Origin of the sequence: Tissierella sp. MB52-C2 (genome assembly GCF_030931715.1) — a bacterium.
Lineage (GTDB): Bacteria > Bacillota > Clostridia > Tissierellales > Tissierellaceae > Tissierella.
Map to the genome: position 1 here is coordinate 1,153,431 of NZ_CP133261.1, position 57,671 is coordinate 1,211,101.

At 31.3% G+C, this 57,671-nt stretch carries 65 protein-coding genes and 4 pseudogenes (2 of these 69 cut by a window edge); 56 read left to right on the forward strand and 13 right to left on the reverse strand.

Annotated features, from left to right (window positions below; genetic code table 11):
* On the reverse strand, positions 1-397 hold the 5' portion of the coding sequence (locus RBU61_RS05640) for a nitroreductase family protein (protein WP_308878641.1). 74 nt of this gene lie to the left of the window's left edge; 397 of the gene's 471 nt are visible here — the first part of the coding sequence; its start codon is at positions 395-397; its stop codon lies off the left edge, out of view.
* Between the two features lie 211 nt (positions 398-608).
* On the opposite strand from RBU61_RS05640, the gene RBU61_RS05645 reads away from it, so the two are divergent.
* Positions 609-944, forward strand: a complete 336-nt coding sequence (locus RBU61_RS05645; protein WP_308878642.1) for a helix-turn-helix domain-containing protein — start codon at positions 609-611, stop codon at positions 942-944.
* Positions 945-1,122: 178 nt separating this feature from the next.
* Here RBU61_RS05645 and RBU61_RS05650 read toward each other — a convergent pair whose 3' ends face one another.
* Positions 1,123-1,341, reverse strand: a complete 219-nt coding sequence (locus tag RBU61_RS05650) for a DUF378 domain-containing protein (protein WP_308878643.1) — start codon at positions 1,339-1,341, stop codon at positions 1,123-1,125.
* 373 nt (positions 1,342-1,714) lie between these two features.
* Between RBU61_RS05650 and RBU61_RS05655 the strand changes: the two genes are divergently transcribed.
* Positions 1,715-2,062, forward strand: coding sequence for a four-helix bundle copper-binding protein (locus RBU61_RS05655; RefSeq protein ID WP_308878644.1), 348 nt, complete (start codon positions 1,715-1,717; stop codon positions 2,060-2,062).
* 92 nt (positions 2,063-2,154) lie between these two features.
* Here RBU61_RS05655 and RBU61_RS05660 read toward each other — a convergent pair.
* Positions 2,155-2,655, reverse strand: a pseudogene (locus RBU61_RS05660) (GGDEF domain-containing protein).
* Between the two features lie 187 nt (positions 2,656-2,842).
* Here RBU61_RS05660 and RBU61_RS05665 point away from each other — a divergent pair.
* Entirely contained in the window at positions 2,843-3,235 is a 393-nt protein-coding gene (locus tag RBU61_RS05665) for a hypothetical protein (RefSeq protein ID WP_308878645.1), read from the forward strand.
* A gap of 308 nt (positions 3,236-3,543) precedes the next feature.
* On the opposite strand, the gene RBU61_RS05670 is transcribed toward RBU61_RS05665, so the two are convergent.
* Complete coding sequence (locus tag RBU61_RS05670; RefSeq protein ID WP_308878646.1) at positions 3,544-3,762, reverse strand: hypothetical protein; 219 nt, start codon at positions 3,760-3,762, stop codon at positions 3,544-3,546.
* A 362-nt stretch (positions 3,763-4,124) separates the two neighbouring features.
* Between RBU61_RS05670 and RBU61_RS05675 the strand changes: the two genes are divergently transcribed.
* From RBU61_RS05675 to RBU61_RS05685, 3 genes are all read left to right on the forward strand, one after another.
* Positions 4,125-4,346: an SHOCT domain-containing protein gene (locus RBU61_RS05675; protein ID WP_308878647.1), complete on the forward strand. Its 222-nt coding sequence runs from the start codon at positions 4,125-4,127 to the stop codon at positions 4,344-4,346.
* Positions 4,347-4,601: 255 nt separating this feature from the next.
* Positions 4,602-4,802 (forward strand): hypothetical protein, encoded by a 201-nt coding sequence (locus RBU61_RS05680; RefSeq protein WP_308878648.1) that lies wholly within the window; start codon positions 4,602-4,604, stop codon positions 4,800-4,802.
* Between the two features lie 109 nt (positions 4,803-4,911).
* Positions 4,912-5,310 carry a hypothetical protein gene (locus tag RBU61_RS05685; protein WP_308878649.1) on the forward strand — a complete coding sequence of 133 codons (399 nt, stop codon included), beginning with the start codon at positions 4,912-4,914 and terminating at the stop codon, positions 5,308-5,310.
* 385 nt (positions 5,311-5,695) lie between these two features.
* Here RBU61_RS05685 and fetB read toward each other — a convergent pair whose 3' ends face one another.
* Genes fetB through RBU61_RS05700 form a run of 3 tightly spaced genes read right to left on the reverse strand, consistent with a single transcriptional unit; the run spans position 5,696 to position 7,451 of the window.
* Positions 5,696-6,481 (reverse strand): iron export ABC transporter permease subunit FetB, encoded by a 786-nt coding sequence (fetB, locus tag RBU61_RS05690; protein ID WP_308878650.1) that lies wholly within the window; start codon positions 6,479-6,481, stop codon positions 5,696-5,698.
* A 3-nt stretch (positions 6,482-6,484) separates the two neighbouring features.
* Positions 6,485-7,123: an ABC transporter ATP-binding protein gene (locus tag RBU61_RS05695; protein WP_308878651.1), complete on the reverse strand. Its 639-nt coding sequence runs from the start codon at positions 7,121-7,123 to the stop codon at positions 6,485-6,487.
* A 19-nt stretch (positions 7,124-7,142) separates the two neighbouring features.
* Positions 7,143-7,451, reverse strand: coding sequence for a PadR family transcriptional regulator (locus tag RBU61_RS05700; RefSeq protein WP_308878652.1), 309 nt, complete (start codon positions 7,449-7,451; stop codon positions 7,143-7,145).
* 324 nt (positions 7,452-7,775) lie between these two features.
* On the opposite strand from RBU61_RS05700, the gene chrA reads away from it, so the two are divergent.
* Positions 7,776-8,975: a chromate efflux transporter gene (gene chrA / locus RBU61_RS05705; protein WP_308878653.1), complete on the forward strand. Its 1,200-nt coding sequence runs from the start codon at positions 7,776-7,778 to the stop codon at positions 8,973-8,975.
* Positions 8,976-9,267: 292 nt separating this feature from the next.
* Here the strand turns inward: chrA and RBU61_RS05710 are convergent.
* A pseudogene (locus tag RBU61_RS05710) lies at positions 9,268-9,504 on the reverse strand (transposase); the annotation flags it as partial.
* A gap of 129 nt (positions 9,505-9,633) precedes the next feature.
* Entirely contained in the window at positions 9,634-9,795 is a 162-nt protein-coding gene (locus RBU61_RS19520; protein ID WP_374212486.1) for an IS3 family transposase, read from the reverse strand.
* A 532-nt stretch (positions 9,796-10,327) separates the two neighbouring features.
* On the opposite strand from RBU61_RS19520, the gene RBU61_RS05715 reads away from it, so the two are divergent.
* The 4 genes from RBU61_RS05715 (at position 10,328) to RBU61_RS05730 (ending at position 13,880) form a co-directional block, all read left to right on the forward strand.
* The gene (locus RBU61_RS05715; protein ID WP_308878654.1) at positions 10,328-10,888 is read left to right on the forward strand and encodes a sigma-70 family RNA polymerase sigma factor; all 561 of its coding nucleotides are present in this window, start codon (positions 10,328-10,330) and stop codon (positions 10,886-10,888) included.
* Entirely contained in the window at positions 10,875-11,930 is a 1,056-nt protein-coding gene (locus RBU61_RS05720) for a DUF5643 domain-containing protein (protein WP_308878655.1), read from the forward strand. Before RBU61_RS05715 ends, RBU61_RS05720 begins: the two co-directional genes overlap by 14 nt.
* Before the next feature lie 117 nt (positions 11,931-12,047).
* Complete coding sequence (locus RBU61_RS05725; RefSeq protein ID WP_308879766.1) at positions 12,048-12,896, forward strand: molybdopterin cofactor-binding domain-containing protein; 849 nt, start codon at positions 12,048-12,050, stop codon at positions 12,894-12,896.
* Between the two features lie 456 nt (positions 12,897-13,352).
* Positions 13,353-13,880: a DUF6512 family protein gene (locus tag RBU61_RS05730; RefSeq protein WP_308878656.1), complete on the forward strand. Its 528-nt coding sequence runs from the start codon at positions 13,353-13,355 to the stop codon at positions 13,878-13,880.
* A 169-nt stretch (positions 13,881-14,049) separates the two neighbouring features.
* Here RBU61_RS05730 and RBU61_RS05735 read toward each other — a convergent pair whose 3' ends face one another.
* Positions 14,050-14,259, reverse strand: a complete 210-nt coding sequence (locus RBU61_RS05735) for a DUF378 domain-containing protein (RefSeq protein WP_308878657.1) — start codon at positions 14,257-14,259, stop codon at positions 14,050-14,052.
* A gap of 513 nt (positions 14,260-14,772) precedes the next feature.
* Here RBU61_RS05735 and RBU61_RS05740 point away from each other — a divergent pair.
* The 29 genes and pseudogenes from RBU61_RS05740 to RBU61_RS05880 all read left to right on the forward strand — a co-directional run bounded on the left by RBU61_RS05740 (position 14,773) and on the right by RBU61_RS05880 (position 38,274).
* On the forward strand, positions 14,773-15,099 hold the full coding sequence (locus RBU61_RS05740; protein ID WP_216584903.1) for a hypothetical protein: 327 nt from the start codon (positions 14,773-14,775) through the stop codon (positions 15,097-15,099).
* 57 nt (positions 15,100-15,156) lie between these two features.
* Positions 15,157-15,597 (forward strand): DUF4275 family protein, encoded by a 441-nt coding sequence (locus RBU61_RS05745; protein WP_308878658.1) that lies wholly within the window; start codon positions 15,157-15,159, stop codon positions 15,595-15,597.
* A 215-nt stretch (positions 15,598-15,812) separates the two neighbouring features.
* Positions 15,813-16,370 (forward strand): DUF3795 domain-containing protein, encoded by a 558-nt coding sequence (locus RBU61_RS05750; protein WP_308878660.1) that lies wholly within the window; start codon positions 15,813-15,815, stop codon positions 16,368-16,370.
* Between the two features lie 219 nt (positions 16,371-16,589).
* Positions 16,590-16,883 carry a DHHW family protein gene (locus tag RBU61_RS05755; RefSeq protein ID WP_308878661.1) on the forward strand — a complete coding sequence of 98 codons (294 nt, stop codon included), beginning with the start codon at positions 16,590-16,592 and terminating at the stop codon, positions 16,881-16,883.
* 75 nt (positions 16,884-16,958) lie between these two features.
* A complete protein-coding gene (locus RBU61_RS05760; protein WP_308878663.1) occupies positions 16,959-17,618 on the forward strand; it encodes a TetR/AcrR family transcriptional regulator in 660 nt (219 codons plus the stop codon).
* Between the two features lie 53 nt (positions 17,619-17,671).
* Positions 17,672-18,553, forward strand: coding sequence for an ABC transporter ATP-binding protein (locus RBU61_RS05765; RefSeq protein ID WP_308878664.1), 882 nt, complete (start codon positions 17,672-17,674; stop codon positions 18,551-18,553).
* Positions 18,554-18,574: 21 nt separating this feature from the next.
* The gene (locus RBU61_RS05770) at positions 18,575-20,188 is read left to right on the forward strand and encodes a tetronasin resistance protein (RefSeq protein WP_308878665.1); all 1,614 of its coding nucleotides are present in this window, start codon (positions 18,575-18,577) and stop codon (positions 20,186-20,188) included.
* Positions 20,189-20,509: 321 nt separating this feature from the next.
* On the forward strand, positions 20,510-21,070 hold the full coding sequence (locus RBU61_RS05775) for a hypothetical protein (RefSeq protein ID WP_308878666.1): 561 nt from the start codon (positions 20,510-20,512) through the stop codon (positions 21,068-21,070).
* Between the two features lie 10 nt (positions 21,071-21,080).
* A complete protein-coding gene (locus RBU61_RS05780; RefSeq protein ID WP_308878667.1) occupies positions 21,081-21,473 on the forward strand; it encodes a hypothetical protein in 393 nt (130 codons plus the stop codon).
* A gap of 52 nt (positions 21,474-21,525) precedes the next feature.
* Positions 21,526-22,248: a Cache 3/Cache 2 fusion domain-containing protein gene (locus RBU61_RS05785; protein WP_308878668.1), complete on the forward strand. Its 723-nt coding sequence runs from the start codon at positions 21,526-21,528 to the stop codon at positions 22,246-22,248.
* Between the two features lie 384 nt (positions 22,249-22,632).
* The gene (locus RBU61_RS05790; protein WP_154439639.1) at positions 22,633-22,977 is read left to right on the forward strand and encodes a BMC domain-containing protein; all 345 of its coding nucleotides are present in this window, start codon (positions 22,633-22,635) and stop codon (positions 22,975-22,977) included.
* Positions 22,978-22,993: 16 nt separating this feature from the next.
* Positions 22,994-23,434, forward strand: coding sequence for a EutP/PduV family microcompartment system protein (locus RBU61_RS05795; RefSeq protein ID WP_308878669.1), 441 nt, complete (start codon positions 22,994-22,996; stop codon positions 23,432-23,434).
* 2 nt (positions 23,435-23,436) lie between these two features.
* Positions 23,437-24,015, forward strand: coding sequence for a cob(I)yrinic acid a,c-diamide adenosyltransferase (locus RBU61_RS05800; protein ID WP_308878670.1), 579 nt, complete (start codon positions 23,437-23,439; stop codon positions 24,013-24,015).
* 41 nt (positions 24,016-24,056) lie between these two features.
* Positions 24,057-25,196, forward strand: coding sequence for a 1-propanol dehydrogenase PduQ (locus RBU61_RS05805; protein ID WP_308878671.1), 1,140 nt, complete (start codon positions 24,057-24,059; stop codon positions 25,194-25,196).
* Between the two features lie 24 nt (positions 25,197-25,220).
* Positions 25,221-25,565 (forward strand): BMC domain-containing protein, encoded by a 345-nt coding sequence (locus tag RBU61_RS05810; protein WP_308878672.1) that lies wholly within the window; start codon positions 25,221-25,223, stop codon positions 25,563-25,565.
* A 152-nt stretch (positions 25,566-25,717) separates the two neighbouring features.
* Positions 25,718-27,148 (forward strand): ethanolamine ammonia-lyase reactivating factor EutA, encoded by a 1,431-nt coding sequence (gene eutA / locus RBU61_RS05815; protein ID WP_308878673.1) that lies wholly within the window; start codon positions 25,718-25,720, stop codon positions 27,146-27,148.
* 20 nt (positions 27,149-27,168) lie between these two features.
* Complete coding sequence (locus tag RBU61_RS05820) at positions 27,169-28,536, forward strand: ethanolamine ammonia-lyase subunit EutB (protein ID WP_308878674.1); 1,368 nt, start codon at positions 27,169-27,171, stop codon at positions 28,534-28,536.
* Between the two features lie 24 nt (positions 28,537-28,560).
* Positions 28,561-29,466: an ethanolamine ammonia-lyase subunit EutC gene (eutC, locus tag RBU61_RS05825; protein WP_308878675.1), complete on the forward strand. Its 906-nt coding sequence runs from the start codon at positions 28,561-28,563 to the stop codon at positions 29,464-29,466.
* A 32-nt stretch (positions 29,467-29,498) separates the two neighbouring features.
* Complete coding sequence (eutL, locus tag RBU61_RS05830; protein WP_154439647.1) at positions 29,499-30,152, forward strand: ethanolamine utilization microcompartment protein EutL; 654 nt, start codon at positions 29,499-29,501, stop codon at positions 30,150-30,152.
* Positions 30,153-30,164: 12 nt separating this feature from the next.
* Positions 30,165-30,434 (forward strand): annotated as a pseudogene (locus RBU61_RS19525) (BMC domain-containing protein); the annotation flags it as partial.
* Positions 30,435-30,769: 335 nt separating this feature from the next.
* Entirely contained in the window at positions 30,770-32,248 is a 1,479-nt protein-coding gene (locus RBU61_RS05840) for an acetaldehyde dehydrogenase (acetylating) (protein WP_308878677.1), read from the forward strand.
* 65 nt (positions 32,249-32,313) lie between these two features.
* The gene (locus RBU61_RS05845) at positions 32,314-32,604 is read left to right on the forward strand and encodes a BMC domain-containing protein (protein ID WP_094899924.1); all 291 of its coding nucleotides are present in this window, start codon (positions 32,314-32,316) and stop codon (positions 32,602-32,604) included.
* Between the two features lie 113 nt (positions 32,605-32,717).
* Complete coding sequence (locus tag RBU61_RS05850; RefSeq protein ID WP_308878679.1) at positions 32,718-33,449, forward strand: hypothetical protein; 732 nt, start codon at positions 32,718-32,720, stop codon at positions 33,447-33,449.
* Positions 33,450-33,459: 10 nt separating this feature from the next.
* Positions 33,460-34,095: an ethanolamine utilization phosphate acetyltransferase EutD gene (gene eutD, locus RBU61_RS05855; protein ID WP_308878680.1), complete on the forward strand. Its 636-nt coding sequence runs from the start codon at positions 33,460-33,462 to the stop codon at positions 34,093-34,095.
* Between the two features lie 5 nt (positions 34,096-34,100).
* A complete protein-coding gene (locus RBU61_RS05860) occupies positions 34,101-34,718 on the forward strand; it encodes a hypothetical protein (protein ID WP_308878681.1) in 618 nt (205 codons plus the stop codon).
* Between the two features lie 13 nt (positions 34,719-34,731).
* Positions 34,732-35,004 (forward strand): EutN/CcmL family microcompartment protein, encoded by a 273-nt coding sequence (locus RBU61_RS05865; RefSeq protein ID WP_308878682.1) that lies wholly within the window; start codon positions 34,732-34,734, stop codon positions 35,002-35,004.
* 38 nt (positions 35,005-35,042) lie between these two features.
* Complete coding sequence (locus RBU61_RS05870) at positions 35,043-36,128, forward strand: ethanolamine utilization protein EutH (protein ID WP_308878683.1); 1,086 nt, start codon at positions 35,043-35,045, stop codon at positions 36,126-36,128.
* 42 nt (positions 36,129-36,170) lie between these two features.
* On the forward strand, positions 36,171-36,626 hold the full coding sequence (locus tag RBU61_RS05875; protein WP_308878684.1) for a hypothetical protein: 456 nt from the start codon (positions 36,171-36,173) through the stop codon (positions 36,624-36,626).
* A gap of 92 nt (positions 36,627-36,718) precedes the next feature.
* Positions 36,719-38,274, forward strand: a pseudogene (locus RBU61_RS05880) (IS3 family transposase).
* A gap of 119 nt (positions 38,275-38,393) precedes the next feature.
* On the opposite strand, the gene RBU61_RS05885 reads toward RBU61_RS05880, so the two are convergent.
* The gene (locus RBU61_RS05885; RefSeq protein ID WP_308878685.1) at positions 38,394-39,068 is read right to left on the reverse strand and encodes a DUF6143 family protein; all 675 of its coding nucleotides are present in this window, start codon (positions 39,066-39,068) and stop codon (positions 38,394-38,396) included.
* Between the two features lie 797 nt (positions 39,069-39,865).
* On the opposite strand from RBU61_RS05885, the gene RBU61_RS05890 reads away from it, so the two are divergent.
* The 12 genes from RBU61_RS05890 (at position 39,866) to RBU61_RS05945 (ending at position 49,077) form a co-directional block, all read left to right on the forward strand.
* A complete protein-coding gene (locus RBU61_RS05890) occupies positions 39,866-40,609 on the forward strand; it encodes a class I SAM-dependent methyltransferase (protein ID WP_308878686.1) in 744 nt (247 codons plus the stop codon).
* A 56-nt stretch (positions 40,610-40,665) separates the two neighbouring features.
* A complete protein-coding gene (locus RBU61_RS05895; protein ID WP_308878687.1) occupies positions 40,666-41,199 on the forward strand; it encodes a hypothetical protein in 534 nt (177 codons plus the stop codon).
* A gap of 300 nt (positions 41,200-41,499) precedes the next feature.
* Complete coding sequence (locus RBU61_RS05900) at positions 41,500-42,075, forward strand: transglutaminase-like domain-containing protein (protein ID WP_308878688.1); 576 nt, start codon at positions 41,500-41,502, stop codon at positions 42,073-42,075.
* Between the two features lie 15 nt (positions 42,076-42,090).
* A complete protein-coding gene (locus RBU61_RS05905; protein WP_308878689.1) occupies positions 42,091-42,378 on the forward strand; it encodes a hypothetical protein in 288 nt (95 codons plus the stop codon).
* A 14-nt stretch (positions 42,379-42,392) separates the two neighbouring features.
* Entirely contained in the window at positions 42,393-43,253 is an 861-nt protein-coding gene (locus RBU61_RS05910; RefSeq protein WP_308878690.1) for a helix-turn-helix domain-containing protein, read from the forward strand.
* A gap of 99 nt (positions 43,254-43,352) precedes the next feature.
* Positions 43,353-43,718, forward strand: a complete 366-nt coding sequence (locus RBU61_RS05915) for a hypothetical protein (protein WP_308878691.1) — start codon at positions 43,353-43,355, stop codon at positions 43,716-43,718.
* Positions 43,719-44,418: 700 nt separating this feature from the next.
* Positions 44,419-45,030, forward strand: a complete 612-nt coding sequence (locus RBU61_RS05920; RefSeq protein ID WP_308878692.1) for a TetR/AcrR family transcriptional regulator — start codon at positions 44,419-44,421, stop codon at positions 45,028-45,030.
* Entirely contained in the window at positions 45,014-45,952 is a 939-nt protein-coding gene (locus tag RBU61_RS05925; RefSeq protein WP_308878693.1) for an ABC transporter ATP-binding protein, read from the forward strand. Before RBU61_RS05920 ends, RBU61_RS05925 begins: the two co-directional genes overlap by 17 nt.
* A 1-nt stretch (position 45,953) precedes the next feature.
* The gene (locus RBU61_RS05930; protein WP_308878694.1) at positions 45,954-46,736 is read left to right on the forward strand and encodes an ABC transporter permease; all 783 of its coding nucleotides are present in this window, start codon (positions 45,954-45,956) and stop codon (positions 46,734-46,736) included.
* A 466-nt stretch (positions 46,737-47,202) separates the two neighbouring features.
* Positions 47,203-47,649 (forward strand): hypothetical protein, encoded by a 447-nt coding sequence (locus RBU61_RS05935; protein ID WP_308878695.1) that lies wholly within the window; start codon positions 47,203-47,205, stop codon positions 47,647-47,649.
* 342 nt (positions 47,650-47,991) lie between these two features.
* On the forward strand, positions 47,992-48,486 hold the full coding sequence (locus RBU61_RS05940; protein ID WP_308878696.1) for a hypothetical protein: 495 nt from the start codon (positions 47,992-47,994) through the stop codon (positions 48,484-48,486).
* Positions 48,487-48,771: 285 nt separating this feature from the next.
* Positions 48,772-49,077, forward strand: a complete 306-nt coding sequence (locus RBU61_RS05945) for a hypothetical protein (protein ID WP_308878697.1) — start codon at positions 48,772-48,774, stop codon at positions 49,075-49,077.
* A 219-nt stretch (positions 49,078-49,296) separates the two neighbouring features.
* Here the strand turns inward: RBU61_RS05945 and RBU61_RS05950 are convergent, their stop codons facing one another.
* Both RBU61_RS05950 and RBU61_RS05955 read right to left on the reverse strand, forming a co-directional pair.
* A complete protein-coding gene (locus RBU61_RS05950; RefSeq protein ID WP_308878698.1) occupies positions 49,297-50,649 on the reverse strand; it encodes an ATP-binding protein in 1,353 nt (450 codons plus the stop codon).
* Positions 50,643-51,353 (reverse strand): LytTR family DNA-binding domain-containing protein, encoded by a 711-nt coding sequence (locus RBU61_RS05955; RefSeq protein WP_308878699.1) that lies wholly within the window; start codon positions 51,351-51,353, stop codon positions 50,643-50,645. The genes RBU61_RS05950 and RBU61_RS05955 overlap by 7 nt, the downstream gene beginning before the upstream one ends.
* 432 nt (positions 51,354-51,785) lie before the next feature.
* On the opposite strand from RBU61_RS05955, the gene RBU61_RS05960 reads away from it, so the two are divergent.
* From RBU61_RS05960 to RBU61_RS05975, 4 genes are all read left to right on the forward strand, one after another.
* Positions 51,786-54,353, forward strand: a complete 2,568-nt coding sequence (locus RBU61_RS05960; RefSeq protein WP_308878700.1) for an FtsX-like permease family protein — start codon at positions 51,786-51,788, stop codon at positions 54,351-54,353.
* A gap of 28 nt (positions 54,354-54,381) precedes the next feature.
* On the forward strand, positions 54,382-55,044 hold the full coding sequence (locus RBU61_RS05965; RefSeq protein ID WP_308878701.1) for an ABC transporter ATP-binding protein: 663 nt from the start codon (positions 54,382-54,384) through the stop codon (positions 55,042-55,044).
* 748 nt (positions 55,045-55,792) lie between these two features.
* Complete coding sequence (locus RBU61_RS05970) at positions 55,793-57,271, forward strand: Lsa family ABC-F type ribosomal protection protein (protein WP_308878702.1); 1,479 nt, start codon at positions 55,793-55,795, stop codon at positions 57,269-57,271.
* A gap of 162 nt (positions 57,272-57,433) precedes the next feature.
* Positions 57,434-57,671: the 5' end (the start) of a Cfr family 23S rRNA (adenine(2503)-C(8))-methyltransferase gene (locus tag RBU61_RS05975; protein WP_308878703.1), read on the forward strand. Its footprint extends 797 nt past the window's final position; 238 of the gene's 1,035 nt are visible here — the first part of the coding sequence; it begins with the start codon at positions 57,434-57,436; the stop codon falls past the right edge of the window.

Below are 57,671 nucleotides of genomic sequence, written 5' to 3' on the forward strand. Positions count from 1 at the left end.
GCTTGTTATGGTTAATGTGTGGTGAAGCATCATCATTTGGATAGCCTAGTAATAGTAATGCAACTGGTATGATATTTGCGGGAACATTGAATGTTTCTCGTATAGTTTGAGGATCAAAATGGCCTACCCAAGTAGACCCTATCCCCAAATTTATAGCCTCTAGCATCATGTGTGTTGCAACAATGCTTGCATCAATATCACCACTGTCTTTATTATCAAATTTTCTTTTCCAGCTTACACATTCATCATAGCATACTAGTAAGGCTAGGGTGTGCTGAAAACGAAAAGGTATGCAGAGCTCCAGTTTGGCTAAATCTTCTTCGCTGTTTAAGACAAGGATTCGTTGTGGTTGATAATTAACTGCAGTAGGAGCAACTCGACCCGCCTCTAATATCATCTTTAATTTTTCCAATTATAATTTGATAATTCAGGGAGGTTATACTATGGATTTTTTAGAATTAGCGAAAAAACGCTATTCTGTTAGGAAATTTAGCAACATCAAAGTGAAAGATGAAATGTAAGGGAGATTGAATATGATTATAGTCAAATATACAAGTATGAATATTTTTGTTATATACTATACTTTTTGTTAGTATGGAGGTATTAATATGGATTTTGAAAGTAAGTATGGAAAATGCCCGATGTATTATACGATTTCAAAAGTGGAAGGCAAATGGAAGTGGGCTATTCTGTATACGATTTCTCAATTTAAAGTTATACGCTACAACAGACTGCGGGAGAAACTTCAGCCCATAGCTCATAGAACACTGAGCAGACAGCTCAAGGAATTAAAAGCGGATAGATTGGTTCATCGGGAACAATATAATGAAGTTCCACCCAGAGTAGAGTATTCTCTCACAGAAGAAGGAAAAATACTTATCCCCATTCTTGAGCTTATGTCTGAATGGGGTAAACAGCGTTTAGATAGCCAAATGAAAGAGTAAAATAGTTCTTGTTTTGTAAGAAATTAAATAGAGAAATCTAAAGAGGCGAAGTCTTCAGTGATATGCTCCCCTTGTATTAGACAGTTAAAATAATAAAACTGTTTACTACAAGGAGGAGTATTTTTATGGGAACAAAAAGTAGTTATGGAGCATAAAACTCCAAACTACTTTTTAAATCTTACTTTTCAATTACTTTCCCATTCATTTCCTTAACTGCTAATAGGTAAATTGCATATATACCTGCTATACCAACTATAGCACAAACTACTCTATCAAGCGCAGACATTTCTACAGTTGGAGAACCAAATATAGAACCTACAAAATCAAATCCAAAAAAACCTATTATCCCCAATCTTATAGCAGCGGCAGTAACTAACCACCATGTTAATCTTCTCATTTCAGTTTCACTTCCTATAAAAATATATAATGCTAAATAGGATTATGTGATAGATTATTTGTTTTATACATAAATAATAAATTTTATATAAGTATTAATTACTCGAGTGTACCTCTTTAAAAAAGATGTATCTATATATCTATCTTAATTATATCTTTTCTACCTTGCATTCAGTTTGTAAACATTAGGATACGATTGCATATAAATCATATCACACTATAATTTTTAATAAATTGTATATTTTTTAAATATATCCATAGTTTAACCTAAGTTGTTCCCCAATTTTTTTACTTTACTTATCAAAAAATAGAATAAAAAAATAAGGTAGTAAATAATATACAGGAAGTAAAAAAATAAAAAAGGAGGCCTTTCTATGGGTATTTTAACAGGTAAAAATAATGTAATGCAAGCATGTATAGATGCTTGTAATAAATGTGTGCAAGCATGCCTTGAATGCTTTAATGCATGCTTAAATGAACCTGATGTTGGCGTAAGAAAGAACTGCATAAGCATTTTAGTTGAATGTGCAATGATGTGCCAAATGTCTGTAGCAATGATGTCAATGAGTGCACAATTTTCTAAAGAGCATTGTCAATTATGTGCACAAATATGTGATAAGTGTGCACAAGAATGTGCAATGTTTAAAGATGACCACTGTCAAAAATGTGCAGAAATCTGTCGTATGTGTGCCGAAGAATGTAGAAAGATGGCTAACATGTAATTTATCTAACATTCAATCAGTCAAAAGTAAAAGAAGTCAGTGGTTATACAGAAAAGTTCTATTATACCCACTGACTTCATATTTTAATTAAATTATTGCAATGAATGGAATATTTTAATATTATAAGTAACTGTATAGTTTTTACCTGATTTTTTTGCAGTTAATAGGGCATTGTCACTTGATTCCACAATATTTGAAATATTATCACCATCTTCTGGATAGTTTGCTACACCTAGAGAAACTGTGATTGAAGCTAACGGAGAATTATCAATTTTGCTAATATTAATTCTAATTTTTTCTGCAATTTCAAAGACTTTGTTTTTATTACAATTTTTTAATAAAACGACAATTTCTTCTCTACCATATCTACATGCATTATCGTCACATCAGATACTATTTTTAATTGTCTGACTTACTTTCTGTAAAACTATATCTCCTGCCTTACGGCCAAATTCGTTATTAAATCTTCTAAAGTTGTCAATATCTATGAAAATTAATGAATAAGTATTATCCTTTTGTATCTTCATTACATCATTGTCCAATGCTCTTCTATTAAGTAAGCTGGTTAGTTTATCAATAATTATATGATTGATGTCATAGTGATTTTTATTTTTTCCACTGTCTACTTGACAGGGGCATTTTCAATCGTAGTCCTGACTGGCTTTTTACATTTTATGTGTGGGCTAAAAAGATACCATCTTCATAATGTCTCCATAATTATATTGTATAATAAATATAGAACAAAGCAAAAAACATATAAACTATTTGGAGGTAGTGCAAATGAAAAAAAGAGTAATGACTTTAGGAGCTGCAGCTGTACTTATGGTAGGATTATTTAGTGGTTTTGCTTATGCTCATGGTAATCAACCTGTGGAGACAAATACGAGCAAAATCAACAAAGTAGAAGTTGTATCAGAAGAAAAGGAATATAAAGATATGACTGAGGTCATGAAAGAAAATAGTTTTGAAGATACAGCTAAGTTTATGGAGGGGCAGGATTACGAAACTATGGATAACTTTATGAACAACTTGACTGACGAAGATTACGACAAGATAATAGATGCAATGAAAAATAATGGTTATGAAGGTATGGGCAGAATGATGGAGTCCATCGGAAAAGAGCAAATGATAGAAATACATAATTCCATGGGCGGAGCAAGAGGATGCCATTAAGAAAGTATATTAATTATATATAAGCCAGCAGATTGTTTTGCTGGCTTTTTTAAATAGATTTTGCATTTTCCATAATGGATAAAAAACTAGACCCATATAAAGGAGGGCTGTGTAAATAGCCATATTGTTATCTTGCATTAGAGATATCAACCTCAGTCAATTCTTTTTATAATGATAATATAAAAAGAATGCTCTCTTCTCGGTTTTAATCCTATTTGGATTCTTGCCAGAAAAGAGCATTTATTTTTACTTAAGCACAAATTTAATGACAGTCCCCAAAGGTATTCTAACCTATAAAAGTTAATCACTTATCTTGGCTGATTTAGGTTAGAACAACCTTGTCTTTGATCCTGCATTTCGTGCATCATATGCATATACATTTCGTAGTTTTCATTTGCTATTTGCATTTGTATCTGATAAATATGACAATACTCATTTGCTAATTCACTATGAAGTTTATATAAATTTAAATGATACTCCATCATCATTTCCATATCCATATTATTATTGTTACTATTCATCTTCATTTAAATCACCTCTATCTATTTTAATAATTAGCTTGTCAATATAGTATATGTTTTTACTAATTATATGGTTCCTCTTTGAACTAACATGTAATGAGGTTTTCAATAATAATCTGTTAACACTCCTCTCTAAAAAATTATTCATTATTATTAATAATATGATTTCTTATATTGGGGAAAATAAAACTAATGATTTCAAAAAGTATATTATATAGAAGAGGCTTACATTTAATAGGAATATTATCTTCATAATATATTAATATTTAGATGTTAAACTGTATATAAAGGTAATCTATGGTGTAATGATTGACATGGAGAACTTCAAAAAGTTATTTCGGACAAAAGATTAGAAAGGATTGACAAATATGATGGGATATGGAATGATGGGAGGACTTGGAATGATTATTCCAACGATACTCATAGGATTAGTTATATATGCGGTGGTTAAATTATCACAAAATGGCGGTGAAAACAATAACAATCAAAAGGAAAGAAATGATGCCCTTGATATTTTAAAATTAAGATATGCCAATGGCGAAATTTCAGAGGAAGAATATATCCAAAAAAAGAAAATCTTAAGAGATTAATAAACATAAAGGTTCATCTTTACATAGGCAGCTTGGTAATTGTTTATGTAGTAAAGATGAGCCTTTTTATAGTTTATAAAGGGTTATAATCCTCAATGGGTATAATTAATTTAAGGTGGTGGGTAATATAATGAATGATACAGAAAAAATTAGAAAGCGATATGATAGATATGGTATTCACTAGTTGGGTATTCTGTTCCTGTAAAAGGGTTGAAGGAAATAAGGCGAGTATGTAAGCCCGATGGAAAAATAATTATGATTGAGCATGTGCGAAGTGAAAGAAAAGTATTAGGATTAATTATGGATGTTTTTAATCCACTAACTGTAAATCTTTGGGGTGCAAATATCAACAGGCGTACTGTGGAAAATGTAAAAAAAGCAGGATTTTTAGAGACTGAGGTTACAAATTTAGCTGGAGATATTGTAAAGGAAATAATTATCAATAATAAAAAGTGAAAGTTCGGGTGAATCACTTGATAGTAAATATGTGCAAATAATATATTATCAGTTAATCAATCCCTTTCATATTATGTAACATAAACATAAAGTAAAGGAGGTTGAGAATTTGATGAATAATTATTTAGTTTGTCCTGAGTTTCCTGCCGGAACTAGTGTAATATCAATTGTAAGTCATCCACCAGAAATTCACCCAGGTACTTCTGTTAGAATAGTTAATCCTTGGATTGGGAATCTATGTGCAGTTCAATTACCAGATGGTATGATTCATCGTTGGTTTGCATGCTTTGAGTTGAGACCTGAAAATGCCTGTTCAAGCAATCCTCTTATTCCAGGTAGTTATGCTACAGTTATAAATTCAACTGGGCATGGGAAGCCTCCGCATGTTGAAGTTGGAACTATAGTAAGAATTGTAAAATGTATTCCAACTATCTTCTATGATGTAATACTAAGCAATGGCGAATACCATAGATGGTTAGCTGAGTTTGAATTGGCAAAGCCAATATAGACATAAAAAGGACAGTAAAGGTTTCGGAGGAGAAATAATAGGGTTCGACCACAATATATAGTGGTTTTAGGAAGAAAATTGGGTCAAAAAACGGTGAAAAACACCGTTTTTTGACCCTTAAAAATATGCTAAAATATAGATGACATTGGATAATTTGAGTGATGAAAGGGGGTACTAGCTACCTATGATATCATGTCAGGCTTATCCAAGAACACAATCGAAGCGAGATGTGATTGGCAGCAAGCAACTGCGGAAGTCGTAATACTGCTGGAGAGAAAACAAGCATAGCAATCTATGGAAATGGCCTAAATAAGAGGATTGCATCTATATAGAATGCCACAAATCCTATTCCTGACCTTGTAATTATCTTTGAAAACATTATGTATTAATCACCAATGATTAATTGATTTTGATCATTAAAGAAAGTCTTATAGCCTAGCTGTACAAAAAAAATTACAGTTAATGCTACACTGCCAAGTATTCCAAGCATAATGGCAATTTGATATTCTATCGCTGTAATAGGTGAGATGCCGGATAGTATTTGACCTGTCATCATGCCAGGTAAGAAAACAATCCCCATACCAACCATGGAATTAATAGTTGGCAGTATTGCTGAATCAAAAGCATTGTTCACAATGTGTTTTGCAGCTGTTTTTGGAGTTGCTCCAAGCATTAAGGCTCCTTCAACTAAATTTTTCTGTGTGTGCATTCCATCAACTAAACGACTAACTCCCAAAGAGATACCAGTCATAGAATTGCCTATCAGCATACCAGCAATTGGAATAAAGTATTGAGGATCATACCAGGGCGATATGCGTATAACTACAAGTAGAAAATAGAATAGGCAGGAAACAGTACCGCCAATCATTGATAATGCAATTATTTGTTTAAGCTTTGGCGAAAGCTTTGATTTACTCCTCTTTATGATGTTATAGATAGAAAATACCTCCATTGCAATTAAAACAAGAAGTGTGTACAGAGGAGACGGGTTTTTAAAAAGGTAAACTAGAATATACCCTGTAAGAATAAGCTGAATTGTCATTCTTACGGAAGAAATAAGTATTTCTGTTTCTCTTGGAATTCCTTTTAACTTAACAATAATCATTAAAATAAAAACAAAGATATAAGCAGCAATCATTTGCAATAGATGCAGATCAATTACACTATTCATTTGCTATACCTCCTTGGAATTTACAACTTTGCCTTGATAAATTTCTATAATATTTTCTGAATAAGTCTGTGCAACTTTTTTTGAATGAGTGACCATAATTAAAGTTTTGTTTGTTTCTTTTGTGTATGCAACTAATTTTTCAATGATAATTTGTTCTGTTTCTTCATCCATTGCAGAGGAAGGTTCATCCAATAAAAAGACTTCAGGATCAAGCAGGATTACTCTTCCTAAAGCAAGTCTTTGTTTTTCACCGCCAGATAACTTATCGCTGTCATCATTGAGATCCTTATTCAAATGAACTATATTTAGAATATGGCCAAGTTTTACATCATCAACTGTTGGCTTTTCTGCAAATTTTAGTCCTATAAGAAGGTTATCTCTAACAGTTCCAGGAAAAATCGCTGGAAGCTGTGGCAGCATTACAACATTTCTTCTTAATTGTACAGAATTAATAGTATTTAAAGGTTTATCGTTATAAAAGATTTCTCCACTATCACAGCTTATTAGTTTATTTAGGAGACGTAAAAGTGTAGATTTTCCACTTCCACTTTGTCCAACAATACACGTAACTTTGTATTTTTTTATATCAAGATCATTAATGTCTAGAATATTTCTGTATTTTACTTTCTTGAGCGAAAACATACAATTCTATCCCCTTTCGTTAATCTTTAATTTCTTTAAATAATTCATAGGCTTTCTTTCGTGCTTCAACCAAGACTTCATTACCTAGCTCGGTTATATTGTAGTACTTTCTAATTTTACCCTCTACTGTTTTTTCTTCTTTTTCTAGGAGTCCACTGGATTCCATGCTGTGAAGAAGAGGATATAGCGTTCCTGGGCTCATATCATAGCCATGTTCACTAAGTTCTTCTATCATCCAAGCACCGTAAAAAGGTTCTTTCTTTGCATGATGAAGTATGTGAATTTGAATAAAAGCTAGAAAAAGTTTCCTCAAAATTTTGTCTTGCATTTTAGACCACCTCTAATGTATAATTTAATTACTAAAATCGATATCGAAATCCGATAATATTATATCACCTATGATTTTGCAATACAAGTTCAATTTGGTATATTTATAATTACCAATTTGAATAGAAGTATGAAGTATTTTAACACTAATGGAGTAGTGTTTTTATTTATGTTTAAACTTTTATATGACTATCATTGCTATTTTCAAAGTGTATAGAAACTTCCTTCAGGTTAAAAACTGACTGTAAAAGTAGGAGATATAAATCTAACTTAATTTTTAATAATATATAATATGTTAATTGAAGGGTGAAAGGATGACTTTATTTTGAAAACAGAGAAAAACTTAGAAAATCAAAAAAGAGTAAGATGGAGAACTTTTTTAAAAGATGTATTCATTTGCTCTTTGGGATCATATGGAGGGCCTGAAGCCCATTATGGTGTATTTACAGATCAAATGGTTATAAAGAAAAATTATTTAACAGAAGAAGAGTTGGTTGAACTTATTGCTTTAACTGGCATTTTACCTGGTCCAAGTAGCACACAAACAATTGTTGCCATTGGCTATAAGATGGGGGGACCCTTATTGGCGCTACTGACTATGTTAGTATGGGCCTTGCCAGTGCTAATATTGATGACCTTGCTTTCATTTTTAAGCGAATTTTTAGGTAACATGAATATATCTCAGGATGGGCTTCGTTATATTGGGCCAATGGCCGTAGGATTTATTGCTGTAGCTGCATATCATATAGGTCGTAAAGTAGTAACAGACAAGATTACTACTTTGCTGCTACTGCTGGGAATCATAATTACTTACTCTATTCGAGAACCCTGGATTTATCCGTTAGTTCTAATTTTGGGTGGAGTGGTGAGTATTATTGTTTCAAAAGAGAAGAATCTTTGGAATCATGTGAAAATAAACCCTCCTTGGAGATATTTGATAGTCTTTGGAATCTTTGCAATAGGAGGTATTCTTCTTAATTTTATATGGAATAACAGAATAGTTTATTTGTTTGAAAGTTTTTACCGATATGGTTATTTGGTTATTGGTGGTGGGCAGGTAGTGGTACCACTTATGTATAGTGAGTTAGTGGAAGTGAATAAGTTTATGACAAATCAGGAGTTTTTGACTGGATATGGACTTGTCCAAGGGATGCCTGGACCAATGTTTAGTTTTAGTGCATATGCAGGAGGAATGGCAGCTCGTGGTGGTGGGGTAGTGACACAAATATTAGGTGCTATGGCAGGAGGTATAGGAATCTTTTTACCAGGTCTACTCTTAATTTACTTCATATATCCAATATGGGAAAATTTAAAGAAAATTAAGGGAATAAAAGTTGCTTTGAAAGGTGTTACGGCCGTTGCTGGTGGATTAATTACAGTAGCTGCAATAGTTCTAATGCAAAAGAATGGATTTATGATTGATAATATTATAGTTGTTTTTATTACAATAATATTGTTACTGACAAAGAAAATCCCAGCACCATTGATTGTAATACTTGTTTTGATAGCAGGATTTATTTTGTAATGGAGAAGGAAATGTTTAAGTTCCAAGGTCTTTTTATAATGTGGGAGATCATTATTTGGAATTTTGAGCCTAAATAAAGATAATTATTTTATAATACTTAAAGCTAGTATTATACTTATTTAAGATGATTTTTTAGGAATATAAATGCATTGAGATATAAAGATCTTGGTGCCTTTATTTTATATAAATCTAAAATTAAATATAGAAAATTAAGAGGCGAAGTCTTCGATGATATGCTCCCCTCTTAGTATCAGACTGTACTGGACACGATTAGATAGACACGACAAATAGTTTATTTAGTCAGGTTCAGTTTTTCATATTCTAAGGGAGATAGATAACCAAGTGAGGAGTGTCTTCGCGTCCTATTATAAAATAGTTCTATATATTCAAATATAGCCTTCTTAGCCTCTTCACGTGTAGCAAAAACTTTATTATTATCCATTATTTCTGTTTTTAATGATTTATTAAAAGACCCCATAATTGCATTATCATAGGGGTTGCCAGCATTACTCATACTCGGCACGATCCCAAGTTTTATTTCTCGTATCTGCAGAGAAATTTTGCATAAGAATATTATTTTTTATTAGGTCTTGTTGAATCTTTTTATAATTGCCGTGCTTTTTCCTAGGGTGTTTTCCAGATAAACCGCACTCTTTCATTATCCTGTACACTCTTTTATACCCCTAGCATCTAGTTCTATTTTTACTCTTCTATATCCATAACACATCTTAAATTGGTTATGTATATCTGTAATATATTCTTTTAAAGCCTCATGTAGTATATGACAAAATATATAGAATAGATATTTTATTGAAGGCATGGAAGCAAGTTGAAATCAACAAGGGAACTGGGGATATAGATGAAATATACATGAAGATGTTGTTAAATACGGAGAGTTTAAACTTCTCAAAGAAATACAGCAGAAATTAATGGAGAACAGATATAATCGCTGGAGTATAATAAAAATACTAAAAAACTAAAATCTTAGATCTATGAATTTTGTTTGAGTTCAGTGGAGATGATTGTTATTTCTCCTGTACTCCGATCCTAATTGAGGTAAACAAGGTGCAGGAAACTTAGATTTTCACTTTATATGTTATATATTAGATATGTGAATTGATATATATAGTTAAGGTTAAAGTTTAACATAAATAGGACAAAGGTGAATAAATACAGTTTTGTAAGGTTAATGTAATAGATTAAGATTAACTAATATAGTTAGAGTTGATTTATTTTATCATTTATATAAAATTATTGATAGATTTTCATATATCGTTACGAAGTATTATATGAAGGGGTAATTACTTAATACAATCTACATGTAGAAAGTAGTATGGGGAAAGGTGGTAATATTGAGTATAACTGAAGAAAACTTTATTGAACAGATGAAAAAGAAAAATGAGAAGGCTTTAGAGTATGTTATAGATAATTATGCTTGGATTCTCAAAACTGTTATAAAAAAACATCTGCATTATCTACCCAATTTTTACGAAGAGTGTATGAATGATTGTCTATTAGCTATTTGGGAAAATATTGACTGTTATGATGCTAAGAAGAGTAGTTTTAAAAACTGGGTAGGAGGAATTGCAAGATATAAGTCTATAGATTATGCAAGGAAGTATTTAAAGGACTTAGAAAATAAAAATATAGAAGATGTAATTATCCCTGAAGAAGATAGTTCTTTAAAGAATATTTTAGAGAGAGAATTCAGCATTGAAGTTGAAAAAATACTTTGTAGTCTATCAAAAGAAGATAAAGATATCTTTAAAAAGCTGTATTTTGAAGATAGAGACATGGATGAAGTATCTAGAGATACAGGTCTCAGCAAGTCTATCCTATATAATAGAATTTCACGAGGAAAAAAGAAAATTCGAAAAGGGATTAAGGGAGTGTATAAAAATGAAGGACTCTAAAGATATATATAGACTTTTAAATCAAGTAGAATTTAATATCGAAGATTATGAAAAAAAGGAGTTAGAGGATATGGAAAAACAAAATTTGAAAAATAATCTAAAAAAGAGTATGAAGAAGAGATTTAACTTTAAGAGATTTGGTGCAACAGCTGCTGCTTTAATCTTGACGGTGGGTATTTTAAGTCAGACATCTTTTGGAAAGATTGTATATGCCAATGCAGAATCAAAGATTGCAGAGTTAAGCTATTCTATAGGAAGAGCCTTAGGCACTGAAAAAAATATTCAGCCTTATGCTAATGTAGTAAATGAGGTAGTGGAGAATAATGGAGTAGGAATAAAGTTGATGGATGTGATCATAGATAAAGATGAGCTTATATTATCTACAATTTTAAATACAAATGAACCTATAGAAGGGGTTGTTTTTAATAAAACTATATTTATAGATGGAAAGAAGAGAGAGACTAAAGGAGCAAGCGGCATCAGTGGAGCAATTGATGATTCTAATACCATATTTTCTGAAATCTATTTTATAGATATGGAGGATATTGAGCTTAAAGATGATATGGATATAAGAATTGTATTTGATGCCTTAAACTACTTTACAGGTGAATCTGAAAAAAAAGTAAAGGGAAAATGGGAATTTGAATTTAGGGCAAATGGTAGTGAATTAATGGATAATACCAATGCTTTGCCTTTAGATTATTCATTCAATATAGATAACAACAAATATACATTGGAGGAATTTAGATATAATCCTGTAAGTCAAAAGATATATGGAAAAATAGACCAAAAACATAAGGGAGACTATGATATTTCCTTAAGAGGTAATGACAACCTAGGAAATAAAGTTGAATTTGGTATAAGTCGTATGTCTGATAAGGATATGGTATTTAAGTATCAAAATATTTATGGAGATCTATCTGATAATCTAACATCTATTACTTTAACTCCATATGCTGTAAAATTCCCAGAAGAAAGTGGTAGAATGAATAATGATTATAAACAAGTTGGAGAGGAATTTACAATATATTTAAATAGATAACATTAAAAAGATGAAAATGCTATAAACTTTAACTTCAATGGAGTAAAGAATACATCTCCAGCAGAAACAGTAGAAAGTTGTGCACTGGACTATTGTGTAAACAGAGGTAAAGAATTAATAAATTGGGATAAAAAATATCCACGTAAGATCATAAGTAATAGTAAAGTACGTGGAGTTGGAATGGCTATTGCTCGACAGGGATCAGGTATAGCAAGAGTTGATATGGGATCTGCTACTATAAACATGTGTGATGATGGATCGTTTACATTATTAGTAGGTGCTACAGATCTTGGGACTGGTAGTGACACTATATTGTCACAAATCTGTGCAGAAACTATCGGGGTAGATTTTGATAAGATCAATATCATTGCCTCAGACACGGATATAACTCCATATGATGGAGGTGCTTATGCATCTAGTACTACCTATGTAACTGGAAATGCAGTACTAAAAGCTGCTTCAGAAATGAAACGATTAATTGAGTTAGAGGGAGCTAAAGTTCTGGGAGTAGAAGTAGATAATGTGGAATTTAATGGTAAAGAAGTCAAAGTGGAGGGTTATAATGAAAAAATTAGTTTAGAAGACTTAGCCACTAAACTGATATATACCAGAAAACAATTAACAGCTCCAGATTCCTATCTAGCTCATAAATCTCCACCTCCATATATGTCAGAATTTGCAGAGGTAGAAGTTGATTTAGAAATTGGGAAAATGATAACTAATAATCTTATGAAATATAAAATACCTACAAGAAAAGATATTGGACGAATTACAGTAGAATTTGCAGAAAGCTATGAGCCAACTGGACCATTTGGTGCCAAATCAATAGGTGAGGTTGTCATTAATAGTTCTTCTCCGGCAATTCAGGATGCAATATTTAATGCAACTGGTGTTAGAGTAAGATCTCTTCCCATAACTCCAGAAAAAGTTTTAAAAGGATTAAAACAATTAAGTAAGAAAAAATAGATGAGTAGGATTCATTGATATGCTGAAAAGGTATATTTAAGGTAATAAACTGCTATTAATATATAGCTTTAATAGTTCATCTATTCTCTACCCTACAATATATATAAAAACTTAATAATTAAAACTATAAATGCATTAGGATACCAATATCTTAATGCATTTATTTTATATCACTCCAAAACTAATTAAGGGATCTATACTTAAGACCAGATACTAGTCTAATTGAGTATAGCAAGAATATTTAATCGAAAGAGAATAGTAAAATAAAACTGAACTCTTTAAGTTATTCCCAAGCTACTTCTTAAAACTTTTTGAATCTCGAATTAGTGATATTTTCAATATTCATTGCTAATGTAAGGTTAGTACTGAAGATAAAAGTAGTTATATCAAAGATATTTCTAATGGATAAGTTATAGTATGTTTTACCTGGGCATAATATATATGGGGGTGTGGATAATGTTAAAACATTCATCTTTTAAAAAGTGGGAAGTTGTTGGTTTTTTCTGGATTGTCATATTGGGCTCACTGCTACATTTTACTTTTGAATTATCTGGAGGGTCTAAATTAGTTGCTTTATTTAGTCCAGTAAATGAGAGCGTGTGGGAACATTTAAAACTGGGATACTTTTCATTAACATTTTTCATGATAATAAAGTATTTTTTTATAAAGAATAAGGTGGATAATTTCTTTATAGCCAATTTTATGGGAATAATATCTATGTCTATTTTCATTATAGTTGTATTTTATAGTTATGAAGCTATAACTGGCAGCCACAATCTAATAGTAGATATTGGCTCTTTTGTATTAGGTGCATTACTTTGTCAAATAATAAGCTATAACATTATGACAAAGAATATAAGAGTATCAGATAGTTTTGGATTAATAATGTTTATACTTATGGGTTTAAGCTTTATGTTTTTTACATTTTATCCATTGCATATACCATTATTTATGGACTCAAGAGGCTTTTATGGAATAAAATAACTATATTTCTTGGGAGAACAGTTTTGATTTTGTATCATAATATTCCAACTAAATTTGATACTTTAATTATATCAAAAAGAGCTTGAAATTACAGCTAATCACTGTCTTTTCAAGCTCTCCATTAATTAATTAAATTAGAGGATTTTTTCAGTAGTCCTGATTAACATCCTTATTCTTTTATTACTGGTCTATCTTTATCTCTTTCCATTAAGAATTTTATACAATATAACCCTGCTAATCCTACCAGTCCATATACAATTCTACTAAGAACTGCATCTTGTCCTCCGAAAATTGTAGCAACTAAATCAAATTGGAATAATGCAATTAATCCCCAGTTTAATGCTCCTATTATTACTAAAACTAAGCTCAGTGTATCCATTATATTTCTCCTTTCAATTTTATTAATTTGTAAATATTTCTATAATTTTAATATTTCCTATTTATTTAAAAATAAACATATAATTTACAAAGCTGTAATGTCATTATACATATGATTATAGGACTCAAATCCACCAGATTCAAAACTGCATCTATAGTTATTACCTATCAGTTAATCCATTAATATGTCCAACACACCCAAAACAATGTGTGCTAATCCATAGCCTATTAGTCCAGTTGTTATCATTACTTCTCTATTTTTGCTTCACATTTGGACACCATAATTGCCAAAGTTTGCATATGTAACAAAATTAAGGAATCTATTTCCTAAATTCTGTGATAGAACAATATTTAATAGAACATGTAGAAATTTACATTGGATGATTTGAGTGATAACAGAAGAAAATTGAAAAAATAGAGTTTAAATTATAAGGTTACTGGTTGATGGATTGATAGATGAATTATATAATATGATGTACATAAGTAAAATAAGGCGAATTAAATGGAGTATATTATGGTAGGAAAGTATAAAGTAATAACTTTGTGTGGGAGTACGAGGTTTAAAGATGAGTTCTTGAAAGTACAAAAACAATTAACTCTAGAAGGGAATATAGTTATTTCAGTAGGATTGTTTGGACATGCTGATGGTGAGTTTGAAAATGTCATCACTCCTGAAATTAAAGTAATGCTTGACGATATACATAAAAGAAAAATCGATATGTCGGATGAAATTTATGTGATTAACAAAAACGGATATATAGGCGAAAGTACAAAAGGTGAAATAGAATACGCTATAAAGACTGGAAAAAGGGTTGATTATTTAGAGTGCCATAATGCTTAGTCTGTTTCACAATATTTATAAAATGTGTAATAGATGAATATAAACAGGGAGGATTAAATGAAAATAGCAAGTATGCTTGAAAATAAAAAGATTAAAGTAGCTGAAATTCCAAAATGGGGAACTTTTCTACGAAAACTGTGGGAAGATAACTTTGCTAATCATTTAACTCTTGAAGAGAAAAAGGATATATATCTTTGGAACAATAATGATTTTTGTGGTTATTTATGGCACCTGTTTAGCTATGAGAAAAAAGAATGTCTACAAGGACAAGAAGCTGAAAAGGCCTTTAATGATGAGCATAAGGGTTCTTGTTATGTATTTTGGCAACACACAGATTATGTTTTAATTCTTGAGAATGCAGATGTACTGAATTCAAATGATTTAGAGGGAGAATATGATATCTATGTTGTGGATAAAGAATTTAATTGGACTTATGTAAAGACACATGAAACTGGGTTGTGCGGATCTTACTACGGTCGAAAAGATACAAAAATATAAAAAATGCTTGATTTCACATACGTAGAAAAAAGCAAGGAATGGTATTTGGCCGAATGAATATCCTATCATTTCTTCAAACAATAGGATACTATAGGGAGTTATTTAGTATTGGGATTAGACCATAAGAAATTGTTGAATGGATATTAAGGTGGCAAACAAATGAATTTGTTTCTCTATATTAAAGAGAACTTACATTCCATGCAAGGAGGATAAGTATGAAAAACTTTCAAAGAGAAGACCTAATGTTTTCGTTATGTGGTTTGAATTGCGAACTTTGCACTATGAAATTGGATAATTACTGCCCTGGTTGTGGTGGAGGTGCAGGTAATCAGGGTTGTGCTATTGCCAGGTGTAGTTTACAGCATGGAGACATTGAATACTGTTATCTATGCAATGAATATCCTTGTGAAGAATATAGGGGCATAGATGAATTTGATTCTTTTATTACCCATCGCAATCAGCTTAAAGATATGAAAAAAGCGCAGAAAATAGATATAGAACAGTACAATTCTGAATTAATAGAAAAAGCCGAGATACTAAAACATTTGCTCGCAAACTATAACGATGGACGTAGAAAAAGCTTTTTTGGTATAGCTGTAAACCTTTTAGATTTGCATGATTTAAAAAACATTATAGAACAGATCAATTCCAAGACTGCATATGAAAACTTAACTCTAAAAGAAAAAGCAAGTGTTGCAGTGACAGTTTTTCAAACTGCTGCAGAACCGAAAAATATTGTTTTAAAGCTTAATAAAAAGCATGCAAAGAAGTAATACATTTTGGTAAAGAATAAGCCCCAAATTTGATTAGTAACTAAAAAGGCTAAGCCTTAGGTTTTTCAAGACCTATAGACTTGGCCTATTTTTTTATACCAAAACACAGGTGATTTAGTTATACTAGACATTGGTCTACCTAAGATTGATGGCTGGTCAGTATGTCGTAGAATACGGAAAAATTCTAATATTCCTATAATAATGAGGATTGATGAATTAATGAATAACAAAGAAGAATTTAATATTATAGAGAAGATCTTATGTATAATTCCAATTTTATTTATATTGGCTATGTTTATATTACATTTAATTTTGCCAAAGAAAACTTTTTCAATAGAAGAAAAGCGTTATTTAGCACAAAATCCCTCAATAAAGCTTGAAGAAGTATTAAATGGTAGTTATTGTACTAAAATTGAATTATACTTTTCAGATCAGTTTTCTTTTCGAGATTTTTGGGTTAATATTCAAGACGGTTCCAATCAAGTTTTATTTAAAAAGTGGGAAATATGTTAGGATATACATAAATAAGTTTAATTCTTAATCATTATATTGACTGAACTGGTCATTTGAGTTACAATATATACATATATGACTACTGTGGTCACTTTAACAAAGGAGCTGGTTATTATTTATTCTAAATTTAAGAATTTAAAATTAGAAAAACAGAAACAAATTATTGATGCCGCATTAAAGGAATTTGCTCAAAATGGATTTGAAAAGGCATCAACAAATGAAATTGTAAAAAATGCAAATATCTCTAAGGGAGCATTATTTAATTATTTTAATAGTAAAAAAGATCTATATATATATTTATTTAACTACAGTATTGAGATTATTGAGAACTTATATGAGGAAATCGATTTAAATGAAAGAGATATATTTAAGAGGATTGGAAATATTGGATTACAGAAATTGCAAATTCAGAAGGAGTTTTCCTATGCTTTTGACTTTCTAGCCTCTTTACAACTGGAAGAATCAATGGAAGTAAAGACTATTATCGGAGAAAAGGTGGCTATTATTTATGATAAAGGAATAAAAAAAATGTATAAACATATTGATTATTCTAAGTTTCGTGATGATATAGAAATAGAAAAGGCAATTGAAATTTTGAACTGGACAATGTTTGGATTTGGAGAGAAAGTTATTAAAAAAATAGATACCTTTAAAGATAGCACCGAATTCGGGGAAAAAACTCTTGAGGAATGGGAGCGTTATGCTGATATATTGAAAAATAACTTTTATAAATAAGGGTCTAGAAGCTTGAAAAGCTATGAAAATATAAGAAAAGGGGTGCGTATATTATGACAACGATTCTAAAAGTCCAGGGTTTACAAAAAAGATTTGGGAAGGTTCAAGCATTAAGTGATGTAACATTTAATGTGGAGGCTGGGGAGGTTATTGGATTTATTGGTCCTAATGGAGCTGGTAAATCTACTACTATCCGTATTTTACTAGGTATTATTAAAAGAGATGGAGGAAATGCAGAAATATTTGGAAAGGATGCTTGGAAAGATAGTTTTGAAATTCATAAGAAAATATCCTATGTTCCTGGAGATGTGTCTTTGTGGGGGAGTCTGACAGGAGGGGAAATCATTGATTTATTTATGAAATTACATGGTTCTGGAGATAAGGAAAAGCGGGATTATTTAATTGAACGTTTTGAATTAGATCCTAGAAAAAAGGCTAAAGGATATTCTAAAGGTAATCGCCAAAAAGTTGGTTTAATTGCGGCATTATCAGTTGATTCAGATTTATATATCTTTGATGAGCCGACTTCTGGTCTTGATCCTTTGATGGAACATGTTTTCCAAGAAGAAGTTGAAAAAATTAAAGCTGCAGGTAAATCAGTTTTACTATCTTCTCATATTTTAAGTGAAGTGGAGAGATTGGCAGATAAGGTTGTTATTATACGACAAGGGGAAATTGTAGAAGCTGGGACTCTTGATGAATTACGTCATTTGACTCGTTCTACAGTAACCTTAGAAACAGAAAAAGATGTGGCTAAAATGCTTAATGTAAAAGGAGTTCATGATTTTGTACAAAAAGATAATCAAGGAATATTTTCTGCAGATCATAAATATCTTAATGATATTTTAGTGGAAGCGACTAAATTAGGAGTTAAAAAGTTTGAAGCTGCCCCACCGACCCTTGAGGATTTATTTATGCGTCATTATGAAGGATAAATATTATAAAGGAGGGGAAATATGATGAAAGAAAAATTTGCGCGTTGGAATATACTATTTGTACAATATTTAAAACGTGATTGGAAGAAAGTCATTATTTGGATTTTAGGTCTTGGTTTGTTTGCATCTGCTTTTATTCCAGCCTTTGAAGAAATTGCAAAAGGAGAAGGATTGATAGGGATGTACGAAACTTTACAAAATCCCGCTATGATATCTATAGTAGGGCCTACACCAATTGAAACAGCAAGTGATTATACTTTAGGGGCAATGTATGCACATGAAATGCTTCTATTTTGTAGTCTATTTGCAATGACAATATCTATGTTACATGTAATAGGGCATACGCGTAAAGAAGAAGATCTTGGTCTGACAGAACTTGTGCGTTCATTTCAAATTGGTCGTCAAGCAAACTCTCTTGCTGTAATAGCAGAGACAGTTTTTATAAATATTCTATTAGTACTTTTTATCAGTGGTGTAATGATGAGTTTTGGTGCTGATACTATTTCAGGTAAAGGTTCCTTTCTATTTGGAACTTCCATTGGAGTGGCAGGTATTATAGGAGCTGTAATAGCCCTTGTTATGGCACAAATTATGCCAGTATCATCGGCGGCGACAGGGTCTTCCCTTGGGATTATGGGACTTCTTTATATTATTCGTGCAGGAACGGATATTTCTAACGTTAATCTATCTATGATAAACCCTTTAGGATGGACTTATTTAACTTATCCTTTTACAGAAAATAACTTAGACCCAATTATTTTTGCTTTAATTTTTAGTATAATTACGATAATAATTGCTTTTGTCCTCGAAGGAGGACGTGATATGGGAGCTGGATATCTTCCTGAAAGAGAAGGCAGAGCAAATGCAAAGGAATCTTTATTATCTGTTCATGGTTTATTTATTAAGCTTAATAAAGGTATTATTATTAGTTGGCTAATTGCATTTCTTATTCTAGGAGCTGCATATGGTGCTATTTATGGAGATATGCAAAGTTTTCTCGAAAGCAATGAAATGATGAAACAGATGTTTACTCATTCAGGTATTTCCATTGAAGAATCATTTACAGGTACAATTATGATGTTTATGATTGGTTTGGTTACAATATTACCGATTACCATTGTTAATAAACTTTTTTCCGAAGAAAAAAACTTATATTTAAGTCAGATTTATGGTACTAAAGTGAAGCGTAGTCAGCTTTACTGGACCAGTGTTTCTTTGGCAATTGTAGTAGCCATAATAGGAGTTTTATTAGTCGCTGGTAGTCTTGGCGGGACTGCTATTAGTGTTATGAAAGATGATTCTATGGAGATATATGATTTTTTTGCTATTGGCTATAATTCCCTACCATCTGTATTAATATTCATCGGTCTAGCAGCCTTATCCCTTGGTTGGATACCCGTACTAGGCAAAATGGTTTACGTTTATCTAGTATACTCTTTTTTATTAAATTATTTTGAAGGTATATTGGATTTACCTAAATGGTTTATAAAAACATCTCCTCAGGGCTGGTTACCTAAAATGCCAATGGAAGACTTTGATATTAAGATTTTTATTATAATAACTGTAATTAGCGTTCTTTTAATGATAATAGGTTATTATGGTTATAATAGAAGAGATATGATTGAAGGAGCTTAGTAAATATAATCATATTAAATAGATTATTTAGTAGTTTTATATCCAAAGTGTCCTACAAAATATTTCTTTTAGGGAATACTATGTTGGTATAGGCAGCTAATCTGTATTTTATTTTTCATATAATTAAAATAAAAGAGGTTAAGTCTTCAGGTCAGCTTAAATGACTAAATAGACTTGACCTCTTTTCGCATAAATTCAATTCAATATTGCTTTCCAAATAAATATCAATTAAACTAATAAAAAGGGGGGAAGTTACCAAGGAATAGAGATATTACAAAAGTATTCAAATTATAGATTTTGTAAATCTTTGGTAGCGGTAAAATGAATAGAAAGTTATCTAGTAAAATGAGCACAAGGTTATTAGGATTAATCGCTTTTATTGCAACTGGGGGAGGATTAATTATTTCAACAGCAGTTAATGAAGAAAACTTCTATAAGACAGAAATTTTAATAATTTTTGGATGTTTTTTTGCCATAAGTCTAGCAGATCACTTTAAAAAATTAACAGAAAGAGATGGTAAAATCAAAGTTAATAAGAGAAGTTTATATGTTCTAATATGTTCATTTATAGGGGTTACTTTAACATGGTTTATAAACCATGAAATGGGATATGGAGCAGTTATTGCTAATGGATTAGTAGGTGTAATGGCTGCTATATTTCTTCCAAACGACTTGGCTGGTATAACATATACATCATCTTTTGTTGGAATGAGTTCATTGGCAGTAATACCCTCCATGGGGGCAGCTGCACTAGGAAGTTTGATAGTGGGATTAATTCTTTTAACTACTGTGGAAATTTATGCGGGTATTGGTGGAAAAGGTGGAACTACAGCAGCATTGTCTACAATAATTACGAAAACAATAATGAGAATTTTTAGTTAGGAGGTATTACATGGAAGAAGTGATTATTTTAATAATATCAATAGTTGCGGGTATGGGTACTTATATAGTAGCCAATATTTTAAAGAGAGGAGCAGTTATTGCTTCAGCCATCATAACTTTGGTATCGGGGCTTATGCTTCCCTATTTTTTTCCTTTAACGGGTGGTGTATTGGCAACAGCTGCAGCCTGTTCTTCTTATGCTGGAATGATTTCTCTTGAAAATGCACTAAATCTTTTAGAAATGGCTGTAATATCTTTAATGACAGGAATACTCTTTATAGCTGCTAGAACTGCATATATAGGTATTGGTGGAAGGCTAGGTACAATAGCTGCTATATCATGTTTTGCATGGATCGGATTTAAAAAAGTATTTGTAGGATTAGATGAACAATCTGAGGGCTAAACATTTGTTACATAAAGTGGGAAGTGCAAATGGTAAAGGGAGGGAGTAATTTATGAAAATTAACAAAACAAAGTTAATAGCATATTGTGGGATGATAGCCTTGTTAGCTAGTATGATTGTAGGTTTATTAGGATTTTCAAACAGTACAAAAAATATAAATGATATTAAAAATCAATTGTTAAAAAAGCATGTTGAAAATAATATAAATTTAACAATGAAATATATCAATAATTCTTATGGTACATTAACTCAAGGAGATGGAACCTTGCTTGATAGTGATGGTAACAGTATAGAAGGTAGATTTGGGGTGGTAGACACTGTATTAGAAGATTTAGGAGATAAGTCTACTATTTTTGTTAAAGTTAAAGATGACTTTAAAAGAATTTCAACAAATATTATGTTTGATGAAAACGAAAGGGCAATAGACACATTTTTAGGTACTGACCATAATGCATATCAAACAGTAATAAATGGTGAATTGTATATAGGGGAGGCAGAAATACTAGGTGAAAGTTATTATACGGCCTACCAGCCTATAAAAGATAAAAATAACAATGTAATAGGGTTATTGTTTGTAGGTATGCCAACAAAAACATTGGATAATATTGTAAAATCACATGATGCAGAAATGAGTAAAATCAACATATTAATTATTGTATTAAGAGCTATCTCATTAGGCTCACTAATTGCATTGGTCAGTGCATCAGTGGTGGGTACAAAATTTAATATTGCCAAGACACATACATCAGAGGAATTTTCTGATATATCTGAGTAAAATGAGCATATCATAAGTTAAGTTAATCCGCAATTTTTTTATTTTGTTCATTTCATACATTGTAAACATGCTAAATATTATATGTGAAAATTATATAAAATTAAAACTATAAATGCACTAAGACTTTTTTGTCTTAGTGCATTTATTTTATATTAATCCAAAACCAAATACCAATATACATTAAAAAGATATAAAAGTGGATATGAAGATTAATTTTTATTTAAAATGTCTTGAAAAAGAATAAGGAGATATAAACATGGTTACCCTATGCCTTATATAAAAGATTTTAGAGTTATATAAAAGGGATACTTATTTTTGCATTATAAAGCAAAAATATAGTACAAATAACCTGTGTTGTGCTTTTATTATGAAAAGAGGGAATCAATGAATATATTAGAAAGAAAGATATTTGAATCAGTACCAGGAAAACAAGTGACGTTGGCACATATCATAGCAAATCCAGATGATCGAATCTTTGAAAAATTAGGCTTAAATGACGAAAAGTATCATGCAATTGGTATTTTAACCATAACTCCACCAGAGGTTGCAATTATCGCTGTGGATATAGCTAAGAAGACTGCACCTATTAAAATAGGATTTGTTGATAGATTCAGTGGATCTGTATTTATTTTAGGAGATGTATCAGCTATACAATCTGCTATGGAACAGGTTGTCACTTCTTTAAGAGATCTTATGCAGTTTTCTGTCCCCAAAATAACAAGAACTTAATAGGTAGGTATAGAGAATGAAAAAAATTATGTTAATTGGATCAGTTGGAAGTGGGAAAACTACCCTTTGCCAAAGAATTCAAGGAGAGACAATTAAATATAAAAAAACACAATCAGTTGAGTTCTATTCTCAGATGATAGATACACCAGGTGAATTTGTCTTGCATAGAAGATTCTATAGTGCTTTACAAATGATGGCTGCTAGTTCAGATGTTATTGGATTCGTTTGCAGCGTGACGGAATTAGGCCAGACATTTTCACCCTATTTTGCACAAAATTTTACGAAACCATGTATAGGAATTATTACAAAGATAGATTTAGCACCAAATGAAGAAGCTATTATAAATGCTGAGAAAAGATTAGAGTTAGCAGGTGTTGACAAAATCTTTCGTCTCTCAGCTGTTGAAGATGAAGGAGTAGCAGAGTTGATAGCTTATCTTTCTAAGGAGGAGGAATAAACTTGCAAATTTATACTAGAACTGGTGATAAAGGATACACTAAGATAATCGGCGGCATTCAATTAGCAAAAGATAGTGAACGTATAAAAGCATATGGAACTATTGATGAATTAAATAGTTTTGTAGGATATGCTATTACACTTATAAAAAACAATGATTTGTTGAAGAAGGAATTGACACAGATCCAACAGTATTTATTTGATTGTGGCAACGATTTAGCAACACCAGCAGGAAAAGGAACGTACCGAGTTACATCTGATTTGACAGAGTGGATTGAAAAATGTATTGATGATTATGCAGATATTCCTAAAGAAGTGGAGTCTTTTATTTTGCCAGGTGGTTCACAAGCAGCAAGCATTTTACATATTTGTAGAACAATTGCTAGAAGAGCAGAAAGAGAGATAGTAACGTTCCAATGGACTAATGATATGAATGAAGAGGTTTTGACATTTATTAATCGCTTATCGGATTACTTTTTTTCATTAGCACGTGTTGTAAATGCAAATGAAGGTATAGAAGATGTACTTTATGAAAGAAGTGGAAAGGTATTTCATATAGATTTGAAAAAAGAAGATTTATAATAACTAGGAATATATTTTTTTGTTGGAAAGGAGTAGTAGCTATGCAAAAAATAAGATTTGGAACAACGTTATATATTGGTGAAGAAAGTCTGAAAAGATTATCAGATTTTAAGAATGAAAAGATTTTGATAGTAACAGATTCTTTTATTGCTTCATCAGATTTACTTTCACGCATTAGAAGTTATATTGATAGCAGCACAGAAATAATGGTATTTTCTGAAGTTATTCCAGATCCCCCAATTGATAACATTGTTGCTGGGTTAGAATATAGTAAGGATTTTCCAGCCACCATTTTATTAGCAATAGGTGGTGGCTCTGCCATAGATGCAGCAAAAGCTATGTTTTATTTTGGTAAATTGACTGAGAGATTTAATGAGATACGATTTGTTGCTATTCCTACAACAAGTGGAACAGGCTCAGAGGTTACAGATTTCTCGATTATCACCGATGATGAAAAGGGAACAAAATATCCATTGATTACGGATGAAATATTGCCGGATGAAGCTATTTTAGATTCTGGTCTTGTTGCAGGTTTACCACCTAGGCAAACTGCTGACACGGGTATAGATGTTCTTACTCACGCTATAGAAGCTTATGTTTCCACTAGTGCCAATGATATCTCTGATGCTTTAAGTGAAAAAGCTATACGCTATGTATTCACTTATTTAGATAGGGCTTATAAAGATGGAAATGATAAAGAAGCACGTGAAAAAATGCATATGGCATCAACAATGGCTGGAATGGCCTTTAACATAGCTTCACTAGGGTTAAACCATGGCATAGCACATGCAGCAGGAGCACGTTGGCATATTCCACACGGAAGAATAAATGGTATTTTATTACCAAATGTTATTCGCTATAATGCGGGGGTTATCAAAGGAAATTATACTAAGAATACTACCCCTGCTGCAAATCGATATGCAGAAATCGCTAGATTCTTAGGATTAAATGCTGGAAACGCACAAATGGGTGTACGAAGTTTAGTAAATGCAATCCTTGCACTTGAAAAGAGACTTTCCATTCCAAAGAGTCTTTCTGAATGGGGAGTTAGTAAGGAACAATTTGAATCAGATAAAAATGTAATAGCAGAAGCTGCTCTCGCAGATCGTTGTACAGCAACAAACCCTATTGCCCCAACTAGAGAAGATGTAATTAGTATTCTAGGGAAATCATTTATATAAATTTTGATTAAATGAGGTGATTATTTGGAGGGAAATGAAAGAATTATACAGGAATATGTTCCTGGTAAACAAATCACTGTTGCACATGTTATTGCAAAGGCTGATTCAGAAATATATCAGAAGATGGGGATAGTACAATCTGGAAATGAAGCAGTGGGCATTTTAACCATAACACCAAGTGAAGCATCAATTATCGCTGTTGATATAGCAACAAAAGCTGCTGAAATAGAAATTGGTTTTGTTGATAGATTTTCAGGTGCAGTGGTCATAATAGGGGATGTTTCCTCAGTTAAGATTGCTTTAGAAAATATTTTAGAAACTATGGAAAGTCTTTTAAATTTTACAGTTGTACCTTTATCTAGCACTTAAATTACATTTAAAAATTAATATATAAACTATGACAACGGGGTCATAGATAAAAGCAAAGGTGCTTAATAAGGGGACAATTATAGACCTTTTATTAAGCGTTTATTTTTTGAAAAAATTCAAAATATTCAACATGTTTAAAGGGAGTAGATAAGATGTCAGAAACTTTATTAAGCGTTGGTATTGATATTGGAACATCAACAACACAATTAATTTTATCAGAACTTTCAATTGAAAATATGGCATCAGTTTTTACAATTCCAAGGGTTTCCATTACGGATAAAAAGGTGATATTTAAAAGTGATATTATCTTTACTCCTATATTAGAAAACAATCTAATAGATTCTGATGGGATAAAGGCATTTGTAGAGCAGCAATACAAAAGAGCAGGTATTACAAAATCAGATATTCAGACTGGGGCAGTAATTATAACTGGGGAAACAGTTCGAAAGGAAAATGCCCAGACAGTTGCTAAAGCTTTAAGTGGCTTTGCTGGAGATTTTGTTGTGGCAACAGCTGGCCCTGATTTAGAGAGTATTATTGCCGGAAAAGGAGCGGGCACTTGTTCCTATTCTGAAAAACAACATACAACGGCGGTAAACCTTGATATTGGAGGCGGGACAACAAATCTAGCAGTATTTAACGATGGGGATATTGAGGATACGGCTTGCTTTGATATTGGGGGTCGCCTGATAAAGGCGGATACCAATGAAATTATTAGTTATATTTCCCCAAAAGTAAAGGAAATCATCAAAAGAGAAGCTTTAGATATTCATATAAATGAGAAGATAAATCTTAAGGAATTAGATAAACTTTTAGATATATTTGTACAGGTACTGGAAAACAGCATTGGATTAGGTAAAAAGAGTCCTTATTTTGACTTGCTGATAACCAACAAACCATTGAAGACAAAGCTGCAGATTAAATGTATTTCATTTTCAGGTGGTGTAGCAGATGGTATTACAAAAGAAAGTTTACAAAATCCCTTTGCATATGGTGATATTGGACTTTTGTTAGGTAAGAAAATAAGTGGTTCACTCCTTATGACATCCCTTAAGGTAATTCCAACTGTAGAAACCATTCGTGCAACTGTAGTAGGAGCGGGATCACACACCACTGATGTTTCTGGAAGTACAATCACCTATAAAGAAGATATACTTCCACTTAAGAATATTCCAATTTTACAGTTATCCAAAGATGATGAAAGTACGTATAATTGTGGGAATTTAGGAAATATTATTCAAGAAAAAGTAAAATGGTTCATGGTAGGCGGGGAAGTGCAAATTATTGGATTAGGTGTAGAAGGTGTACATAGCCCATCTTTCCAATTTATTCAAGGTTTGGCAAAAGAAATAATAAAGGGTTTAGATTTGTTGATTCAGGAGAAATTACCACTGGTTATTATAGTAAAAGAAGATATGGCAAAGGCACTGGGACATAGCCTTTATGCACATCTTCCTAAAAATTATCCATTTGTATGTATAGACAGTATTCATGTACGAAATGGAGATTATATCGATATTGGAAAGCCCATTGCAGAAGGTTCTGTTTTACCAGTAGTAGTAAAGACATTAGTATTTAGTTAAAGATAAAAGGAGGATGTACAATGATTTTAAAGACAAAGCTTTTTGGAAAAACCTATCAATTTTCATCTGTAATGGAAGTTATGGGGAAGGCTAATGAAGAAAAATCCGGAGATAATTTAGCTGGAGTTGCGGCAGATAGCGCTGAAGAAAGAGTTGCAGCTAAAACTGTTCTATCGCAATTAAAGCTTTCAGATTTATTTAACAACCCTGCAGTGCCATATGAAAAGGATGAGGTAACACGGATTATTATTGATAATGTTAATCTTAAAACCTATGAAAAAATTAAAAATTGGACAGTAGCTGAATTAAGAGAATGGATTTTAAATAGCAATACGACAAACTATGATATTCATCGTATATCAAATGGTTTGACTTCTGAAATGGTAGCAGCAGTTGCCAAAATTATGTCCAACTTAGACTTAATAGTGGGAGCTCAAAAGATCACAATAACTAAGACTGCTAATACTACAATTGGTATTCCAGGAACTTTTTCAACTCGTCTACAACCAAATCATCCCACTGATAATGTGGATGGTATCATGGCATCGGTTATGGAAGGCCTATCCATGGGAGCAGGAGATGCAGTAATAGGCCTAAATCCTGTAGACGATACAACAGAAAGTGTAAAGCGTATTCTTCATAAATTTAATGATTTTATTAATGAGTGGGAAATACCAACACAACACGTTGTTTTAGCTCACGTAGCTACTCAGATGGAAGCAATGGAGCAAGGGGCCCCAACAGGGTTGGTATTCCAATCTATTGCAGGATCTCAAAAAGGAAATGCAGCTTTTGGTATTTCTGCAAAGATGCTTTCAGAAGCAAAGGACATGGCTTTGAAGTTGGGTACAGCAGTAGGGCCAAATGTTATGTATTTTGAGACAGGTCAAGGTGCAGAACTTTCTGCTGATGCTCATAATGGTGTAGATCAACTGACTATGGAAGCTAGATGTTATGGGTTTGCAAAATATTTTGATCCATTCCTTGTTAATACAGTTGTTGGATTTATTGGACCAGAATATCTGTATGACTCTAAGCAGGTTATCCGTGCAGGTCTAGAGGATCATTTTATGGGGAAATTAACTGGTATTTCCATGGGTTGTGATGTTTGTTACACCAACCATATGAAGGCAGATCAAAATGATGCTGAAAACTTAACAGTTTTACTTGCAACAGCTGGTGTAAACTTTATTATGGCTATTCCAAATGGTGATGATGTTATGTTGAATTATCAAACCACAGGCTACCATGAGGGTGCATCAATTAGACAATTATTAAATAAACGAACAATAAAAGAATTTGACCAATGGTTAGAGAAAATGGGATTCAGTGAAAATGGACGTTTAACTTCTAAAGCTGGTGATGCATCTGTATTCTTGAAGCATTAAATATTTCTAAGAGGAGGATAACTAATGGATGAATTAAACTTAAAAGAAATGATTAAATCAATTTTAAATGAAATGGTAGATGAAGTATCACCAGTTATAAATAGTTCAACTACAAAAGCGAGTGTAGACACAATGCAATCTATTAAGCCTCAGGAAGTTGAAGAGGGATTTATACCAGACATTACAGGAGTAGATATTCGGAAGCAATTTTTAGTACCAGATCCAGTAGATAAAGAAGGGTATTTAAAAATGAAATCCTATACACCAGCTCGTTTGGGATTATGGAGGGCAGGTACAAGATATATGACGGAACCTAGTCTTCGATTCCGTGCTGACCATGCTGCTGCCCAGGATGCTGTATTTTCCTATGTTAGTGAAGATTTAATTAAAGAGCTTGGATTTGTAGAGGTTGCTACTAAATGCAAGGATAAAGATGAATATATTACACGTCCAGATTTAGGCCGTAGGTTTTCAAGTGAAGCAATAAATACAATAAAAGGGGCTGTGCAACCAAATCAGAAAGTGCAAGTTATCGTTGGTGATGGCCTAAGTTCAGCAGCAATAGAGGCAAATATTAGAGATATTTTACCTTCTTTGCGACAAGGACTTAAGATGTTTGGACTTGACTTTGGAGAGGTTGTTTTTATAAAACATTGTCGTGTACCAGCCATGGATCAAATTGGTGAAGCAACAGGAGCTGATGTTATCTGTCTTTTAATCGGAGAAAGACCAGGCCTTGTTACATCAGAATCTATGAGCGCATACATAGCTTATAAACCAACCATTGGTATGCCAGAAGCTAGAAGAACGGTAGTTTCCAATATTCACAGACAAGGAACCCCAGCAGTAGAAGCAGGAGCATATATTGCTGAAATTATCAAAAAAATGCTAGATAACAAAGCGTCTGGATTAGATTTGAAAGAAAAATAAAAGGATGCTGGATTTAAAGAGGAGGTTTCCTAATGAAAAATGAACGATTAGGTGCAAATGTTCTAAGCGTAAAAATCATTCCAAATGTTGATGATGGATTGGCAAAGGAATTAAAATTAGCACCAAACCAAAAAAGTTTAGGGATTATCACATCTGATTCTGATGATGTAACATATGTAGCATTAGATGAAGCAACGAAGGCATCAGATGTAGCAGTTGTATATGCAAGAAGTATGTATGCTGGAGCTGCTAATGCTTCTACAAAATTAGCAGGAGAAGTTATTGGAATTTTAGCAGGTCCAAGTCCATCAGAGATACGAAGTGGTCTAGATCGTGCTATTGAGGTAATAGAAAATGAAGCTAGCTTTTATAGTGCAAATGATGATAATTCAATAATTTATTTTGCCCATCCTGTATCGAGAACAGGTTCTTATCTTTCAAAAGGAGCAAATGTTAAAGAAGGAGAAGCCATTGCGTATTTAATAGCACCACCACTTGAAGCAATTGTAGCTATTGATGCGGCTTTGAAAGCTGCTGATGTAAAAATGAGTGTATTTTATGGACCACCATCTGAAACAAACTTTGCAGGAGCATTACTAACAGGGTCACAATCTGCTTGTAAGGCAGCATGTGAAGCATTTGCTAAAGCTGTGGAAGCCGTTGCTGATAGCCCAACCAGTTATTAGGTGGTGATTAATATGGCTAAAGCATTAGGTTTAATTGAAGTACGTGGAAAGTTAGGAGCAATCTTAGCAGCAGATGCAGCTGTAAAGGCGGCAAATGTAATTCTACTTGGAGGAGAAGTAATCCGTGGAGGATTGACAACGATTCATATTATTGGAGATGTTGAGGCAGTGAAGGCAGCAGTTGAGGCAGGTGAAGTTGCAGTGGCAAATAAGAATTGTCTAATCAGTAGCCATGTTATTCCGCGTTTGGATGACCAAGTTGAGCAGATGTTGATAAAATCATTTGGTAAAAAGGAAGATAATCCTTCAGATTCAAGAGAATCAAATCAGCCCATTATAGAAGAAGTAGGGAAAGATGAAATAATTGAAGAAAAAAAGGATACTTTACTCGTGCCTTTAAATAAATCAAAAGAAATTTTGCAAGAAAATTTGGAACATGGAAGAGATACAATTATAGATTCATCTTTTAATAAAAGAGAATTAGAAAAAATGAGAGTGGCAGATTTACGTTCACTTGCATATAAATTAAATCTTTCTACCATAAAAGAATCAGAAATTAAATCTGCTAATAAAGCAGTACTTATTGAAGCATTGCTAGATAAAGGAGTTGAGCATTAATGGGATTGCTAGATAAAGACCTTGTTTCAGTTCAAGAAACTAGGGATCTACTGAAGAAAGCAAAAAAAGCACAAAAAGAAATAGCTAAGTTATCTCAAGAGCAAATTGACACCATTTGCAAGGCTATAGCAAAGGCAGCCTTTGACAATCGTGTGAAGTTAGCTAAAATGGCACAAGAAGAAACAGGATTTGGAAGATGGCAGGATAAAGTCCTTAAAAATGCCTTTGCATCAAGAGATTTATTAAATGCAATTAAAAATATGAAAACAGTTGGTGTAGTCACAAATAATATAGAAGCTAAATATATGGAAGTAGCTGTTCCAGTAGGAGTGGTTGCAGGTCTTATTCCTTCAACAAACCCCACATCAACAGTCATCTATAAATCACTAATAAGCATCAAGGCAGGAAATGCTATTGTATTTTCACCTCATCCAAGTGCAGTAAATTGTATCAAGGAAACAGTTCGCATTATAAATGAAGCAGGAAAAAATGTTGGATTGCCAGATGGTGCTATTAGTGTAATTACAACAGTTACAATAGAGGCAACAAATGAGTTAATGAAAAGTGAAAATACAGACTTAATTCTTGCTACTGGTGGGTCTGCAATGGTTCGTGCAGCATATTCTTCTGGAACACCAGCAATTGGAGTTGGACCGGGTAATGGACCTGCATTTATAGAACGTAGTGCAGATATCCAAAAAGCAGTTGAGCTTATTATTGAATCTAAGACATTTGATAACGGTACGGTTTGTGCATCTGAACAGTCTATTATTGTTGAAGAAATCAGTAAAGAAAAAGTGATTGCAGAATTTAAGAAACAAGGAGGCTATTTCTTATCAAAAGAAGATGCCTTAAAACTTGAAAAATATATTCTACGACCAAACGGTACAATGAATCCTAAGATTGTTGGAAGGACTGCACAAGTTGTTGCTGAATTAGCTGGTATTTCTGTACCAGAAGATGCAAAAGTTCTTATTGCTGAAGAAACACGTGTTGGTAATCTTGCACCTTTTTCAAGGGAAAAATTATCACCAATTTTAGCTTTTTATACAGTAAATACTTGGGAAGAAGCTCGGGATTTAAGCATGGAGATTTTATACTTTGAAGGCGCAGGACACACCATGGTTATTCATACAACAAACAAAAGAATTACAGAAGAGTTTGCCTTAAAAGTACCAGTTTCACGGCTACTAATAAACTGTTCGGCTACATTAGGTGGAATAGGAGCAACTACAAACCTTATGCCTGCCTTGACATTAGGTTGTGGAGCTATAGGAGGAAGTTCTACTTCTGACAATGTTGGTCCACAGAATTTATTTAATCTTCGCCGAGTTGTTTATGGCGTTAGGACATTAGATGAAATACGTGGAGAAGATATATTTGAAGAAGTTAGTGCTATAGCTGTTGAAGACTTGGGACTTAGCAAGGATCAATTGGTAGATTTACTAGTTGAACGTGTTCTACAAAAGCTAAAGTAAGCAAAGAAAAGCACAATAACATTGATAATAAAATGAAAATATAAAAAATCTAGGAGGATATTATAATGGCTAATACAAACGCATTAGGTATGATTGAAACAAAAGGATTGGTGGCAGCAGTAGAAGCAGCAGATGCAATGGTTAAAGCAGCAAATGTAACATTAATTGGAAAAGAACAAGTAGGTGGCGGATTAGTAACAGTTATGGTTCGTGGAGATGTGGGAGCTGTCAAAGCTGCAACAGATGCTGGAGCAGCAGCGGCAGAAGCAGTTGGTGAATTAATATCTGTTCATGTAATACCACGTCCACATATGGAAGTAGATGTGATTTTACCAAAATACGATACCCAATCATAACCAGGCTTCGAACACTCATAATGAAAGCTTAAAGTTGGAAGATGCAAAGTGGGGCTGAGGCATAATAAAAGCTTATGCCCAGCCTTTTCTTTATCGAGGGGAAGTGAATACTAATGGCCATTTTAACGGAAAGTAAAATAAAAAAACTACTCCGTACGACAAACTTAAAAGAAACAAAATTCTTAGTTTTAGAACCTGGGACTGTAATTACACCTTCTGCAAAAGAATATCTAAAGGACATTACTATTGAATATATGGAAATACCAGAAGCATCTGAGATTAAGAATCAAGAAGCAACCTTCCCAATGACCCAGTTGGAAGTAAGCGAAGCAGAAAATATAAAAGATATCCAAGAGACTTTAATTTGTAATAATGGAAAAGGGCAGAAAATGTGGAAAGGTCACTTAACCTATCAAGTTAAAATTGATATTATAATAAGCCATATTTTGACTTTACAAAAGAAAAGTCACCATATAGGAAAGACAGAGTTAGTAGGGGCTTTAAATACTATCTTAACTATAGTCAAGACAATGGCAATGGAGATTTTAGCTTCAGACCAGTTAGATCTGGTACAGGAAATTGAAAAGTGGCTGGAAGACAAAAAGTCATACGTTGCCAGTCTATATCCGGAAGGCTCCTTTATTCCAACCTATAAAGATGAAGAATGTGTCATAGCTTTATTTGAGTTACATGCATATTTACAAGAACTAGAACATTTTATTGCTAAAGAAATGAAAGAGATCCTAAAATCTGAGGATTATATAAATTGCATTTCAATAGTGACTATTTTAAAGGATTATTGTTGGGTCTTGATGGTGCAATCAAAAGAAAATTCAGTAGAATAGAGGTGAGAATATGACTAAAAATAATATTGATATGATCGTGGATACAGTTGTCTCTCGTATATACCAAGTAATGAACCAAACTTTTGAAATTGAAGCAAGTGGACGCCATATCCATCTAAATCGGGAGGCAATAGATTCCCTATTTGGAGATGGTTATCAATTACACCCATCGAAATATTTATCACAGCCAGGTGAATTTGCATCAGAGGAACGAGTGAGTATTAAAGGACCTAAAGGCACTATTCACAATGTTATAATTCTTGGGCCAGAGCGAAAAAACTGTCAAGTGGAAGTTTCATTAACAGATGCACGCTTACTAGGTGTAAATGCGCCAGTTCAATTAAGTGGACATATTGAAAACACCCCAGGAATTATTTTGATGAATGGCTCTAAGTCTTTTGTCTTAGATAGAGGTGTCATAGTTGCAAAGCGCCATCTTCATGTAAAAGATATAGATGCTGAAAGGCTAGGTGTCAAAGATCAAGAGAGGATATCCGTTCAGGTGTTTAGTGAAAGACCACTCATATTTGATGACGTTATAGTGAGAGTAAGTCCCAAGTTTGATACTTATATGCATATTGATTACGATGAAGCAAATGCCTGTGGTCATAAGAAAGGCGTACGAGGACGTATTGTTAAGAGGTGACATAGATGGATAATATTGAAATACTAGTTCAGAAAATCACAGATATTATTATTCAACGTTTACAGAAGGAACAACCTAGAGGGACAGTTACATTTTTAGGGAAAGAATGTTCAAGTATTCGGACTTACTATGAAAAAAGAGGTTATGAAATAGTGTCAGTTAAAGATAAATTTGATACAGATATAGTAATCGTTACTGAACTGTCTATTTTAAATATGAATCGCATAGCACTAGGACTTCCTCAAACAGAAGATGAAGTAATTATTTGGGAGCGGTTATTGAATAAGAAGGATGTTATTTTTTTAGAAGAAGGAATGGAGCTTCAGGCAAGTCAACATGTGGCTCCAAGAGCATTATTACAGGTTCTTGTGAATAATAAAAATCAATTGGTAAGGTACGGTGCTTCTATACTTCCATTAAAGAATTTTGAAAAGATAAATGAAACTATAAATAAGGAAGTAAAAGATGTAATTCGTAAAAGTGATAAGAAGGAACTTCTTACCATAGCAAAAGTGCGAAAATTGAACTTACAGGCAGGAGATATCTTTGAAGCAGATAAGAACATCATTATTACAGCGCTGGCTAGAGATTATATGCGCGATTTAGGTGTTCAAATAGTATAGAAAGGAGCATACTATGTTCATTGGAAAAGTTGTTGGTAGCTTATGGGCTACCCGTAAGGATGAAAAATTAAATGGTTCAAAGTTTCTACTCATTGAAAAACAACTAAACAAACATGAGGCCGATCCTGCTCTAGTTGTTGCAGTTGATCGGGTAGGTGCTGGAATCGGAGAATCTGTACTGATTACGACTGGTAGCTCTGGTCGTCTGTCTTTTGATGGTAAAAATATCCCTGTTGATATGGTTATTGTCGGTATTATAGATACAGTGGACTATCCAGAGGAATGATAAGTGCTGCTATTTATAAATAGAATGGAGTGAAATGAATGAGTATAAATGAAATAATAATTTGGATTATGGCAATTATAATGGTCATAGGTGCAATCGATCGTTCACTGGGTAATAGAACTGGTTTAGGTCAACAATTTGAGGAAGGAATACTAGCAATGGGTTCTTTAGCACTTTCAATGGCTGGTATAATCGTTATAGCGCCCAAGTTATCAGATTGGTTAAGTCCCATAGTAGTTCCATTATATAAATTGTTAGGAGCAGATCCAGCAATGTTTGCAGGAACTTTATTAGCAAATGATATGGGTGGGTTTTTCTTAGCACAACAAATGACTACTGATCCACTAATTAGGCTTTTCTCAGGTGGTATTTTAGGAGCCATGATGGGGGCGACAATTGTATTTACAATCCCAGTGGGATTGGGTATTATCAGCAAGGAAGATACAAAATATCTGGCACAAGGAGTATTATGTGGAATTGTGACTATTCCAATCGGAGCATTCGTTGCGGGAATTGCCATGGGTATGCCAATAGTTAAAGTCTTTATGAATTTAATACCTATAATAGCTGTAGCAATTTTAATTTCAATTGGGCTATTTAAAATCCCTGAAGGAATGATTAAAGGGTTCAATATATTTGGGAAAATTATAGTAGCTGTTGCAGCCATTGGGCTGGCAATTGGCGGGTTAGACTTGCTATTAGGTATCAAAATATTTGAAAATCAAGATACACTTCAAGTTGGATTCCAAACAGTTGGTGGTATTGCCATTACTTTAGCTGGTGCTTATGGATTGGTGTTCTTGATCACAAAGCTATTTAAGAAGCCATTGATGAAACTAGGTCACTTGTTAGGAATGAATGATATTGCAGCAGCAGGTCTAATTGCATCTCTTGCCAACAACATCGCCATGTTCCAAACAGTAAAGGGCATGGATGAACGTGGAAAGGTAATTAATATTGCTTTTGCAGTTTCAGCATCCTTTGCATTTGGTGACCATTTAGGATTTACGGCCGGTGTTGCGCCAGAATTGATTACTCCAATGATTATTGGTAAGCTAGTGGGTGGTATTTCTGCCATTCTTGTTGCCATATTTCTATCTAAACGTGTATTTAGGATTGAATAGAGCTAATAATATAGAGAATTAAGTACGGATGGAGGTAAGATGTTGAATATAGACAGATCAGAAATTGAAAAGTTAGTTCGTAGTATCATAATGGAAGAATACAGTAATAAGTTAAATGATTCTTCAAAGAGACATGTTGACCCTAGTGGCGTAATAGCGATTTCGTTGCCATTGTTTTCTGTAAGTGAAGAAGATCGACTTGACACAGGTAACCCTAATCATAAAGTGTATACGAAGGATTTAGTGTCACTTACTGAAAGTCCTAGACTTGGTTGCGGTCTAATGGTAATGGAAGATACCACCTTCGATTGGACTTTAGGATATGATGAAATAGATTATATCATTGAAGGAACTCTGACTATTATCATAGATGGACGGCGAATAACTGCCAATGCAGGAGAATTGATTTTGATTCCAAGAGATTCAAGTATTCAGTTTTCAGTTGAAGGAAAGGCAAGTTTTATCTATGTGACTTATCCAGCTGATTGGCAATCATAAATTCTAAAAAGGCAAATTGATGGATAAATGATATGCTCCCCTTATGGTAGACAGATTAAATAAAAAAATCTGATACCAAAGGGGAGTTTTTTATGTCTAAAAGAAGTAAGTATACTAAAGAACAGAAATATGCCATCTTAAAAGGAATAGAATTTGGTGAGTTGTCTATAGAAGATTATTGTAAAAAATTTAATATTTCTGAATCAACTTATTCAAATTGGAAGTTTTTATACGAAACATACGGAATTGAATCTCTGGAAGAAAGTAAAACCTGGAAAAAATATCCCAAAGAATTAAAAGAGAAAGCAGTTTTAGAATACTTAAATGGTTGGGATTCACAAGTAAATATTTGTAGAAAGTATGCAATATCATCACATTCAACGTTACAGAGATGGATTAAAGGTATAATAGTCATAACGAATTAAATACTACAAAAGGTAGGGTTGATGCTGTTATGACTAAAGGTAGAAAGACTAGTCTAGAAGAAAGAATAGAGATCGCTAAATACTGTATAAATCAAAATAAAAATTATCAAGAGACCTCGGAAACTTATGAAGTTTCATATCAACAAGTCTATCAGTGGGTTAGAAAGTTTGAAGAACTAGGAGAGGATGGACTTATTGATTGTAGGGGCAAGGCTAAAGTAGAATTAAGTTTAGAAGATAAAGAAAAAAATGAATTAAGGAAATTAAAAAAAGAAAATGAAAGATTAAGAATGGAAAATGATTTTCTAAAAAAGTTGCAGGAGCTAGAAAGGAGGGGGTATTAGGCTCATATTTATCCAAGCTTAAATATGAAGCCATAGAACTCCTGAATAAAGAGAATAATTATTCCATAACTTCCTTATGTCAGATAGCAGATATTTCAAGATCATCCTATTATAAATGGCTTAATACAACGGAAACAAAAAATGAGAAAATTAATGACGGTTTGATTAAAGAAATTATCTCTTTATATGAAGAAGTAGATGGGATCTATGGTTATAGAAGAATTACCATGAATATCAATCGTAAATTAAATAGTAAATATAATCATAAAAGAATATATCGACTTATGAAAATATTGGGATTAAAATCAGTAATTAGAGTCAAAAAGAAAAGATATATAAAAGTGTCCGCTGAAGAAATTGCAAAACAAATTAAATAGAGAATTCTCAGCATCTAAATTTAATGAAAAATGGTTATCCGATGTTACAGGATTTAAGTATGGTGTTGGCAAGAAGGCCTATTTAAGTGCCATTTTAGACCTTTATGATAATAGCATTGTTGCTTATGAAATCGGACATAGAAACAATAATTCATTAGTATTTAGAACATTTGATAAAGCCATTGAATCCAATCCTGGTGCAAGACCTTTATTTCATAGTGATAGAGGCTACCAATATACCTCATATGGGTTTAGAAAAAGACTGGAGATAAATGGTATGGAGCAAAGTATGTCAAGAGCTGGTAAATGCATTGATAACGGTCCTATGGAGAATTTTTGGGGGATATTAAAATCAGAAAGATATTATCTTAAAGGGAAATATGATACCTATGAAGAATTGAAAAATGATATTAAAGGCTACATAAAATTTTATAACAACAAAAGGTTACAAGAAAGATTAAACAGCATGAGTCCACTTGAATACAGAGCTCATGCTGCTTAGAATATTTTATTTATTTAAATTGTCTACTTGACAGGGTGCAGTTCAAAATACCATTAATTTGCCTTTTGTTATTAATCACTTTTGAGATAGTCCAATTTTAATATTCTAAATCTGTTAAGTTATTTATTATTACAGATTGGTTCTTCCCACCAACCAAAAGCAACTCTACCACTAGCAGCTACATTTGGTGTCTCTGGGTTAGATAAAAATACTAAAAAAGAACCACCAGGTGGGAAAATAAATTTTCCTTGCTCATCATCTACAATAGTAGCTTCGGGCTGTCCACGCCTAACAAAAGCTTTTATACCACCAACTGGATCTCCAGATACATTTGTTGCATATTGCAATTTAACTTTTGGGCTTACAGGAGGGCAAAATGCTAAGTTTGCTGGAGTAACAAGAGGGGACTCCTGAGGTACTCCAGGAGGGATTGCGTTGAACCAAATTTGTGCTCTAAATGGCGATTCAGAAACATCGCTTATAGTCCATACTGTTACGTGCAAATTAACCCCAGAATTAGGAGGATTAAATAGTCTAGCCCACGCACTTGTACCTTTTCCAAATGAAAGATTATCTGCATAACCCACAAAATATTTTCCTTCTAAAGATTTTGCCAAGTTAATAGGTACATCAACTTGATATTGTATAGATGGTGTAAATATTGATGGATTAGGCAAATTACAACGCGTAAAACACATGCAAGATGTGTTAGGACAGCTAGTTATATTAGGATATTGAAGGTTATTGATTTCGTAGACATTTTTAGAATCATTAAGATTAATATTATTGGACATAGATAATTACTCCTTTGTATTAGATTTAATTCATTATATGTTCAATAATGGTAAATGTGTATTATAGTTATTATTTATATACAATAAATCTAATTAACTCGTTGTGCTAGTTAAAATCTACAAATATAAAAACTTCAGCAATTATGTTAACCTATCTTTAATGACGACAAAGAAATTAACATAGGAGGATAACATATGCTAGAGTTTTCTAATAAATATTTTACCAAAGAAGTTACTGAATTTAGAGACTGAAAAAGGAATTCAGCTACTATTTATGAAAAGAGATAATGCTAAAAACTCTCATCCAAAATGGCTTCGTTAACATATTTTCAAACTTAGAAGACGAATTGAAACCACTTTTTCACAATTAGCTGGGCAACTAAATATCAATAAGGTTCTAACCAAATCTTTATTGGGTCTTATTACAAGACTTAGAACAAAGATTCTAGCCCATAATCTTTTTTACAGTATCAATCATATGCTGGGGAATGGCATAAATCTAGGACACATTAAAGAACTCATATTTGGATGATATTTCCAGGTTGTTTTTTTAAGAGGTATCTTTTTTCAAAAAACTAATTGGTAAATTTATCTAATCTTAAATTTACTAGCACAACAGGTTACTTTGTTTTATAGACATATCACTAAAGTAAATAGGAATATATCTAAAGATTTAAATATATAATGGGTATTGGGTATTTTTAGATAGATGGAGGTATAGGTTGATAGATTGGCAGATGAATTATATAATATAAAGTACATATATTAAAAAATGTGTAACATTTGGGGGGATTATATTGAGTGGCATATCACCGGAGGAGCAAGCTACAAATAAAGACTCTGTTTCACTTAATTCTTATGAAGAAATGGCTGAATATTATTTTAAATATGTAGATGCAAAACCATTCAATGCCTACTATGAAAGACCTGCGACTATATCATTGCTTCCACAAGTTAGAGGCAAGAAAGTTTTAGATGCGGGTTGTGCGGCGGGGTGGTATACTAAATGGTTATTAGAGAAGGGTGCAAGTGTAATAGCACTAGATTTTAGTCCAAATATGATAGAAATGACTAAAAAAAGAGTTGGAAATAAGGCTAAAGTTATAAAAGCTGATCTGAATGAACCACTGCATTTCATTGAAGATGAATCTATAGATGTTATTTTATCATCATTGACACTTCACTATATTAAAAACTGGAATTTAGTAATGAGTGAATTTAATAGGATATTAAAAAGAGATGGGCAACTTATTATCTCTATCCATCATCCTTTTATGGATTTTACAGTATTTAATAAAGAGAATTACTTTTTAACAGAATTATTAGATGATGAATGGAACACTAATAATGGAAAGGTAAAAGTACAATTTTATAGAAGACCTTTAAGTGCCATTATCACTCCCATTATTGATGCAGGATTTATAATAGAAAGATTATTAGAACCTATGCCGATAAAAGAATTCAAAATCGCACATCCTAATACATATGATAGATTAACTAAGAACCCTCAGTTTTTATTTATAAGAGCAAAGAAACATTAAATCAAGATAAATTGATATATAGTTTTATATTTTGTTCGTCTATTACATTGCAAATAATGATGTTAATATATACCTATGGATACAAATATATAGAGCTAGCAAGAAATACAAGTGGATGTATATATGCCCTTGATACCCATGAGCCTTTTTTAGGTAAATTAAATGAAAATGCAAAAGAAGAAAAAGTTGAGAATAAAATTAAAACAATAAAAGGATTAATGTTTACTTTAGAAAAATATTTTGAAAAAAGTGAACTAGATGTGATTTGGTCTGAAAGTGCAATATTTATTATTGGTTTTGAAGAGGGGCTTAAAAAGTGGAAACCATTTCTTAAGAAAGAAGGGCATATGGTTGTTAGTGAGATTTCTTGGATTAAAGAAAATATACCTAAGGAGATAAAAGAGTTTTGGGAAGCAGATTATTCAAGTATGAATAACATAGAAGATAATTTGAAAATAGTTGAACAGTGTGGATATAAACTAATAGATTACTTCATAATTCCAGAATCAAGTTGGTGGAATAATTATTATGATCATTTAGAAAGGAGAATTTCTATTCTTAGAAAGGTCCATAGTAATAGTGAAGAATGAGTAAGTCGTCTCAATAACACACAGAAAGAAATTGAAATGTATAGAAAATATAGTGAGTACTATGGATATGTTTTCTATGTGATGCAAGCAGAGAACTAAATTATTAAAATAAGAAAATATACACATGGAATTAAGGACATGAGAATGAAAATTTTCAAGTCCTTAATTAAACAAATCGGCCTTAAGTGCTAATTATAAACCGCACAAAATATCACTCATCATCGTTGGATGGTACATTATAATTATATTAATACAGAGAAGGAATATAAGAAGTAATATAGTATTTAATTGATGATTGGAGTGAGGCTTGTAATGAAAGATACCCTTAAACTTTATCGAGAGCATGATATTATGACAGAAATTAAAACAATGAAGCACATGGTTACAGATATACCAAAGGATATCAAAACTATTATTACCTATGTACAAAATATCTTATTACATCAGCATTGGAGTGAATCTTATGGATTGGAACTCAGCGATGAAAGAAAGAAGGAACCATTCATACGGAACTTTGAAGATAAACTTATTTTCTTAAATAAGCTAGGTTTCACTCACGTATCTGAGCAAAGGACAAATGAAAATAAGATGATATCAATATGCCGTGACTTTTCAGTAGTTGCTGCAGCTCTTTGCCGTGAAGCCGGTATACCTGCTAGAGCAAGATGTGGCTTTGCAAGCTACCTTGTAAAAGACAAATATATAGACCACTGGGTAGTTGAATACTGGAATGAAGAAAAGAAAAAGTGGGTAATGGTGGATGCACAACTGGATGCTCTCCAGCAAAGAGCACTTCAACTGCCTTTTGATCCTTTGGATGTAAGTGAGAACTATTTTGTAACAGGGCCAAGAGCCTGGCTGTTGTGTAGAGAATGAAGGTTTAATCCTGAGTTGTTCGGCATTTTCAAATGGTGGGGATATGATTATTTAAGATGTAATCTAATCCTTGATGCTAATTCATTACTAAATGTGCCCATGCAACCCTGGGATATGTGGGAAGGCTATAAGAACCTTCCCATAGAAGAATGGACAGAAAAAGATAATAAGGCTATGGATGACCTATCCATACTTGATTTAAATGTAGATAATAATTTTGAGGCCTTATACAAATATGTTCAAACTAATGATAAAATAAAAGTACCTGAGGATCTAAGTGAAATTATAAATAGTCTAGAATAAGGTGATGATTAAATATGTCTTATATATATTCTCTAGAAAAAGCAATAAACTATATAGAAAGTCACCTATGTGATGACATTGATTTATCTTCTATCGCAAAGGAAGCGGGATACTCTCTTTATCATTTCCATCGTATTTTTAAAAGTGCAGTAGGAGATTCACTCAAAGACTATATCAGGAAAAGAAGAATAACGGAAGCGGCAAAGGACTTGGTAAATACCAACATGCCTATTATGGACATAGGTATAAAATATGGTTATGAATCAAGGGAGGCCTTCAGCAGAGCCTTTGAAAAAGTTTATGGAAGAAATCCCTCTGAAGTACGAAACAGTAAATTGCTCTATTCTATAAGAGAACCAATGAATTTTAATTATATGCTGTTTAAATATAAATTAATGAAAGAAGGATTAATTCCTTTATATAAGATGCTTCCGGAAAGATATGTAGTAGGTAAAAGGACAAAAGTGAAGGCTGATGGGAGCAATCTCCAGGATATACCGTTACTATGGCATAAGTGGAATAGTGAAAAGGAAGGCGAAAAAATAATAGAGCGGAAGTATGCAGATGAATGTATGGGCATTTGCATATTTTCCGATGGAGATGATTTTGAGTATATGATAGGTCATGAAGTTAATTTTACGAATTATGTACCTGAAGATATGGAAATATATAGATTGGAATCTTTGCTTTATGCAATTTTTAGAACTCTTGGGCCTATAACTGAAAGTGTACAAAAAACCTGGGATTATATATATTCGGTATGGTTAATTGAATCGGAATATGAGCATGCTGGCATTCATGATATTGAATATTATTATTTTAATCAGGGAGAACTCACTGCAGATCTTTATGTGCCGGTAGTTCTAAAAATATAAAATAAATTTTCATATCTCGTTATAATCTAATCTTTAGGGATTTATGCGACTTATAAATGATGTAAACAACTTAAAAGTATGAATTTGAGGTGAAATGCTATGGACAAATATACAAAAGAAGAATTGGTAGAAACATTACGAGTTGTAACTTCAACTATCAGTAAATGCGAAAAAATACAGCCAAAATTTGAGAAAGGTACCTCTCAACACATATTGCTCAAGAATAGGATAAAAGCCATGTATATTTCAAAATCACTAATAATAGATGAGAATGTTCTGGATAAATATACAAAAGAAGAGTTGATAGAGGCACTGCGCCCCGTATCTTCAATTATTAGCAAATGTGAAAAAGCACAGCTAAAATTTGCGGATGGGACCTCCCACCATACTCGCTTCAAGAACTTAATAAAAGCGATGTATATTTCAAAATCGTTAATAACAGATGAAATTAGTAAAAGAGGCTAAACTTTTTTAGATTTAGTTAAGACGTATCATTTATATTTTGTTCATCTAGCATATTGTAAACAGGCTAAAGATTCAAAGGAAAGTTAAATGAAATAAATTATGCACTTTATCACAACAAACAAATTTAAAATATCAAAAGCACTGAGATATAAAAATCTTGGTGCTTTTGTTTTATATAAATTAAATATATAAATTAAAAGAACAAAGTATTCAGTCAACTTATAATCTATAGACTTCATTTTTTTATCAAAAGATACTTGACTCCAACCTAAGGTAAGAGTTTATACTTAATTGTGAGGTGATGTTAAGTGGCATATACAGGTAGATTCCTTAAAAAAATGGTGTAAGTGTCAATGAAAAAAGTGTATTAGCTGCAATTGAAAAGCATATTTAGTACATACAAAAATATATGAATATTGATTCAGAAGGTTTCACAGCTCAAACTCGATTTTTAATGACTGAGGATTTTCATAGACAAATGCTTGAAGGACAACAGACAGGTTTAAGCTATTATATTTGTTTTGCAGCAGAAAACTATGCAAAACAATAAAGAACCCCTATATAGAATGAAACCTGTTGTAAGAGTTACGATGATTTTATAAAAAATAAAATAAGTGATAGATTCTATTGACAAAGCTTTGTTGTCATGATACTCTATGACTATAAATACAAATATAGTCATAGAGTATGGAGGTGAATTATGGCAACTGCATTTAGTGATAATGAAAAAGAATTGATAAGAAAAAAGTTAAATGAGGTAGCACAAGTATGTCTATGGAAGTATGGGGTAAGGAAAACTACCGTTGACCAGATTGTTCAAATGGCTGGTATATCAAAGGGGTCCTTTTATAACTTTTATGCTTCAAAGGAAATTTTATTTTTCACAGTATTAGAGGAGTATCAAAAGTCTATTATTGATGAATTAGCTGGTAAACTTCAAGAAGAATATATAGGAATTGATAAATTCGCAGAGTTGATTTATGAACTCTATCAAAATGTAAGGCAATCTTTTATTATGAATATAATTCAAAATCAAGAATTTGAATATCTTATTAGGAAATTACCTAAGGAACTTATTATTAATCACCATTCATTGGATGATACACTCACAAAAAAGATTTTTTCCCATATAAAGATTAAAGATAATATAAATATAGACGTTGTCACTGCTTCATTAAGAGCAATTTTCATGAGTATGATATATATTGAAGAAATTGGGGAGAAAGATTTTGATGAAGTACTGAGGCTTTTGATAAGAGGTCTTGCCCTGCAAATAATTGAGGAGGATTATAACAATGACCGAAATTATTAATACTACTAATTTAACAAAAACTTATGGAGAAATTCATGCTGTTGACAATTTGAACTTATCTGTTAAACAGGGAGAGATATTTGGATTCCTAGGGTTAAATGGTGCGGGGAAGACTACTACAATAAGAATGTTATTAGGCATGATTGCTCCCACATCAGGTCAATGTTATCTTCAAGGTAAAAAGGTAAGTGCAGGCAATATAAATACTTGGTATGATGTAGGCTACATCGTCGAAACACCATATTCATATCCTGAGTTAACAGTAAGAGAAAATTTAGAAATTGTTCGTAAATTAAGAGGTATTAAGGATAAAAGTTGTGTTAATTGGATTATAAAGAAGCTAAAATTAGAAGAATATGCATCGAAGAAAGCTAAGTATCTTTCTCTAGGGAATGCACAAAGGCTTGGTATAGCAAAGGCAATTATCCATAAACCTAAGATTTTAATACTTGATGAGCCTACAAACGGATTAGATCCTGCTGGTATTGTTGAAGTTCGTCAGCTGCTAATGGATTTAGCAAAAAACTCAGATGTAACAGTACTTGTCTCTAGTCATAAATTAGATGAAATATCAAGGATTGCTACAAATATAGCTATAATACATGATGGAAAACTAATTAAGGAGATAAATGGAGAACAACTTGAAAATCAGTTAAAGAAATCATTAATATTAGACGGAAGAGATAGAATTGCTATGAAATTAATTCTTTCTAAAGCTGGATACAAAGTATATGCTCAAGATAGAGGTTTAACTGAGGAAATTCTTGCTTTACAAATTCATGATGAAAATGCTGTAAACAACCCTGAGGAAGTTGCTACATTACTTGTAAATGCAGGACTCCCTCCAACACTACTAAAAGTTGAGAAGGAAGATTTAGAAATGTATTTCCTAAGAACTATCAAAGAAATTGGAGGGATTTAAAGTGAATGAAATAAAAACTTGCGTTTCAATAGAAGGAAAAAAACTTTTTTATTCTAAAGTTCCTTTAATAACCATGCTTGTACTTATGATAGTACCATTCATCGGAGGATTTTTTATGTTTGTTTTAAAAGATCCTGGCTTAGCGCAAAAATTGGGTTTTATTTCTGCAAAGGCACATATTATGGGTACTGCTGATTGGCCTTCTTACTTTGGCCTTCTTGCACAAGCAATTGCTATTGGTGGGTTAGTAGTATTCGGGTTTGTTACAAGTTGGGTTTTTGGTAGAGAATATTCAGATAGAACTATAAAGGACTTATTAGCGTTGCCAATATCTCGAAATATAATTGTGTTTTCTAAATTCATTGTGACAGTTTTATGGTGTTTAATACTTTCTATATTTGTATTAGTTTTAGGTTTCATTGTTGGAAAAGTGGTTGATATACCTGGTTGGTCATCTGACATAATTATACAGGGTACTTTGATTTTTATTGTTTGTTCTATACTTACCATACTACTATCTACACCAGTGGCTTTTTTAGCTAGTGTTGGGCGTGGGTATCTATCACCACTTGGATTTATGGTGTTTACTATTGTGTTAGCACAAATCATTGCTGTAGCAGGTTATGGACAATTTTTCCCATGGTCTATTCCTGCACTTATAAGTGGTGCTGCTGGAAGCGATAGTTCTATGATTGAATGTATTAGCATTATTATTGTACTTTTAACAAGTATATTGGGGCTAGTGGGCACTATGTTATGGTGGAGATATGCTGATCAAAGTTAGAAAGATAGAATAAACTTAAATTAGCAATTATTATATACGTAAATTCTAATTTATAATTAAAATTATAGAACATATATTTATATCAATATAAACAAAAACATTGAGAAAAACATTAAATACTTTATATATGCTACATCATTAAAAATAATAGAGAAAAATAATTGCAAGTGTTGATAGTTGGATTTAAAATGAAAGAAGGGATTTAAATGTAATAAATAAAAGTAGTTATAAAATTCTTGATAAATCATGCTATAATAATATTAGGTAATGAATATAAGTAGAATAATGTGTAATAAATAAAACTTATATTGATGGAGTGTTATTATGGATGTAGTAATAACTATTTGTATATTTATATTGGGCATTGGTATGCTTATTAAAGGGATAACAGAAATTAAGAAGAATACTAAAAGATAGAGTGAATGTTTAAATTAGTGATTTCCATATTTGAAAGTGGGGATAGTAAATGGAAAATCAAATAGTAATATGTTTTTTATTGTTATTATGTTTTGTTTCTGGTAGTGCCTATAATTTTAGAATACGCAAACAATGTATTTATCGAGTAAGATTGACAAGGCTAAGGATTATTACTTTAATAATTGCATCTTTAATATTTTGCGGTATAGCCTATATTGGTGGTAACTCATGGGATAACTATCTAATTGCATTTTCAGCAATTGTATTTATTATATCTGGAGTTGTAGCAGAGGGAATTCATGAAAGAGGGATTTATTACCAGAATGGTAGAGGTCTTTTAGTACGATTGGGAAAGTGGGAAGACATAAAAGATGTAAAATTTGATATAAATAAAGATAAACTGAAAAGTTTTAAAATCAATACCCTGACAATATTTGCAAATCAGTATTATAGTTCAGAAGATATTGATAAAATTAATAAATACATAGAAAAATAGTTGCATTTTTCCCTACCGAAATAAACAAGAATATAAGACGATATATAAGTCATTAAAACAAATTTATCTAAAAAAGGGGTAAGAAAAATATTAATTAAAAGAACAATATTAATTGTAGTCACTTTATTTATAACAATAATATTTCTAAAGCTATTTAATCTAGGACCAATCTTATCGTGGGTTCTTACAGTTATAGTAGTTAGTTTTGGATATATTATATATGCAAACATAAGACAAAGAAATAGATACAATCTTTTAGAACAGAATTTAGATCCAGAAGCTTTTATTAAAGCGACAGAAGATCAAATAAAAATAGTCGGTAAAAACAAACGAGCAAATGCAATGTTAAAGGCTGATTTAATTGTAGGATTATTGAGTATGAGGAAATATGAAGATGCTTGGGATATATTAAATGAGATTGATATAAAATATCTTCCGAAATGGGATGGGTCACTTTTGATTTACTATAATAATGAAATGAGTTTGTATTTTAACACTGGGGAAATAGATAAAGCTAAAGAAATATATGAAACTAAAATAAAAAGTTATCCAATTAAGATATTAAACGAAAGCTTAACCATGGATTTAATCCTAGCAAATAAAAGCTTTTATGAGAAAGAATATAATTCTAGTAAGGAGCTTTTTAGTAAAGTATTACAAAACAATAAAAGCAAAAGATTAAAACTTGAATTCTATTATATATTGGCAAATATAGCTGAACAAGAAGGAAATATAGAGGAAGCTATACAAAAATATAAGACAGTAGCAGAGAAAGGAAATAAACTCTATTCAGCTTATCTTGCAAGAGAAAAATTAAAGACATTATCAATAAGTTAATTAGAACGGAAGGAAATTTATAAGTTTGAAATTTGTAATACTTAATACAATCCGAAGTAAAGATTTAAGAATTATATTAAAGGTAAAAGGATAATGTTTGAATTAACATTTATTTATACAGAATAATAATAGAAAGAAGTATTTTAAAAATAGTGTAAATAGATTTAATATATATGTAATAAGGCCAAATTATGACTTATCTGAAAGAGAACTTTTACCAGAAGAGAAAAAATAGACATAAAGATAAATCTAAAAAATAAAACAAGGTGGTGAATTAACGGAAATATGGATAGAAATATAATAATACTAATTATATTAGGAGTATATATGTTGATAAATGGAAGTATAAGTAATTTGAATAGAAAAATAGATAAGTTAAATAAAAGACTAGATAAATTATTGGAACATAGTGATTTAGCTGTAGTAGAAACAGTGGATAAAGAACTTGAAGAAAAATTAATTCAACTTTTAAAAGAAGGCAAAAAAGTAAAAGCCGTAAAAACTTTAAGAGATGAAATAGATATGGATCTAATTGATGCAAAAGAATATATAGATGGATTAGATGAAACTTTAAAGAAAATCTTTCCATAGATTGTTAGAAGATGAATGTTTTTTTGCTTAAAGCTAAAAGACATAGGTATTTAGCTGAAACCAAGGTGGTATTTTGGCAGAGGCCTAGCCTTTACCCTTGATGAGGATAGATATTTATGTCTAATAAAGGGAGGGAGAAACATTAAAATATAGATAATCTAAGAAAAGAGAATATTCGTGAGTTTCTGTCCAATATTAAGGAGTCAATCCCCATAGTTTCTAATTTTCATCATCTATGTTTTCTATTGGTATGTATATATTTATTATAAAGCTATTCTCATTATATTTAATGTTTAATTCTCCATTGTATTTTTTTATTGAAGATTTTATACTTTCTATTCCAAGCCCATGAAAAAACTTGTCCTTTTTAGATGTAAAAAACTTGTTATCACTTTCTAATACTTTATTTCTCTTACTATTTTCACATTTAAGTACATAGTAACCATTTACAATGGTACTCTTTAGCGATATATATTTTCTTATACTATCATCAACTTTGTCACAAGCCTCTATTGCATTATCTATAATATTTACAAATATACTACTTATATCAATCATCTCTATAAAATCACATTTTCTAAAATCTATTCCAACAATAAACTCTATACTATTTTTAAAACAGTATTCGCCTTTTTCACGTAATATTATATCCAAAAGTACATTTCCAGTATTATAAATATTTATATTGCTTCTTACTTCATCTTCTATACTTTCAATATATTTATTTACATCTCCACTATTGTCCTTTAAAGATTTAATATTTTCTATATGGCCATTCATATCATGATATATTTGCTTCATTTTATCCTGGGAATTTTTTATCATCAAATAATACTTATATTGCATATTTAATTTTTCATTTATAAAACTCATTTTTGCCTTCTCTTTTTCAGACTTTATTACCTTTATAAGTAGTGATATCAAAATTATTGTTATAGTGAATAATATGTATGGAAATATCCATTCCATATATAATGAAAATCGTAATGTATCAACACTATATTCATATTCTAAATTGTTTGCTGTAATTATTTTATATAAATCAAACATTTTTGTGGTTGCTATATTTAAGAATATAAATACAATTACATTAATCATCAATATTAACAATATATAGATATAATATCTTTTCTTATTGTATTTATCTTTTAATATATCAAAGTAATGTATAAAAAAGCACATAATGAAAAAGTTTACTAACAAATTTAACTCAAGTATATAATTATGTAAAACCTTTAGAGAAAATTCTAAAATCCAATAAACAGTAGAACCCATAAGAATATAGGATAAACTATATGTTATAGAGTAAATTATTGATTTTTTAAGATAGATATTATATCCTATTCTGCAAATAGAGAATAACCCTAGGTTTATAATAAATAATACATATGGAATTATATTTCCAAAAGGTAATCCAATTACAATTAATATAACAGATACTATAAAAATAAATATCATTCTTATATCAAATTTCATATTGTTTTTATAACCATTTTTCTTTAACAATAATAAAAAACTGATTATAAGAATACCTGCATTTATCATTAATAATATCTTATAATAATCTAACATAATTTATCTCCAATCAAATCAAAAAACTTTTCTTTTGTTTCTTTAAATCTATATCTACTTATAGGAATTTCTTCTTTGTTTTCCAAAATAGCTATATATTGTTTTATAGTTCTTATATATTCTAAATTTACTAAATAGCTTTTGTGGCATCTAAAAAACCTTGGGCTATTTATCTCTTTTTCAATCCCATTCATCGTTCCTTTTATATTATAAGCTTTATCTAGTTTATGTATGGTTAAATCTTCCTTTTGAATTTCTATATATGTGATTTCGCTTGTATCTATTTTTATTTTCTGTCCTTGCTCATTTATAATAATATATTTATTTCTTAAATTAATTTCTTCTATACACTTTGACACATTTATCTTTAGATCTTCATATTTTATTGGCTTTAACAAATATCTATAAGCTCTTACTTCATAGCCTTCCAATACATATTCTACTAAAGATGTTATAAAGATTATTTCTACTTTTTCATCTATTTCTCTTATTTTTCTTGCTGTATCCATTCCATTTAACCCTTCCATTTGTATATCCAATAAAATCAAATCCATACTATCCGAATAATTCTCTAATAATTCTTCTCCAGATGAAAACACTTCTACACTAAACAATATATCCATATCTTTAAATATATTATTTAAATATTCTAGTAGTAATTCTTGTTCAGTTTTTTCATCTTCACAGATACATATATTTATCAAAATCTCACCCCAAACCATATATTGTTTTTTATCAGCATTGTATATATTTTTAGATTAGCTATCAATCTATTCATATATCTAATTGTGGATAGCAGATTAACCCCTTAATATTGGACAAAACTCACGAATACTTTCTTTTTCTTAGATTACCTATACTTTTGGTCTTACTAGATGATTTTGATTCACTAACCAATCTTGTAACTGCGCCTGAAACAATATCATATTTTCTCACTATTAAAGATACAGATTATATTTTACTACAATCGTGTGGGATTGTCCAAAACGGTTAGGGGGCTAAATAGTATGCTAGTTGTCGGTTTAAAACTACTAGTTGTCCAGTTTATATTGAAAATAGAAATTTAAAATGCTATCTTTGAGTCAAACAAGATAGTTTTTTATTGGAAAAATTGATATGAAAGAGGTAGGTAGACTTTGGTTATATTTAAACTGGCAATATCTTATATGAAAAAGCAGAAAAGAAAAACACTAGCATTATTATCAAGTATTATACTTTCTGTAATGCTTATTTTTTCTATGATAGTAATTAGAGATTCGGGATATGATTCTCAAATACAAGAGGCAAAAAATCTATATGGAGACTATCAAATATGGTTTGAAGGTATAGATATAAATAAAGCTAAGGCGTTAGAGGGAGATAAGGATGTAATAAAGATAGGTAAAGTTAAATATTTTTGTGAAATAGTAAATAAGGATACTGGTGTAAAACTAGATTTAAACTCTTATGATAAAGATTTTATAACGTCTTTAAATTATAAATTAGTAGGCAGAGAACCAATAAAAGATGGAGAGATAGTAATTGAAAAAGAAGCATTAAATCAAATGGGGATAAATGATTATACAAATAAAGACATAGATATGATGTTATTAAATAAATATTCTGATACAGAAGATATTAACTATATAGAAAGTTTCAATAAAAAATTTAAAATTGTTGGTGTATTAGAAAAACCAAAAGAGTATTATAATTCGTTATCTAATTCCATAGGTGGTATAACTAGTCAAGGGTTTGTACATGAGAACTCAGATTTTCCAATAAAGACAGAAGACACATATAAGGGAACTATTCTTTTAAAATCAGAGGACAACACAAATAAGTTTCTCCAAAAAATGGAGAAAAAGTTAAATCTTAGTTGGGATTATTTACACGAAAATACAGAGGTTAGTACAGCAAAACTTTTAAAAGAAATGTCTATTATGAATTTGGAAAACATACAAAATACTATTATATTTATATTTATATCTTGTCTTGTAATATACAATATTTTTAATATTATTCTACAAGATATGATAACACAAATAGGTCTTATGAGGGCTATAGGAATGTCTAGAAAAAAGGTTAAATTAATGTTTATACAACTAGGATTTATATATATATTATTTGGAACAATATTAGGTATTATATTTGGGACGATATTATCATATTTTGGAGTTAGGTTGGTATATGGTTATAGTACAAAATTAACTATAAATTATATGAGTATAGTTTGTTCTTTTGGAGTTTCAACTTTATCAGTATCTATAAGTACCATCATGCTTATTAGAAAAGCTATGAAGCTATCAATAGTAGACTCTATAAAAAATAGTGAAAAATACAGAAAAAAATTAAGGAGAAAAAGAGTTAAGTTAAGTAACAATATAATAAGAACAATATCAATTAGAAATATTTGGAGAAATAAATCAAGAACTATTATAACTATGTTATCAATTACAATAGTTGGGATTATGTTTATTCTTAATTTTGGTATAAAGGCCCATGTGAAAACTAATATAGAAGAGGGTATAACAGGTGGAATGTTTGGAATGTCATATGGCACTGTGGATAAAACAGTAAGTGGAAGTTTTAATGGTACAGATAGTTTGTTTTATAAACTTGATGAAATTATTATAGAAAAAATAAATAATATAAAAGAAGTTAGTAAAATAGAGCCTAATTTTTTTAATTCTGAGGGTCATATATTGATTTCTAAAGACAAAATATCCAAAGCTTATGAAGATGAGTTGGATAGGAAGAATAAACTGTACCAAGAAAGTTATAACAATGAATATCCACTTCTTATAAGAGGATATAGTGACGAAATTTTAGAGAGTAGAGAATCCTTTATAGAAGAAGGACAAAATTTAATAAACAATGCAGAGGGAAGATATAAAAAAGTTCTACTTGTAAATAATACTTATTCTATGATAACAAATTCATTTGAATCTAGAGTTATAGATAAGGTTAAAGTAGGGGATATAATAACTATAAAAATTCCAGTATATAAAAATGGTTTGGAAAAGTATGAAACCATCAAGGTTCAATTAGCAGGTATAATGGATAAAATCTATGCAGCATCACAGGATGGAAATGTAGGAGTGTCAGGGGCACAGGTAATATTTAGAGAAGAGGACTATAGAGAATTAACTGGTCAAAAATATTATAATAAAATCTATGTAATGGCTGAAAAAGGCAAGTTAAACCGTGTAGAAGAAGAACTAGAAAAACTAACAAACAAGTATGCTTTCAGTACAATAGGTGGCAAGGGAGAGGATCAAAAAGTAGTAGGAGCACAACAGACATCAGAAGAAAAACTTTCCTTAATATATCAATGTCTAATATTATTAATTCTTTCGGTAAATAGTATTTTTATTATGAGAAGTAATATTATTTCTAGAAAAAAAGAAATAGGAGTATTAAGAGCCATAGGAATGAGCTTAAAAGATATAAATAAGACATTAATAATAGAGGGTGAGTACTATGGGGTAGTAGCCTCTTTTATAGGGTCTATAATTGCAATAATAAACTATAATATGGGAATTGCAAGAGCCAATAAAAGCTTAATAAAAGGAGGATTTGCAAGAACGATAAAACATAATATTCCTTGGACTCAAGTATTAATATTATTTTTAATATTTATATTCATAGGTTTTTTATCGGTATATTTATCTAGAGATAGAATAGATGGAGTATCAATTTCAGATGGAATTAGGAATATTGATTAGTGTATTATAACGTGAGGAGAATATGATTATGAAAAAATTAATGGTTAAAGGTATAGAGAAGGTGTATGGAAGTGATGACAATAAAGTTTGTGCTTTAAGAGGTATAGATCTAGAAATAGAACCAGGTAAATTTACAGCAATAGTAGGTCAAAGCGGTTCTGGCAAAAGTACTTTACTTCATTGTATGGCAGGGCTAGATAAACCTAGTTCGGGAAGTGTTTTTGTAGATGATTTAGATTTATATACTTTAAATGATAATAGATTATCTAAAATAAGAAGAGAGGTATTTGGATTTGTATTTCAAAGTTTCAACCTAATACCAGTTATAAATGTTTATGATAATATAACTCTTCCTATATTATTAAATAAAGGTAGTATAGATAAAAGTTATTTAGATGAATTGATATTTAAATTAGGAATAGAAACTCAGATGAACAAATTTCCAAATGAATTATCTGGAGGGCAACAACAAAGAGTAGCAATAGCTAGAGCATTAGGGAGCAAACCATCAATAATATTTGCAGATGAACCTACTGGAAATTTAGATAGCGATACTACTAATGAAGTAATGAACTTATTAAAGTTTTGTGTAGATAAATATAATCAAACATTGGTTATGATAACTCATAATAATGAAATTGCAAATAGTGCTGATACAATAATAAATATAAGTGATGGAAGAATTATTTGAAACAATATATAGATAAACGAGTTCAAAAATTAATCTATTTGAGAATGTAAATAACTTTGTGCTTTAGATAAGAAACAAGCTGAGAGCTACAAACTTATCAAGATAGTTCTTGTCTAGATGCAGCAATCAATATAAGTATTAGATATAGCAATCTTGAAAAAACTCGTGGAAGAAGCGATAGAAATTCAGAATTGTATCTTTCACCAAGGAGGTATCTGATGCTTAGGACATTATTATTGTCACCTTAGGGCATATAAAGTATGTTGTGGAGATAGAGAAGAAATAGATTTTCTTGATTCTCTCTTTATTGACTTTTTATATGTATAATAGTATAATGATAAAAAAATGAAATTTGAGGTGAAAAAATGATTAATTTTTCTTGCTAAATTTTAAAGTACATTTAATACAAAGGTAAACAGGTGTGTTCTGTTTGTTTTGTTGTACTTATGCAAGAAAGTTATTCTTTTTTCTCTTAATATATACACTTGTGTTATGCTATAATCATTAGCTTAATTATGTATATCTATGAGCTGTAAGAATAATTAATTCTTGCAGCTCTTATTTTTTTATAAATAATTCGAATAAGGAGGATAAATAATATTATGATAAATAAAGACACTTTGATAACACATGATAATCTCCATATAGAGTCGGATGCTGCAGGCGACACTTATATGGAGTAATAACGAGGTCGCCTATTGTTCCGACTTTGTTATTTATACTATTAAATACAGAGGAGGACAAAAATATGTCTTTAATAAATGTTACAAGCCTAACCTTCGCTTATGAAGGTAGTTATGATAATATTTTTGAAAATGTAAGTTTTCAAATTGATACCGATTGGAAATTAGGCTTTACTGGAAGAAATGGAAGAGGAAAGACTACTTTTCTAAATCTCTTGCTTGGGAAATACGAATATAAAGGAAATATTTCAGCGGATATGACTTTTGAATATTTTCCTTATGAAGTGCAGGAGCAAAGCAATTTCACCATAGATATCATAAGGGAGATCAGTCCAAATTCAATGGATTGGGAAATAGTAAAAGAATTATCTTTGTTAGATATGGACTATGATGCTTTATATAGACAGTTTGATACACTATCTAAAGGAGAGCAGACCAAAGCATTGTTAGGTGCTATGTTTTTGAAGGAGAACTCCTTCTTACTTATTGATGAGCCTACTAATCATTTGGATGCTGAAGCTAGGGAAAAACTATGTGATTACTTGAAAAAAAAGAAAGGATTTATTCTGATTTCACATGATAGGTCTTTTTTGGATAATTGTGTTGACCATATCTTGTCTATCAATAAAACTAATATTGAAATACAAAAAGGAAATTTTTCTTCATGGTGGAGGAACAAAGAATTGCAAGATGGTTTTGAGCTAGCAGAAAACGAAAAATTGAAAAAGGATATTAACAGACTTTCAAACTCGGCGAAACGTACATCTACGTGGTCAGATAGTGTTGAAAGCAGCAAGTATGGAACTACTAATTCCGGGAGTAAATTAGATAAAGGATATGTTGGACATAAAGCTGCAAAAATGATGAAGCGTGCCAAAAATATAGAAGCTAGACAACAAAACATGATTGAGGAAAAATCAAAGCTTCTTAAAAATATTGAATCTAATGAAAGTTTAAAAATAGTACCACTTACTTTCCATGATAAAAAGCTTGTAGAACTTACAGATGTTGCAATTGAATATGATGATAAAATTGTCTGTGAAGGAGTAAACTTCACTATAGAGCAAGGTGAAAGAATTGCTATTCAAGGAAAGAATGGCAGCGGAAAATCAAGTATATTGAAATTAATTTATGGAGAAGACATCCTTCATAGTGGAATTGTAAGAAAGAATAATAAGTTGATTATTTCGTATGTTTCACAAGATACTTCAGATTTATATGGTAACCTATCTGAGTATGCAGATAAACACTCTATTGATGAGAGTTTATTTAAATCGATGCTTAGAAAACTTGATTTTTCAAGAGAACAGTTTGAAAAGAATATCGAGGATTTTAGTGGAGGACAGAAGAAAAAAGTATTGCTTGCCAAAAGTTTGTGTGAACGGGCACATTTGTATATTTGGGATGAACCATTGAATTTTATTGATGTCATTTCTCGTATGCAGATTGAGAAATTGCTAATTGAACATGAACTTACAATTTTGTTTGTTGAGCATGATAGTGCATTTTGTGAAAATGTTGCAACAAAAATAATAAAATTGTAAATGTAGAAATGGGAATTAACATGTTTAATGGGAACATAAAAATAACACACAATAGGCTCCATGCAAAGTCAGGTGTTTTGGGCGACGCTTGCATGGAGTAGTATAAGTCGCTAATTATACTGGCTTTGCTTCCTAACTATTAATAGTGGGGAGGAAGCCTAGATGAAACGGACAAAAACGAAATATGAAAAAATGAAACAAATAATATCAAATCTAAAATTACCTGATTATAGATACGAGCAGGTTACAAAAGCTATTTTTCATCAAAGGATAGATAATTTTGATGATATGCATATGCTGACAAAAGCGTTAAGGATAGCTTTAGTAAATGAGTTTGGAAATAATGTATCTAGTGTAATACCTGTTTTTTCACAAGATTCCAAACAAGCTCAAAAATTGT

Coding starts and splice junctions, on each gene's coding strand:
- RBU61_RS05645 (WP_308878642.1), top strand. CDS start 609: ATGGATTTTGAAAGTAAGTATGGAAAATGCCCGATGTATTATACGATT.
- RBU61_RS05650 (WP_308878643.1), bottom strand. CDS start 1,341: ATGAGAAGATTAACATGGTGGTTAGTTACTGCCGCTGCTATAAGATTG.
- RBU61_RS05655 (WP_308878644.1), top strand. CDS start 1,715: ATGGGTATTTTAACAGGTAAAAATAATGTAATGCAAGCATGTATAGAT.
- RBU61_RS05665 (WP_308878645.1), top strand. CDS start 2,843: ATGAAAAAAAGAGTAATGACTTTAGGAGCTGCAGCTGTACTTATGGTA.
- RBU61_RS05670 (WP_308878646.1), bottom strand. CDS start 3,762: ATGAAGATGAATAGTAACAATAATAATATGGATATGGAAATGATGATG.
- RBU61_RS05675 (WP_308878647.1), top strand. CDS start 4,125: ATGATGGGATATGGAATGATGGGAGGACTTGGAATGATTATTCCAACG.
- RBU61_RS05680 (WP_308878648.1), top strand. CDS start 4,602: ATGATTGAGCATGTGCGAAGTGAAAGAAAAGTATTAGGATTAATTATG.
- fetB (WP_308878650.1), bottom strand. CDS start 6,481: ATGAATAGTGTAATTGATCTGCATCTATTGCAAATGATTGCTGCTTAT.
- RBU61_RS05695 (WP_308878651.1), bottom strand. CDS start 7,123: ATGTTTTCGCTCAAGAAAGTAAAATACAGAAATATTCTAGACATTAAT.
- RBU61_RS05700 (WP_308878652.1), bottom strand. CDS start 7,451: ATGCAAGACAAAATTTTGAGGAAACTTTTTCTAGCTTTTATTCAAATT.
- RBU61_RS19520 (WP_374212486.1), bottom strand. CDS start 9,795: ATGCCTTCAATAAAATATCTATTCTATATATTTTGTCATATACTACAT.
- RBU61_RS05720 (WP_308878655.1), top strand. CDS start 10,875: ATGAAGGACTCTAAAGATATATATAGACTTTTAAATCAAGTAGAATTT.
- RBU61_RS05730 (WP_308878656.1), top strand. CDS start 13,353: ATGTTAAAACATTCATCTTTTAAAAAGTGGGAAGTTGTTGGTTTTTTC.
- RBU61_RS05735 (WP_308878657.1), bottom strand. CDS start 14,259: ATGGATACACTGAGCTTAGTTTTAGTAATAATAGGAGCATTAAACTGG.
- RBU61_RS05740 (WP_216584903.1), top strand. CDS start 14,773: ATGGTAGGAAAGTATAAAGTAATAACTTTGTGTGGGAGTACGAGGTTT.
- RBU61_RS05745 (WP_308878658.1), top strand. CDS start 15,157: ATGAAAATAGCAAGTATGCTTGAAAATAAAAAGATTAAAGTAGCTGAA.
- RBU61_RS05750 (WP_308878660.1), top strand. CDS start 15,813: ATGAAAAACTTTCAAAGAGAAGACCTAATGTTTTCGTTATGTGGTTTG.
- RBU61_RS05755 (WP_308878661.1), top strand. CDS start 16,590: ATGAATAACAAAGAAGAATTTAATATTATAGAGAAGATCTTATGTATA.
- RBU61_RS05760 (WP_308878663.1), top strand. CDS start 16,959: ATGACTACTGTGGTCACTTTAACAAAGGAGCTGGTTATTATTTATTCT.
- RBU61_RS05765 (WP_308878664.1), top strand. CDS start 17,672: ATGACAACGATTCTAAAAGTCCAGGGTTTACAAAAAAGATTTGGGAAG.
- RBU61_RS05770 (WP_308878665.1), top strand. CDS start 18,575: ATGATGAAAGAAAAATTTGCGCGTTGGAATATACTATTTGTACAATAT.
- RBU61_RS05775 (WP_308878666.1), top strand. CDS start 20,510: ATGAATAGAAAGTTATCTAGTAAAATGAGCACAAGGTTATTAGGATTA.
- RBU61_RS05780 (WP_308878667.1), top strand. CDS start 21,081: ATGGAAGAAGTGATTATTTTAATAATATCAATAGTTGCGGGTATGGGT.
- RBU61_RS05785 (WP_308878668.1), top strand. CDS start 21,526: ATGAAAATTAACAAAACAAAGTTAATAGCATATTGTGGGATGATAGCC.
- RBU61_RS05790 (WP_154439639.1), top strand. CDS start 22,633: ATGAATATATTAGAAAGAAAGATATTTGAATCAGTACCAGGAAAACAA.
- RBU61_RS05795 (WP_308878669.1), top strand. CDS start 22,994: ATGAAAAAAATTATGTTAATTGGATCAGTTGGAAGTGGGAAAACTACC.
- RBU61_RS05805 (WP_308878671.1), top strand. CDS start 24,057: ATGCAAAAAATAAGATTTGGAACAACGTTATATATTGGTGAAGAAAGT.
- eutA (WP_308878673.1), top strand. CDS start 25,718: ATGTCAGAAACTTTATTAAGCGTTGGTATTGATATTGGAACATCAACA.
- RBU61_RS05820 (WP_308878674.1), top strand. CDS start 27,169: ATGATTTTAAAGACAAAGCTTTTTGGAAAAACCTATCAATTTTCATCT.
- eutC (WP_308878675.1), top strand. CDS start 28,561: ATGGATGAATTAAACTTAAAAGAAATGATTAAATCAATTTTAAATGAA.
- eutL (WP_154439647.1), top strand. CDS start 29,499: ATGAAAAATGAACGATTAGGTGCAAATGTTCTAAGCGTAAAAATCATT.
- RBU61_RS05840 (WP_308878677.1), top strand. CDS start 30,770: ATGGGATTGCTAGATAAAGACCTTGTTTCAGTTCAAGAAACTAGGGAT.
- RBU61_RS05845 (WP_094899924.1), top strand. CDS start 32,314: ATGGCTAATACAAACGCATTAGGTATGATTGAAACAAAAGGATTGGTG.
- RBU61_RS05850 (WP_308878679.1), top strand. CDS start 32,718: ATGGCCATTTTAACGGAAAGTAAAATAAAAAAACTACTCCGTACGACA.
- eutD (WP_308878680.1), top strand. CDS start 33,460: ATGACTAAAAATAATATTGATATGATCGTGGATACAGTTGTCTCTCGT.
- RBU61_RS05860 (WP_308878681.1), top strand. CDS start 34,101: ATGGATAATATTGAAATACTAGTTCAGAAAATCACAGATATTATTATT.
- RBU61_RS05865 (WP_308878682.1), top strand. CDS start 34,732: ATGTTCATTGGAAAAGTTGTTGGTAGCTTATGGGCTACCCGTAAGGAT.
- RBU61_RS05870 (WP_308878683.1), top strand. CDS start 35,043: ATGAGTATAAATGAAATAATAATTTGGATTATGGCAATTATAATGGTC.
- RBU61_RS05885 (WP_308878685.1), bottom strand. CDS start 39,068: ATGTCCAATAATATTAATCTTAATGATTCTAAAAATGTCTACGAAATC.
- RBU61_RS05895 (WP_308878687.1), top strand. CDS start 40,666: ATGATGTTAATATATACCTATGGATACAAATATATAGAGCTAGCAAGA.
- RBU61_RS05910 (WP_308878690.1), top strand. CDS start 42,393: ATGTCTTATATATATTCTCTAGAAAAAGCAATAAACTATATAGAAAGT.
- RBU61_RS05915 (WP_308878691.1), top strand. CDS start 43,353: ATGGACAAATATACAAAAGAAGAATTGGTAGAAACATTACGAGTTGTA.
- RBU61_RS05920 (WP_308878692.1), top strand. CDS start 44,419: ATGGCAACTGCATTTAGTGATAATGAAAAAGAATTGATAAGAAAAAAG.
- RBU61_RS05925 (WP_308878693.1), top strand. CDS start 45,014: ATGACCGAAATTATTAATACTACTAATTTAACAAAAACTTATGGAGAA.
- RBU61_RS05935 (WP_308878695.1), top strand. CDS start 47,203: ATGGAAAATCAAATAGTAATATGTTTTTTATTGTTATTATGTTTTGTT.
- RBU61_RS05940 (WP_308878696.1), top strand. CDS start 47,992: ATGTTAAAGGCTGATTTAATTGTAGGATTATTGAGTATGAGGAAATAT.
- RBU61_RS05945 (WP_308878697.1), top strand. CDS start 48,772: ATGGATAGAAATATAATAATACTAATTATATTAGGAGTATATATGTTG.
- RBU61_RS05950 (WP_308878698.1), bottom strand. CDS start 50,649: ATGTTAGATTATTATAAGATATTATTAATGATAAATGCAGGTATTCTT.
- RBU61_RS05965 (WP_308878701.1), top strand. CDS start 54,382: ATGAAAAAATTAATGGTTAAAGGTATAGAGAAGGTGTATGGAAGTGAT.
- RBU61_RS05970 (WP_308878702.1), top strand. CDS start 55,793: ATGTCTTTAATAAATGTTACAAGCCTAACCTTCGCTTATGAAGGTAGT.